The 56,356-nt window shown below is 49.6% G+C and carries 67 protein-coding genes and 1 tRNA gene (1 of these 68 running past the window's edge); 8 read left to right on the top strand and 60 right to left on the bottom strand.

The features are described 5' to 3' along the window. Positions 1-20: 20 nt before the first annotated feature. From rpsD to LK536_RS49125, 31 genes are all read right to left on the bottom strand, one after another. Positions 21-614 (bottom strand): 30S ribosomal protein S4, encoded by a 594-nt coding sequence (gene rpsD, locus LK536_RS49275; RefSeq protein ID WP_008726448.1) that lies wholly within the window; start codon positions 612-614, stop codon positions 21-23. Between the two features lie 25 nt (positions 615-639). Then, a complete protein-coding gene (rpsK, locus tag LK536_RS49270; RefSeq protein ID WP_007869284.1) occupies positions 640-1,041 on the bottom strand; it encodes a 30S ribosomal protein S11 in 402 nt (133 codons plus the stop codon). Positions 1,042-1,129: 88 nt separating this feature from the next. After that, on the bottom strand, positions 1,130-1,498 hold the full coding sequence (rpsM, locus tag LK536_RS49265; protein ID WP_008726447.1) for a 30S ribosomal protein S13: 369 nt from the start codon (positions 1,496-1,498) through the stop codon (positions 1,130-1,132). A gap of 26 nt (positions 1,499-1,524) precedes the next feature. Then, positions 1,525-1,638, bottom strand: a complete 114-nt coding sequence (gene rpmJ / locus LK536_RS49260; RefSeq protein ID WP_003497809.1) for a 50S ribosomal protein L36 — start codon at positions 1,636-1,638, stop codon at positions 1,525-1,527. Between the two features lie 252 nt (positions 1,639-1,890). Beyond that, on the bottom strand, positions 1,891-2,109 hold the full coding sequence (gene infA / locus LK536_RS49255; RefSeq protein WP_008726446.1) for a translation initiation factor IF-1: 219 nt from the start codon (positions 2,107-2,109) through the stop codon (positions 1,891-1,893). A gap of 14 nt (positions 2,110-2,123) precedes the next feature. After that, positions 2,124-2,387, bottom strand: coding sequence for a KOW domain-containing RNA-binding protein (locus tag LK536_RS49250; protein WP_008726445.1), 264 nt, complete (start codon positions 2,385-2,387; stop codon positions 2,124-2,126). A 13-nt stretch (positions 2,388-2,400) separates the two neighbouring features. Beyond that, positions 2,401-3,147 carry a type I methionyl aminopeptidase gene (gene map / locus LK536_RS49245; protein WP_008726444.1) on the bottom strand — a complete coding sequence of 249 codons (747 nt, stop codon included), beginning with the start codon at positions 3,145-3,147 and terminating at the stop codon, positions 2,401-2,403. A gap of 3 nt (positions 3,148-3,150) precedes the next feature. Next, a complete protein-coding gene (locus LK536_RS49240) occupies positions 3,151-3,795 on the bottom strand; it encodes an adenylate kinase (RefSeq protein WP_008726443.1) in 645 nt (214 codons plus the stop codon). A 99-nt stretch (positions 3,796-3,894) separates the two neighbouring features. Continuing rightward, the gene (gene secY / locus LK536_RS49235; protein WP_008726442.1) at positions 3,895-5,211 is read right to left on the bottom strand and encodes a preprotein translocase subunit SecY; all 1,317 of its coding nucleotides are present in this window, start codon (positions 5,209-5,211) and stop codon (positions 3,895-3,897) included. Continuing rightward, positions 5,211-5,651 carry a 50S ribosomal protein L15 gene (gene rplO / locus LK536_RS49230; RefSeq protein WP_008726441.1) on the bottom strand — a complete coding sequence of 147 codons (441 nt, stop codon included), beginning with the start codon at positions 5,649-5,651 and terminating at the stop codon, positions 5,211-5,213. Before rplO ends, secY begins: the two co-directional genes overlap by 1 nt. 25 nt (positions 5,652-5,676) lie before the next feature. Continuing rightward, positions 5,677-5,859 carry a 50S ribosomal protein L30 gene (gene rpmD / locus LK536_RS49225; RefSeq protein ID WP_008726440.1) on the bottom strand — a complete coding sequence of 61 codons (183 nt, stop codon included), beginning with the start codon at positions 5,857-5,859 and terminating at the stop codon, positions 5,677-5,679. A gap of 15 nt (positions 5,860-5,874) precedes the next feature. Beyond that, a complete protein-coding gene (gene rpsE / locus LK536_RS49220) occupies positions 5,875-6,384 on the bottom strand; it encodes a 30S ribosomal protein S5 (protein WP_008726439.1) in 510 nt (169 codons plus the stop codon). 15 nt (positions 6,385-6,399) lie between these two features. Beyond that, complete coding sequence (gene rplR / locus LK536_RS49215) at positions 6,400-6,768, bottom strand: 50S ribosomal protein L18 (RefSeq protein ID WP_120057982.1); 369 nt, start codon at positions 6,766-6,768, stop codon at positions 6,400-6,402. Positions 6,769-6,785: 17 nt separating this feature from the next. Next, positions 6,786-7,328, bottom strand: coding sequence for a 50S ribosomal protein L6 (rplF, locus tag LK536_RS49210; RefSeq protein ID WP_008726437.1), 543 nt, complete (start codon positions 7,326-7,328; stop codon positions 6,786-6,788). A gap of 158 nt (positions 7,329-7,486) precedes the next feature. Next, a complete protein-coding gene (gene rpsH, locus LK536_RS49205) occupies positions 7,487-7,888 on the bottom strand; it encodes a 30S ribosomal protein S8 (RefSeq protein ID WP_008726436.1) in 402 nt (133 codons plus the stop codon). Positions 7,889-8,018: 130 nt separating this feature from the next. After that, entirely contained in the window at positions 8,019-8,204 is a 186-nt protein-coding gene (locus LK536_RS49200; RefSeq protein ID WP_002604691.1) for a type Z 30S ribosomal protein S14, read from the bottom strand. A 17-nt stretch (positions 8,205-8,221) separates the two neighbouring features. Then, positions 8,222-8,761: a 50S ribosomal protein L5 gene (rplE, locus tag LK536_RS49195; protein ID WP_007869322.1), complete on the bottom strand. Its 540-nt coding sequence runs from the start codon at positions 8,759-8,761 to the stop codon at positions 8,222-8,224. A 23-nt stretch (positions 8,762-8,784) separates the two neighbouring features. Next, positions 8,785-9,090: a 50S ribosomal protein L24 gene (gene rplX / locus LK536_RS49190; RefSeq protein WP_008726435.1), complete on the bottom strand. Its 306-nt coding sequence runs from the start codon at positions 9,088-9,090 to the stop codon at positions 8,785-8,787. A gap of 13 nt (positions 9,091-9,103) precedes the next feature. Continuing rightward, entirely contained in the window at positions 9,104-9,472 is a 369-nt protein-coding gene (gene rplN, locus LK536_RS49185; RefSeq protein ID WP_008726434.1) for a 50S ribosomal protein L14, read from the bottom strand. Positions 9,473-9,497: 25 nt separating this feature from the next. Then, the gene (gene rpsQ / locus LK536_RS49180) at positions 9,498-9,770 is read right to left on the bottom strand and encodes a 30S ribosomal protein S17 (RefSeq protein WP_008726433.1); all 273 of its coding nucleotides are present in this window, start codon (positions 9,768-9,770) and stop codon (positions 9,498-9,500) included. Beyond that, the gene (gene rpmC, locus LK536_RS49175) at positions 9,770-9,973 is read right to left on the bottom strand and encodes a 50S ribosomal protein L29 (RefSeq protein WP_025483884.1); all 204 of its coding nucleotides are present in this window, start codon (positions 9,971-9,973) and stop codon (positions 9,770-9,772) included. The genes rpsQ and rpmC overlap by 1 nt, the downstream gene beginning before the upstream one ends. Then, complete coding sequence (gene rplP / locus LK536_RS49170; protein ID WP_008726431.1) at positions 9,963-10,400, bottom strand: 50S ribosomal protein L16; 438 nt, start codon at positions 10,398-10,400, stop codon at positions 9,963-9,965. Before rplP ends, rpmC begins: the two co-directional genes overlap by 11 nt. Continuing rightward, complete coding sequence (gene rpsC / locus LK536_RS49165; RefSeq protein ID WP_008726430.1) at positions 10,400-11,056, bottom strand: 30S ribosomal protein S3; 657 nt, start codon at positions 11,054-11,056, stop codon at positions 10,400-10,402. The genes rplP and rpsC overlap by 1 nt, the downstream gene beginning before the upstream one ends. A gap of 9 nt (positions 11,057-11,065) precedes the next feature. Then, positions 11,066-11,452: a 50S ribosomal protein L22 gene (gene rplV / locus LK536_RS49160; RefSeq protein WP_008726429.1), complete on the bottom strand. Its 387-nt coding sequence runs from the start codon at positions 11,450-11,452 to the stop codon at positions 11,066-11,068. Between the two features lie 31 nt (positions 11,453-11,483). Continuing rightward, on the bottom strand, positions 11,484-11,768 hold the full coding sequence (rpsS, locus tag LK536_RS49155; protein ID WP_008726428.1) for a 30S ribosomal protein S19: 285 nt from the start codon (positions 11,766-11,768) through the stop codon (positions 11,484-11,486). A 20-nt stretch (positions 11,769-11,788) separates the two neighbouring features. Continuing rightward, the gene (gene rplB, locus LK536_RS49150) at positions 11,789-12,634 is read right to left on the bottom strand and encodes a 50S ribosomal protein L2 (RefSeq protein WP_008726427.1); all 846 of its coding nucleotides are present in this window, start codon (positions 12,632-12,634) and stop codon (positions 11,789-11,791) included. 241 nt (positions 12,635-12,875) lie between these two features. Continuing rightward, positions 12,876-13,175, bottom strand: coding sequence for a 50S ribosomal protein L23 (gene rplW / locus LK536_RS49145; RefSeq protein WP_008726426.1), 300 nt, complete (start codon positions 13,173-13,175; stop codon positions 12,876-12,878). Beyond that, complete coding sequence (gene rplD, locus LK536_RS49140; RefSeq protein ID WP_008726425.1) at positions 13,175-13,795, bottom strand: 50S ribosomal protein L4; 621 nt, start codon at positions 13,793-13,795, stop codon at positions 13,175-13,177. The genes rplW and rplD overlap by 1 nt, the downstream gene beginning before the upstream one ends. Before the next feature lie 28 nt (positions 13,796-13,823). Next, on the bottom strand, positions 13,824-14,459 hold the full coding sequence (gene rplC / locus LK536_RS49135; RefSeq protein ID WP_025483887.1) for a 50S ribosomal protein L3: 636 nt from the start codon (positions 14,457-14,459) through the stop codon (positions 13,824-13,826). A 204-nt stretch (positions 14,460-14,663) separates the two neighbouring features. Further along, positions 14,664-14,981, bottom strand: a complete 318-nt coding sequence (gene rpsJ, locus LK536_RS49130) for a 30S ribosomal protein S10 (protein ID WP_002566515.1) — start codon at positions 14,979-14,981, stop codon at positions 14,664-14,666. Between the two features lie 376 nt (positions 14,982-15,357). Further along, on the bottom strand, positions 15,358-16,716 hold the full coding sequence (locus LK536_RS49125) for a cell wall-binding protein (RefSeq protein ID WP_040382800.1): 1,359 nt from the start codon (positions 16,714-16,716) through the stop codon (positions 15,358-15,360). Positions 16,717-17,013: 297 nt separating this feature from the next. Between LK536_RS49125 and LK536_RS49120 the strand changes: the two genes are divergently transcribed. After that, positions 17,014-17,874 carry a class I SAM-dependent methyltransferase gene (locus tag LK536_RS49120; protein WP_227796533.1) on the top strand — a complete coding sequence of 287 codons (861 nt, stop codon included), beginning with the start codon at positions 17,014-17,016 and terminating at the stop codon, positions 17,872-17,874. 70 nt (positions 17,875-17,944) lie between these two features. On the opposite strand, the gene LK536_RS49115 is transcribed toward LK536_RS49120, so the two are convergent. Both LK536_RS49115 and ade read right to left on the bottom strand, forming a co-directional pair. After that, positions 17,945-18,838, bottom strand: coding sequence for a S8 family peptidase (locus LK536_RS49115; RefSeq protein WP_008726421.1), 894 nt, complete (start codon positions 18,836-18,838; stop codon positions 17,945-17,947). Positions 18,839-18,948: 110 nt separating this feature from the next. Continuing rightward, a complete protein-coding gene (gene ade / locus LK536_RS49110; protein WP_227796512.1) occupies positions 18,949-20,700 on the bottom strand; it encodes an adenine deaminase in 1,752 nt (583 codons plus the stop codon). A gap of 216 nt (positions 20,701-20,916) precedes the next feature. On the opposite strand from ade, the gene LK536_RS49105 reads away from it, so the two are divergent. Further along, a tRNA-Val gene (locus LK536_RS49105) sits at positions 20,917-20,990 on the top strand. A gap of 1,047 nt (positions 20,991-22,037) precedes the next feature. Here LK536_RS49105 and LK536_RS49100 read toward each other — a convergent pair. From LK536_RS49100 to scfA, 5 genes are all read right to left on the bottom strand, one after another. Continuing rightward, on the bottom strand, positions 22,038-22,652 hold the full coding sequence (locus LK536_RS49100; protein ID WP_227796511.1) for an HAD family hydrolase: 615 nt from the start codon (positions 22,650-22,652) through the stop codon (positions 22,038-22,040). 87 nt (positions 22,653-22,739) lie between these two features. Continuing rightward, a complete protein-coding gene (gene yajC, locus LK536_RS49095; protein WP_008726406.1) occupies positions 22,740-23,021 on the bottom strand; it encodes a preprotein translocase subunit YajC in 282 nt (93 codons plus the stop codon). A 48-nt stretch (positions 23,022-23,069) separates the two neighbouring features. After that, positions 23,070-24,215, bottom strand: coding sequence for a tRNA guanosine(34) transglycosylase Tgt (gene tgt / locus LK536_RS49090; RefSeq protein ID WP_025483893.1), 1,146 nt, complete (start codon positions 24,213-24,215; stop codon positions 23,070-23,072). 4 nt (positions 24,216-24,219) lie between these two features. Next, the gene (gene scfB / locus LK536_RS49085) at positions 24,220-25,620 is read right to left on the bottom strand and encodes a thioether cross-link-forming SCIFF peptide maturase (RefSeq protein ID WP_227796510.1); all 1,401 of its coding nucleotides are present in this window, start codon (positions 25,618-25,620) and stop codon (positions 24,220-24,222) included. Between the two features lie 139 nt (positions 25,621-25,759). Continuing rightward, on the bottom strand, positions 25,760-25,906 hold the full coding sequence (scfA, locus tag LK536_RS49080; protein WP_002566540.1) for a six-cysteine ranthipeptide SCIFF: 147 nt from the start codon (positions 25,904-25,906) through the stop codon (positions 25,760-25,762). A 134-nt stretch (positions 25,907-26,040) separates the two neighbouring features. On the opposite strand from scfA, the gene LK536_RS49075 reads away from it, so the two are divergent. Next, complete coding sequence (locus tag LK536_RS49075; protein ID WP_506092197.1) at positions 26,041-26,418, top strand: TIGR04086 family membrane protein; 378 nt, start codon at positions 26,041-26,043, stop codon at positions 26,416-26,418. Positions 26,419-26,588: 170 nt separating this feature from the next. Here the strand turns inward: LK536_RS49075 and LK536_RS49070 are convergent, their stop codons facing one another. Further along, positions 26,589-27,077, bottom strand: a complete 489-nt coding sequence (locus LK536_RS49070) for a signal peptidase II (protein WP_227796509.1) — start codon at positions 27,075-27,077, stop codon at positions 26,589-26,591. A gap of 119 nt (positions 27,078-27,196) precedes the next feature. On the opposite strand from LK536_RS49070, the gene LK536_RS49065 reads away from it, so the two are divergent. After that, positions 27,197-28,960 (top strand): S8 family peptidase, encoded by a 1,764-nt coding sequence (locus tag LK536_RS49065; protein WP_227796508.1) that lies wholly within the window; start codon positions 27,197-27,199, stop codon positions 28,958-28,960. Positions 28,961-28,999: 39 nt separating this feature from the next. Here the strand turns inward: LK536_RS49065 and clpX are convergent, their stop codons facing one another. From clpX to LK536_RS49005, 12 genes are all read right to left on the bottom strand, one after another. Beyond that, positions 29,000-30,424, bottom strand: coding sequence for an ATP-dependent Clp protease ATP-binding subunit ClpX (gene clpX, locus LK536_RS49060; protein ID WP_474913130.1), 1,425 nt, complete (start codon positions 30,422-30,424; stop codon positions 29,000-29,002). A 142-nt stretch (positions 30,425-30,566) separates the two neighbouring features. Then, positions 30,567-31,997, bottom strand: a complete 1,431-nt coding sequence (locus tag LK536_RS49055) for a S1C family serine protease (protein ID WP_227796507.1) — start codon at positions 31,995-31,997, stop codon at positions 30,567-30,569. Positions 31,998-32,159: 162 nt separating this feature from the next. After that, complete coding sequence (locus LK536_RS49050) at positions 32,160-34,922, bottom strand: LCP family glycopolymer transferase (RefSeq protein ID WP_227796506.1); 2,763 nt, start codon at positions 34,920-34,922, stop codon at positions 32,160-32,162. A 92-nt stretch (positions 34,923-35,014) separates the two neighbouring features. Next, positions 35,015-36,433, bottom strand: a complete 1,419-nt coding sequence (locus LK536_RS49045; RefSeq protein ID WP_008726389.1) for an undecaprenyl-phosphate glucose phosphotransferase — start codon at positions 36,431-36,433, stop codon at positions 35,015-35,017. Between the two features lie 111 nt (positions 36,434-36,544). Further along, on the bottom strand, positions 36,545-37,555 hold the full coding sequence (locus LK536_RS49040) for a glycosyltransferase family 2 protein (protein ID WP_227796505.1): 1,011 nt from the start codon (positions 37,553-37,555) through the stop codon (positions 36,545-36,547). Between the two features lie 7 nt (positions 37,556-37,562). Further along, a complete protein-coding gene (locus tag LK536_RS49035) occupies positions 37,563-39,776 on the bottom strand; it encodes a glycosyltransferase family 2 protein (RefSeq protein WP_227796504.1) in 2,214 nt (737 codons plus the stop codon). Next, positions 39,773-40,780 (bottom strand): glycosyltransferase family 2 protein, encoded by a 1,008-nt coding sequence (locus LK536_RS49030; RefSeq protein WP_227796503.1) that lies wholly within the window; start codon positions 40,778-40,780, stop codon positions 39,773-39,775. Before LK536_RS49030 ends, LK536_RS49035 begins: the two co-directional genes overlap by 4 nt. 6 nt (positions 40,781-40,786) lie before the next feature. Continuing rightward, complete coding sequence (locus LK536_RS49025; RefSeq protein ID WP_331472218.1) at positions 40,787-41,806, bottom strand: NAD-dependent epimerase/dehydratase family protein; 1,020 nt, start codon at positions 41,804-41,806, stop codon at positions 40,787-40,789. Further along, positions 41,806-42,009: a hypothetical protein gene (locus LK536_RS49020; RefSeq protein WP_227796502.1), complete on the bottom strand. Its 204-nt coding sequence runs from the start codon at positions 42,007-42,009 to the stop codon at positions 41,806-41,808. Before LK536_RS49020 ends, LK536_RS49025 begins: the two co-directional genes overlap by 1 nt. A gap of 114 nt (positions 42,010-42,123) precedes the next feature. After that, a complete protein-coding gene (locus LK536_RS49015; protein ID WP_008726377.1) occupies positions 42,124-43,257 on the bottom strand; it encodes a class I SAM-dependent methyltransferase in 1,134 nt (377 codons plus the stop codon). Positions 43,258-43,270: 13 nt separating this feature from the next. Further along, on the bottom strand, positions 43,271-44,344 hold the full coding sequence (locus LK536_RS49010; RefSeq protein ID WP_227796501.1) for an NAD-dependent epimerase/dehydratase family protein: 1,074 nt from the start codon (positions 44,342-44,344) through the stop codon (positions 43,271-43,273). A gap of 91 nt (positions 44,345-44,435) precedes the next feature. Continuing rightward, positions 44,436-46,499 carry a thiamine pyrophosphate-binding protein gene (locus tag LK536_RS49005; protein ID WP_227796500.1) on the bottom strand — a complete coding sequence of 688 codons (2,064 nt, stop codon included), beginning with the start codon at positions 46,497-46,499 and terminating at the stop codon, positions 44,436-44,438. A 281-nt stretch (positions 46,500-46,780) separates the two neighbouring features. Here LK536_RS49005 and LK536_RS49000 point away from each other — a divergent pair, with 281 nt between their 5' ends. The 3 genes from LK536_RS49000 (at position 46,781) to LK536_RS48990 (ending at position 49,497) form a co-directional block, all read left to right on the top strand. Then, a complete protein-coding gene (locus LK536_RS49000) occupies positions 46,781-48,145 on the top strand; it encodes a PspC-like choline-binding domain-containing protein (RefSeq protein ID WP_227796499.1) in 1,365 nt (454 codons plus the stop codon). A 183-nt stretch (positions 48,146-48,328) separates the two neighbouring features. After that, positions 48,329-48,775, top strand: a complete 447-nt coding sequence (locus tag LK536_RS48995) for a hypothetical protein (protein WP_025483911.1) — start codon at positions 48,329-48,331, stop codon at positions 48,773-48,775. Positions 48,776-48,891: 116 nt separating this feature from the next. Continuing rightward, the gene (locus LK536_RS48990) at positions 48,892-49,497 is read left to right on the top strand and encodes a cytidylate kinase-like family protein (protein WP_025483912.1); all 606 of its coding nucleotides are present in this window, start codon (positions 48,892-48,894) and stop codon (positions 49,495-49,497) included. 56 nt (positions 49,498-49,553) lie between these two features. Here the strand turns inward: LK536_RS48990 and LK536_RS48985 are convergent, their stop codons facing one another. The 6 genes from LK536_RS48985 to LK536_RS48960 all read right to left on the bottom strand — a co-directional run bounded on the left by LK536_RS48985 (position 49,554) and on the right by LK536_RS48960 (position 53,654). Then, positions 49,554-49,799, bottom strand: coding sequence for a spore coat protein (locus tag LK536_RS48985; protein WP_008726341.1), 246 nt, complete (start codon positions 49,797-49,799; stop codon positions 49,554-49,556). A 14-nt stretch (positions 49,800-49,813) separates the two neighbouring features. Then, complete coding sequence (locus LK536_RS48980; RefSeq protein WP_165642847.1) at positions 49,814-49,987, bottom strand: hypothetical protein; 174 nt, start codon at positions 49,985-49,987, stop codon at positions 49,814-49,816. A 268-nt stretch (positions 49,988-50,255) separates the two neighbouring features. Next, the gene (locus LK536_RS48975) at positions 50,256-50,684 is read right to left on the bottom strand and encodes a phage tail protein (protein WP_227796498.1); all 429 of its coding nucleotides are present in this window, start codon (positions 50,682-50,684) and stop codon (positions 50,256-50,258) included. A 327-nt stretch (positions 50,685-51,011) separates the two neighbouring features. Beyond that, positions 51,012-52,811 (bottom strand): phage tail sheath family protein, encoded by a 1,800-nt coding sequence (locus tag LK536_RS48970; protein WP_227796497.1) that lies wholly within the window; start codon positions 52,809-52,811, stop codon positions 51,012-51,014. Between the two features lie 103 nt (positions 52,812-52,914). Next, positions 52,915-53,124, bottom strand: a complete 210-nt coding sequence (locus LK536_RS48965; RefSeq protein ID WP_227796496.1) for a hypothetical protein — start codon at positions 53,122-53,124, stop codon at positions 52,915-52,917. Positions 53,125-53,486: 362 nt separating this feature from the next. After that, entirely contained in the window at positions 53,487-53,654 is a 168-nt protein-coding gene (locus tag LK536_RS48960) for a hypothetical protein (RefSeq protein ID WP_227796534.1), read from the bottom strand. Between LK536_RS48960 and LK536_RS48955 the strand changes: the two genes are divergently transcribed. After that, on the top strand, positions 53,606-54,040 hold the full coding sequence (locus tag LK536_RS48955; protein ID WP_227796495.1) for a LytR/AlgR family response regulator transcription factor: 435 nt from the start codon (positions 53,606-53,608) through the stop codon (positions 54,038-54,040). The genes LK536_RS48960 and LK536_RS48955 overlap by 49 nt on opposite strands. Before the next feature lie 166 nt (positions 54,041-54,206). Here LK536_RS48955 and LK536_RS48950 read toward each other — a convergent pair whose 3' ends face one another. The 3 genes from LK536_RS48950 to LK536_RS48940 all read right to left on the bottom strand — a co-directional run. Further along, positions 54,207-54,938: a LytR/AlgR family response regulator transcription factor gene (locus tag LK536_RS48950; protein ID WP_008726325.1), complete on the bottom strand. Its 732-nt coding sequence runs from the start codon at positions 54,936-54,938 to the stop codon at positions 54,207-54,209. 327 nt (positions 54,939-55,265) lie between these two features. Further along, positions 55,266-55,919, bottom strand: coding sequence for an undecaprenyl diphosphate synthase family protein (locus tag LK536_RS48945; protein ID WP_227796494.1), 654 nt, complete (start codon positions 55,917-55,919; stop codon positions 55,266-55,268). A 410-nt stretch (positions 55,920-56,329) separates the two neighbouring features. Then, on the bottom strand, positions 56,330-56,356 hold the end of the coding sequence (locus tag LK536_RS48940; RefSeq protein ID WP_227796493.1) for a glycerophosphodiester phosphodiesterase. It continues 882 nt past the right edge of the window; only the last 27 of its 909 coding nucleotides appear in the window; its start codon lies off the right edge, out of view; it ends in the stop codon at positions 56,330-56,332.

Here is a 56,356-nt window from a genome sequence, read left to right as displayed (position 1 = left end):
ATCTATAGAGAATGGCAGGATTATTTGGAATACAACTCGACGATAAGCATTTCGTTTACTGGAACATCAATTTCGTCTCTGGTCGGCATTTCCTTAACAGTGCCGCGCAGGTTTTCCTGATCTACTTCCAGCCATGCTGGAGTCAGACGTCCACCGGTTACTTCCAGGATGTCTTTGTATCTCTGAGCAGATTTATACTTCTCCCTTACCTCGATAACATCGCCGGCCTTAACCTGGTAGGACGGGATATTAACTGGCTTGCCATTAACCAGGATGTGCTTGTGGTCAACAATCTGCCTGGTTTCCTTACGTGTACGTCCAAGGCCCATGCGGAACAGTACGTTATCCAGTCTGCACTCCAGAAGGATCATAAGGTTGGTACCAACCATACCGTTCATCTTGGAAGCCTTTGCATAGTAGTTACGGAAAGGTTTCTCTAACACACCGTAAATGAATTTGGCTTTCTGCTTTTCTCTCAGCTGCATGCCGTACTCACTTAACTTCTTATTTGTTCTTCTTGATTCTCTGTTTGACTTTTTATCAATTCCTAAATAGACCGGATCCAGTCCAAGGGATCTACATCTTTTAAGAACAGGAACTCTATCTACTGCCACTTTAATTACCTCCTAATTAAGTTCATCAGACTCTTCTACGTTTTGGCGGACGGCATCCGTTATGTGGTACCGGTGTTACATCCTTAATGCTGGTCACTTCCAAGCCACATGCCTGAAGGGCACGGATTGCAGCTTCACGTCCTGAACCAGGACCTTTAACCATAACGTCTACTGACTTTAAGCCATGTACAAGAGCTGCCTTCGTAGCAGTTTCTGCTGCCATCTGAGCTGCATAAGGAGTAGATTTCCTTGAACCTCTAAATCCCAGACCACCGGCACTTGCCCATGATAAGGCGTTACCCTGCGCATCAGTTAATGTAACAATTGTGTTATTAAAAGATGACTGGATATGTGCCTGTCCGCGTTCAACGTTTTTCTTCACACGCTTTTTTGTAACTTTTTTAGTCGTGGACACTTTTTTAGCCATTTTAAACTAACCTACTTTCTCATTTTCTTGAATTCGCTCTTCCTGTTTTTAAAACATGCAAATCGAATTCTGTTACCGTGTTGCTAAATTACTTTTTCTTGTTTGCTACTGTCTTCCTTGGTCCCTTGCAGGTTCTTGCATTGGTCTTTGTCTTCTGCCCGCGGACCGGAAGGCTCTTCCTGTGACGGATTCCTCTGTAGCATCCGATTTCCTGAAGCCTCTTGATGTTCATAGCGATTTCCCTGCGGAGATCACCTTCAACAGTCTGGGTTTCAGCAATGATGGTTGCCAGCTTCTTCACCTCATCATCGGTTAAATCCTTAACACGAGTATCTGGGTTCACGCCAGCTTCTGTTAAGATACGGTTGGAACTTGTTCTACCGATTCCGTAGATGTAAGTGAGACCGATCTCAACACGTTTTTCTCTTGGTAAGTCAACACCTGAAATACGAGCCATGTGTGTATTACACCTCCTAATTTTAATTAACCTTGTCTCTGTTTATGCTTTGGATTTTCACAAATTACTCTGATACTGCCTTTTCTCTTTATGATCTTGCACTTTTCGCAGATCGGCTTTACGGATGATCTAACCTTCACAGTAATTCTCCTTTCTATAGACCAACAAAGTTGCTCAAGCATTATACCAAAAATTCAGGATAAATGCAAGCACTTTTTATCTATGTTTTTTTGTTTTTCCCGAAAGCTGGTGCACTGTATCACTGTGCCAAAGGGAAACCCGAACTCCGCCTTCGGCTTTTCCAAGGCCGCTGGACTTCTGCTTCACTGTGCCAACGGGAAACCCGAACTCCGCCTTTGGCTCCGTTTGGGTAGCGCTCCAAAAAACGTCGCTTATTTATCTCTCCAGATGATCCTTCCCTTGGACAGATCATATGGGGATAACTCAATGGTAACTTTGTCGCCTGGCAGGATACGGATATAGTTCATACGAAGCTTTCCGCTGATATGTGCCAGTACCTGGTGGCCGTTTTCCAGTTGGACCTGGAACATGGCGTTTGGTAATTTCTCGATTACAGTTCCTTCAATTTCAATTACATCTGCTTTTGACATTCTCTTTTTACCTCCTACTGCTTGTGGGTGCGGATAAAGGATGCTATTTCCCCGTCGCTCACCGTCCCGCCTTCTGTAAGCTTTTTCCTCAAGGTTTCATCGTACTCACTTGTGAGCTGCAAGTGTTTCCTGTTCTTGCGTTTCTGTTTACTAAGGGGATGTTTCCTGCCGTCCGACAGATTAACATATTCCCCTTGGACACTGATTATGATATACAGTTCATCTTTGTCGTGACCTGCCAAACTTTTTACCAGGCCGGCTTCTTTAAACTCTACCATAGGGTCACCTCTGCTACAGCGATAAAATCTCAGGCTCTCCATCCGTAATCAGGATGGTATTCTCGTAATGGGATGCCAGTGAGCCGTCCTCTGTCACAACGGTCCATCCGTCATCCATCCACGCTACATCATAGCGACCTGCAGTAATCATAGGTTCAATTGCAAGTGTCATTCCCGGTGCCAGCTTTATGCCTTTGCGCCGCTGGGAAAAATTCGGGATTTCCGGTGCTTCGTGCATCTCTGTCCCGATTCCGTGTCCCACCAGGTCACGGACCACACCGAAGCCAAAGCTTTCCGCATATTCCTGGATGGCTTTGGATATATCATTGAGATGATTGCCAGCTTTTGCATACTTTATTCCTTCAAAAAAGCTCTGCTCCGTCACCTCTACCAGTTTCCTGGCCTGGGCATCCACTTCCCCAATCATATGGGTCCTGGCTGCATCAGACTGGTAACCCTTCCATATGACACCTGTGTCCAGGCTGACGATGTCACCCTCTTCCAGGTATCTGTGCTTATCCGGTATTCCATGCACTACTTCGTCATTGATGGAGATGCACACAGAAGCCGGATAACCCTGATAGTTTAAAAAGGAAGGAATACATCCATGGCTCCTGATCATCTCTTCGCAGATTCGGTCAATTTCTTTGGTGGATACGCCCGGCTTTACTGCCTTGCCCAGTTCCTCATGGACGCTGGCAAGAATCTTCCCGGCTTCCCGCATTAACTCAATTTCCCGTTCTGATTTAATTGTTACCATTCTTTATGCTCCTAAAATCTTAGCAATGGCCTGGAACACATCTTCCATATCCATGGTTCCGTCTACTTCAGCCAAAACGCCTGCTTTCTGGTAATACTCGATAAGAGGCTGGGTCTGGTCATGATATACATCAAGGCGCTTCTTAACTGTCTCCGGCTTGTCATCATCCCTGAGTACCAGCTCCTGGCCGCATACATCACAGATGCCTTCCTTTTTTGGAGGGTTATATACAATATGATAGGTCGCGCCGCATGCCAGGCATGCGCGGCGTCCTGCCATACGGTTGATTATGTCCTCATCCGGCACATCCACATTGATGGCGTAGTCAATGGACTCCCCCATCTGGCCCAAGGCCGTTGTAAGGCTCTCTGCCTGTGGAATGGTCCTTGGGAACCCATCCAGTACATATCCGTCCTGACAGTCAGCTTCATGGATGCGGTCAAGCAGCATGCCGATGGTTATCTCATCCGGTACAAGTCCGCCTGCATCCATAAATGCTTTTGCTTTCATACCCAGTTCCGTTCCATTCTTAATGTTTGCACGGAAAATATCTCCGGTGGAAATATGGGGTATCTGATACTTTGCTGCAATCTTTTTTGCCTGGGTGCCTTTACCTGCACCCGGAGCGCCTAACATGATGATTTTCATAGACCGATCCTCCTCCAAAACCTTTAAGTTTCTTATAACGCAATCAATCCGCCCTTGTGGAATACCACAAAGGCAGATTGATTAATTCAACTGTGGTTGTTAATCGTTCAAAAATCCCTTATAATAACGCACAAGCATCTGAGATTCTACTGCTTTGATTGTCTCAAGCACAACGCCCACGATGATGATTAAGGATGTTCCGGAAAATGAGATATGGCTCACATTGAGTAAACCAGACGCAAGGATCGGGACAATCGCAATCACAATCAGGCCGCATGCACCAATGAAAACAATATAATTCAAAATCTTATTTAAATAATCGCTGGTTGGCTTGCCAGGACGGATACCCGGTATGAAGCCTCCCTGCTTTTTCATGTTATTAGCCACTTCCAACGGATTAAAGGTAATGGACGTATAGAAGTAAGCAAACATAATCAGCAATGCAATATAAATCACCAGACCGATGGAATACTCAGGAGCGTCAGGTCTGCACCATGAGCCGGAATTGAGCACCATCAGGATCTTGCCTCCGATTGAGCTGTAATCCACCGTAAAGAACTGGGCAATCACAACTGGGAATGACATGATGGAAGATGCAAAGATTACCGGCATGACACCCGCCGTATTAATCTTCAGCGGGATGTTGGAAGCCTGTCCGCCAACCATCTTACGGCCAACCATTTTCTTGGAGTACTGGACCGGGATTCTCCGCTCTGCATCATTTAACACAATGACAAAGACAACCATGGCCAGGATCACAAGGGCAATCAGTACAATGGCAATCGCTGCCCTGAGTACGGTCTGTCCAAAGATAAAGCGGTAATAAAGGCTTCTTACGTCATTGGGCACGCTGGAGAGGATGTTGAATAACAGTACGATTGAGATACCGTTTCCAACGCCCTTTTCAGTAATCTGCTCACCAATCCACATCAAGAGGGCACTGCCCGTTGTCATGGTGACGATGGCGATGATGATGTTCCAGGCATTGTAATCAAGGAGAAGTCCCTGCCGGCCGAAGCCGATAGCCATGGCGCTTGATTCAATCAGCGCCAGGGCCACCGTGGTGTATCGGGTGTATTCCTGAATCTTTTTTCTTCCGTCCTCACCGTCCTTCTGCAGCTCTTCCAGTTTAGGAATGGCTATGGTAAGCAGCTGGATGATGATTGAAGATGTGATGTATGGCGTAATGCTCAGTGCAAAGATGGACATGGATGAAAATGAACCACCTGTCATGGCATTAAAGAAGCCAAACACATCCGTTGTCTGTTTCGCGAACCAATCCGCAAAGAATGTTGTCTGTATTCCCGGAATCGGAAGCTGGCATCCAAAACGGATGACTACCAGCATCATAAAGGTATAGAGGATCTTAGCCCGAAGCTCTTTTACCTTAAATGCATTTCTGATCGTTTTAAACATTAGATCACCTCGCAGGTTCCACCTAAAGCTTCGATTTTAGATTTTGCACCTTCACTGAATGCATTAACCTTAACGGTCAGCTTTTTGGTTAATTCTCCATTTCCAAGGATCTTAACACCATCTCTTGGATTCTTAACAATGCCGGCCTCGATTAAAGTCTCAACTGTAACTTCAGCATCATTGTCGAACCGCTCCAGTGCGCTTACGTTAATACCTACAATAGTCTTAGAATTCATATTGGTGAAACCACGCTTTGGGATACGCCTGTATAAAGGCATCTGTCCGCCTTCAAAGCCAGGTCTTGTTGCCCCTGAACGGGCCTTCTGACCTTTGTGGCCCTTACCAGCGGTCTTACCATTACCTGAACCGTGGCCACGGCCTCTTCTAAAATTATCGCTATGCTTTGAACCTGCAGCAGGCTGTAAATTTGACAATTCCATGACTGCACCTCCTTACTTTATCTGATTAGATTTCTTCAACTTTTACTAAATGTCTTACGCTTGCAATCATGCCTCTGACAGCGCCATTATCTGGCATCTCAACTGTCTTGTGCATCTTGTTCAGGCCAAGAGCCACAACAGTTGCCTTCTGCTTTGGAACAGCACCGATAGGGGACTTGACTAATGTGATTTTTAATTTCTCTGCCATGTCTTTCTCCTCCTATTAGCCTACAATTTCTTCCACAGATTTGCCGCGCAGTCTTGCAAATTCTTCTGGTGTCTTCAGTGAAGTCAGGCCAGCAAGGGTTGCCAGGACTACGTTCGTCTTGTTGTTGGAACCTAAGGACTTTGTACGGATGTTCTTAATTCCTGCCATCTCAAGTACGGAACGCGCAGGACCTCCTGCGATAACACCGGTACCTTCCGGAGCTTTCTTTAACAGAACAGCTGCACTTCCGAATTTACCAATAAAATCATGTGGGATACTCTTATTCTCATCAACTGGAATTTCTACCAGATTCTTAATTGCGGCTTCTTTACCTTTGCGGATGGCTTCAGGAACCTCGCCTGCCTTGCCTAAACCGGCGCCGACATGGCCGTTACCATCACCAACTACTACCAGAGCGGAAAATCTCATGGTACGTCCACCTTTAACAGTCTTGGATACTCTCTTGATTGCCACTACCTTATCATTCAGTTCCATCTGACTGGCATCAATAATTGTACGCTTCATGCTTGTTCTCCTCTCTTAGAAATCCAGACCAGCCTCGCGGGCTGCGTCTGCTAATACCTGAACTTTGCCCTGATATATAAAGCCGCCTCTATCGAAAACAACTTCCTTGATACCTTTTTCAAGGGCCCTCTTTGCGATTACTGTACCTACATATGCTGCAGCTGCCTTGTCGTTTGTCTTCTCCAGTTCAGCACTAACTTCTTTCTCAACTGTGGAAGCAGCAACTAAAGTGTTACCAACCGTATCGTCGATAATTTGAGCATACATATGATTATTACTTCTGAACACTGCCAGACGCGGTCTCTCTGCTGTGCCAGCAAAACGGTTACGCATTCTGTTGTGTTTCTTTACGCGAACTTCGCTTCTTGACTGTTTGTTAACCATTTTTACACTCTCCTTAATTATTTCTTACCAGTCTTACCAACTTTACGTCTGATCACTTCGTCAGCATACTTGATACCCTTGCCCTTGTATGGCTCAGGTCTTCTCTTGTCTCTGATTTCAGCAGCGTATTGGCCAACTTTTTCTTTACTGATACCTTTAACGGTAATCTTGTTCTGTCCTTCTAAGACAGTCTCGATACCTTCAGGATCTTCCATCTCCACCGGATGGGAATAGCCCAGGTTCAGAGTAAGCTTCTTGCCCTGCTTAGCTGCCCTGTAACCGACACCATTTACTTCCAGGACCTTCTCATACCCTTCCGTAACACCATGGATCATGTTGTTAACCAGGGTTCTGGTCAGGCCATGTAAAGATTTCATTCTCTTTAAATCATTTGGTCTGCTTACGATTATCTGTCCATCCTTCTGCTCGATGGACATCTCTACTGGGAGTTCTCTCTCCAATGTTCCTTTTGGACCTTTTACAGTCACTTTATTTCCTTCTGCGATTGTGACAGTAACACCTGCCGGAACCGCAACTGGCATTCTACCGATACGTGACATGCCTTTACCTCCTACTTAAATTTTCGGAAGGAACTTAGGCGTTCCTTCTGTTTTCAGTTGCATTGAACACTTGGCGCCTGTTCTCTAGGCGCTTACGTGTGAAAGCACTTCGCGGTACTTAGCGAGGTCTTTTCGAGCTTAGCAGCATCGAAGTTTCCTTACCATACAAATGCCAGCACTTCGCCGCCAACGCCTAACTGACGTGCTTCTTTATCCGTAATCACACCCTGGTTGGTGGAAATGATTGCGGTGCCAAGTCCACCCAGTACTTTGGGAAGCTCTTCCTTGTTTGCGTATACACGCAGGCCTGGTTTGGAGATTCTCTTAATACCGGAAATGATTTTCTCGTTTTTATCTTTACCGTACTTCAGGGTGATTCTGATGGTCTGGAAACCGCCGTCCTCTACCATGTCGTACTTTGCAACATAACCCTCTTTTACCAGGATATCAGCGATAGCTAATTTCATCTTGGATGAAGGTACGTCTACTGTATCATGTTTTGCAGTGTTTGCATTACGGATTCTTGTAAGCATATCTGCAATCGGATCGCTCATTGTCATTTTAAAATGCCTCCTTCTCTATAAATATTCTCTTGCTTCGTCCACTCGTCTAGGCTCGAAAAAACCTCGCCAAGTCTCGGGACGGGCTTTCGCACTAAGCTCGTGAAAAACCTCACTAAGTGCTCAATGCCTACCAGCTAGCTTTCTTAACGCCGGGAATCTGACCCTTGTATGCTAACTCACGGAAACAGATACGGCAGATACCGTATTTTCTTAAATAAGCATGTGGGCGGCCGCAGATTCTGCAGCGGTTGTACTCTCTGGAAGAGAATTTAGCCGGACGCTGCTGTTTAATCTTCATTGAAGTCTTAGCCATGAAAAGTTTCCTCCTAACTATTTTGCAAACGGCATGTTGAATAATGTCAAAAGTTCACGAGCTTCTTCGTCAGTCTTAGCGGTGGTAACGAAGATAATATCCATACCTCTTACCTTGTCAACTTTGTCGTACTCAATCTCAGGGAAAATCAGCTGCTCTTTGATACCGAGCGCATAGTTTCCTCTGCCATCAAATGCGTTAGGGTTAACACCTCTAAAGTCACGTACACGGGGCAGTGCCAGGTTTACCAGACGGTCAAGGAATTCATACATCCTCTCGCCGCGCAGGGTTACCTTGCAGCCGATTGCCATGCCTTCACGGAGTTTGAAGTTAGCGATGGACTTCTTAGCCTTGGTGGTAATAGCCTTCTGACCGGAGATGATTTCCAGATCTCTTACAGCTGAATCCAGGACCTTGGCATTTTCTTTTGCTTCGCCTACGCCCATGTTGATAACAATCTTATCAAGCTTCGGCACCTGCATAACGTTCTTATATCCAAATTTCTTCATCAGTGCGTCTACCATCTCGCTCTGATACTGTTCTTTTAATCTAGCCAACGTTTATTTCCTCCTCTCCTGAATTAATCAATCACTTTGCCAGTCTTCTTTGCCACGCGAACCTTCTTGCCGTCTTTTACTTCAAAGCCGACCCTGGTTGCCTTGCCGTCAACTACCAGCATTACATTGGAGATATCAATAGGAGCTTCCTGATTCACGATGCCTCCCTGTGGATTGCCAGGAGCCTGCTTTGTGTGCTTGGTAATCATATTGCAGCCCTGAACCAGAACCCTATTCTTCTTTGTATCAACAGAGATTACTTTACCCTGCTTATCTTTATCTTTACCTGCGATTACGACTACTAAGTCGTCTTTTTTGATTTTATGCACAGTGGACACCCCCTTATAATACTTCTGGAGCTAAGGAGACAATCTTCATGAACTGTTTGTCTCTTAATTCTCTTGCTACAGGCCCAAAGATACGAGTTCCTCTTGGAGTCTTGTCATCCTTAATAATTACTGCTGCGTTCTCATCAAACTTGATGTAAGAACCATCTTTACGACGGGCGCCTTTTTTCGTGCGCACAACCACAGCTTTTACAACATCGCCCTTCTTTACAACACCGCCTGGCGTTGCATCTTTAACGGAAGCAACGATGATATCACCGATATTGGCATATCTTCTGGTTGAACCACCTAATACACGGATGCAGAGAAGTTCTTTTGCACCGGTATTGTCGGCAACCCTAAGTCTTGTTTCCTGCTGAACCATACCTGTTACTCCTTCCTCATCTCAATTATCTTGCTTTCTCGATAACTTCAACAAGTCTCCATCTCTTATCCTTGGACAGTGGTCTTGTTTCCATTACTTTAACTTTATCACCGATGCCGCATTCATTCTTCTCGTCATGAGCTTTTAACTTAACGGTTTTCTTAACGATCTTACCGATCAGTGGGTGTTTAATGTGGTCCTCGATTGCTACAACAATGGTTTTGTCCATTTTATTGCTAACCACTTTACCGGTACGGGTTTTTCTTAAATTTCTTTCCACGGTAAGTTCTCCTTTCATTAAGCATTAGCCTTCTCAGTGATAACAGTCTGGATCCTGGCAATATTCTTGCGTACTTCCTTGATTCTGGATGTGTTATCTAACTGATTGGTTGCATTCTGGAATCTTAAATTGAACAGTTCCTTCTTCGCAGCTACTAACTCTTCATTCAGCTGGTTTGCTGACTTATTCTTTAATTCTTCTACAAACTTATTAGTTTTCACTGTTATCACCGCCTTCTAAATCTGCTTTAGAAGCAATCTTACACTTGCATGGCAGCTTGTGCATTGCAAGACGCAGAGCTTCCCTAGCTGTTTCCTCTGGTACACCAGCGATTTCAAATAATACGCGGCCTGGCTTTACAACTGCTACCCAGTACTCCAGAGCGCCTTTACCGGAACCCATACGGGTTTCTGCTGGCTTTGCTGTTACAGGTTTATCGGGGAAAATCTTAATCCAGACTTTACCACCACGCTTAATGTAACGGGTCATGGCAACACGGGCTGCCTCAATCTGGTTTGACTTAATCCAACATGGCTCAGTAGCGACTAAACCGAACTCACCGTTAGAAATCGTATTGCCTCTTAAAGCTTTACCGGCCATAGATCCACGGAACTGTTTACGACGCTTAACTCTCTTAGGCATTAACATTATTTATCGCTCCCTTCCTTGTTTCCTTTAGTAGGAAGTACTTCGCCCTTGTAGATCCAAACCTTAACGCCAAGCTTGCCGTAGGTTGTATCTGCTTCTGCGAAACCATAGTCAATATCTGCTCTTAATGTCTGAAGCGGGATTGTACCCTCGCTGTAGAACTCGGTACGTGCAATATCTGCACCGCCAAGACGGCCAGCAACAGCAGTCTTGATGCCCTTAACGCCAGCCTTCATGGTCCTGCCCATGGTGGACTTCATTGCGCGGCGGAAGGAAACACGGTTCTCAAGCTGTGATGCGATGGACTCTGCAACCAGCTGTGCATCCTTATCCGGACGTTTGATTTCCTTGATGTCTACAAACAGTTTCTTATCAGTCAGCTTCTGGACTTCTTTCTTTAACTTCTCAATCTCAGAACCACCCTTACCGATAACCACGCCTGGCTTAGCGGTATAGATGATGACCTTCACCCTGTCGGAAGCACGCTCAATCTCGATTTTGGAAATACCGGCACTGAACAGTCTCTTCTTCAGGAACTTTCTAATATTATAATCTTCAACCAGGCAGTCAGCAAAATCAGCTTCTGCATACCACTTGGAATCCCAGTCTTTAATAACACCGACCCTTAAGCCGTGTGGATTAACTTTCTGTCCCATATTTGCCTCCTATCTCTCATTCAGAACAACAGTGATGTGGCTCATTCTCTTCTCAATCCTGTAAGCACGTCCCTGAGCTCTCGGTCTGACTCTCTTCATGGTTGGGCCCTGGTTTGCGTAGCATTCCTCTACGTAAAGTTTTGACCTATCCATTCCGTTATTGTTCTCAGCATTTGCTGCTGCTGATTCCAGTAACTTCTTAACTAAGCTGGAAGCATATCTGGGATTGTAAGTTACAATACCAAGTGCGGTTTCTAAATCTTTGCCTCTAACGGCATCTAATACGAAACAAGCCTTCTGGACAGACACTCTAGCGTAAGACAGTGTTGCGCTTGGTCTTGTGTCCTTCTGGGCATTTCTCTCTCTCTTGACTTGGGATCTATGTCCTTTTGCCATTGGTAAAACCTCCTTTCAATTTACCCGTGAATTACTTTCTCACGCCGGATTTCTTCTCGTCTTTTCCGTGACCCCTGTAGGTCCTGGTTGCTACGAATTCGCCCAGTTTATGTCCTACCATATCTTCGGTTACATATACCGGAACGTGTTTCCTACCGTCATGAACTGCAATTGTATGACCAACAAACTGTGGGAAGATTGTAGAACGGCGGGACCAGGTCTTAATTACCTGCTTCTGTCCTGCTGCATTCATTGCGTCTACTTTCTTTAACAGATGCGCGTCTGCAAATGGTCCTTTTTTCAGTGAACGAGCCATGTGTTCTTAACCTCCTTTAACTATTTGATGGTTCTGCCATCACGTCTTCTTACGATCAACTTGTTAGACTGCTTGTTTTTCTTTCTGGTCTTCAGACCCAGAGCAGGCTTGCCCCATGGTGTGCATGGACCTGGACGTCCGATACCACACTTACCTTCACCACCACCGTGTGGATGGTCATTAGGGTTCATTACGGAACCGCGGACTGTTGGTCTGATACCCATGTTGCGCTTTCTACCAGCTTTACCAATGTTGATCAGGGAGTGTTCACCATTGCCAACAACACCGATTGTTGCGCGGCAGATGATTGGAACCATTCTCATTTCACCTGAAGGTAAACGTAAGGTGGCATACTTGCCTTCCTTAGCCATCAGCTGTGCTGCATTACCGGCGGAACGGACTAACTGGCCGCCCTTGCCAGGATATAACTCAATGTTGTGTACCTGTGTACCAACCGGGATGTGGTACAGCGGCATACAGTTGCCAAGCTTTGCCTCTGCTGTATCGCCGCTTACAACCTTCATTCCATCAGTTAAGCCCTGTGGAGCCAGGATATAAGACTTGGTACCGTCTGCGTAGCAGATCAGTGCAATGTTGGCGGTTCTGTTTGGATCGTACTCGATACCGATAACGGTTGCCGGGATACCATCCTTGCTGTTTCTCTTGAAATCAATGATCCTGTATTTTCTTCTGCTGCCGCCGCCTCTGTGACGGACAGTGATTTTACCCTGATTGTTACGACCTGCGTTCTTGTTCAGGGAAACTACCAGAGACTTTTCTGGGGTGGTCTTGGTGATTTCCTTGAAATCAGAGCCGGTCATATGTCTTCTGGAAGGTGTATAAGCATTATACTTCTTAATTCCCATGACATTTTACTCCTTTTCATTTTCTTTTCACGGCATGCGGTTCTGGACGGGATATCTGGGATGTCCCCTGTGAATGGGATGCCGTATAAGTTCTCCGGCCGGGGATGCCCGGCGGGTGGATGGTTTGTTGGGTTAAGGTATTCTTAACCGCAACGGGTTCCGCTCGACTAAGCTCGAAAAGACCTCGCTAAGTCTCGGGAACGGCGTTCGCACTAAGTTCGTGAGATACCTCACTAAGTGCTTACAGCCCCTGGAAAATCTCTATTTCCTTGCTGTCTTCTGTCAGCTTTACGATTGCCTTTTTGGAAGCAGCTGTCCTGCCGAAGGTGGTTCCTCTTCTCTTGACCTTTCCTTCACAGTTCATGGTGTTCACAGTCTCAACCTTGGTGCCTGGGAACATCTTCTCAACAGCTTCTTTAATCATGGATTTATTGGCATCTACATGAACCATGAAAGTATACTTCTTGTCTGTCATGGCGTTCATGCTCTTCTCAGTAATAACTGGTTTTAAAATGACGTCATAGTACTTAATATCTGCCATTATGCGTACACCTCCTCGATGGATGCAACAGCAGCCTTGGTTGCCACTACTGTGTTGTACTTCAGAATGTCGTATACATTGATGGAGTCAACCTGTGCAGTCTTAACGTCTGCAACGTTCCTTGCGGATAATACTGTGTTCTGGTCATTGTCAGCCAGCACAACCAGCGCCTTGTTAACCTTAAGGCTGTCCATTACGCCCTGGAACTTCTTGGTCTTAATCTCATCAAACTTCAGCTCATCTACAACAATGAACTTGTTAGCCTGAACACGGCTTGTGAGTGCGGACTTAAGCGCTGCCCTCTTTTCCTTCTTGTTCAGTCTGATTGTGTAATCCCTTGGTGTGGGAGCGAATACCACGCCGCCGCCCTTCCACTGAGGAGACCTGGTTGAACCCTGTCTTGCATGACCGGTTCCTTTCTGTCTCCACGGTTTCCTGCCGCCGCCGGAAACCTCAGAACGTGTCTTTGCTTTCTGTGTTCCCTGACGCTTATTAGCAAGCTGTGCAACAACTGCAAGATGTACCAGGTGCTCGTTAACTTCTACACCGAACACGGCATCGTTCAGTTCTAATGTGCCAACTTCTTTACCTTCCATATTGTAAACAGATACGTTTGCCATCTGTGTGTTCCTCCTTTCCTATAAAAGCTTACCTTTCAACCTTAACGGTTTCTTTGATTGTTACCAGGCTCTTCTTAGGTCCTGGTACTGCGCCCTTCACCAGAATCAGGTTATTATCGGTATCAACCTTAACAACCTCCAGGTTCTGGACGGTAATCTTCTTGCTGCCCATGTGGCCTGGCATACCTTTGCCCTTGAATACGCGGCCTGGTGTGGTAGCGGAACCGTTGGAACCCTGATGACGATGGAACTTGGAACCATGAGCCATGGGTCCTCTGTGCTGTCCATATCTCTTGATGGCGCCCTGGAAGCCTTTACCCTTGGAAATAGCGGTTGCATCAATCTTATCGCCTGCAGCGAAGATATCCGCCTTAATCTCATCCTTTACAGAATACTCTTCTGCATTCTCAAACTTGAATTCCCTTACATATCTCTTATAAGAAACTCCGGCCTTATCAAAGTGGCCCCTCAGTGGCTTGCTGACCAGTTTTTCCCTCTTGTCAACAAAACCAACCTGTACTGCTTTGTAACCATCGTTCTCAGCTGTCTTAACCTGTGTTACCACACAAGGTCCTGCCTGAAGTACGGTTACCGGAACTAACGCACCATTCTCATTGAAGATCTGGGTCATTCCGACTTTTGTTGCTAAAATCGCTTTCTTCATTGTCTTACCTCCTGTTTCATGATCTACAGCGGAATGCTTTCGCATTCATCCTAGAACAGTCTTAATATACGTGGAACACTATGAACCGCTTCTGGGTCATCCCTCTGCCTTCACAGGCAAAAGGTGCGGTATGTTGATTCCTCAACAGGAAATGCAGTGTTGCTTCTATATTTAAACCCTTCAGGATATAAACATTGTCCGACCTTATTTGGTCTTCATCTTGATGTCGATGTACACGCCAGCCGGCATTTCCAGTCTGGACAGTGCATCAACTGTCTTCTGGCTCGGAGCAGTGATGTCGATGAGCCTCTTGTGGGTCCTCTGTTCGAACTGCTCTCTGGAATCTTTGTACTTATGAACAGCACGCAGAATAGTTACTACCTCTTTCTTGGTTGGTAACGGCACCGGTCCGCTCACCTGTGATCCTGTCTTCTTTACAGTCTCGATGATTTTGCCGGCAGACTGATCTACTAACTGATGATCATAAGCCTTTAAAGTGATTCTCATTACTTGACTTGCCATAAAAAAAGTCGCCTCCTTTTCGCACTTTTAAACCAAGTACGACAAGCGGTGACTGTACACGTTTCCGTGTGTGTCCTAAAAGAACTCCACACTGATTCTGCTGATTATCCTGCAGTTTCTTTAATTGGTACAGTGACTTGTCGCCAGTTTCCTAACTTGACATTCGCTCCACGGAAAACCTGCCTCACTTTGTGGGCAGCAACCTCTCGCTTCAACGCTATCATGCCACAGCCTTGTTATATTAGCACATTTCTTTTATAAATGCAAGTACTTTTTTATTTTTTATTCATGCATTTTTTTATAACCTTTTTTATAAAAGCGCCAAAAGAAAAGACCTCTGTATAATCAGAAGTCTTTCCTGGTCTTATTATATTAATCATTCCGTGCAATATGGTTCCATGGGTTCTGTTGCATAAGCATCCACATCCGTATCCTCATCCGCAGACATCAGCTGTCCGCTGGCATTGGTAACAAACTTAACACCGTCACTGTTCTTTACCTTTGCATTCTTCATGACCTTACCGGATGAATTGACCACGTAATTCCTGTTATCCACCTCATAGCACACATACTTCTGTCCATCCGTGGCTTTCTGAAGCTTTCCTTTATAATATAGGTAGTTATCCTTTACGCCATTATAGCCGCGGCCATTGTCTGAGAAATAGAAATCAGACTTGTTGCCGTCGTCCTCCGTAACCTTAATCTTCCCCTTCTGCACACAGCTCTTCTCTTTGTCGCCAAAGTAGAAGGAGGTCCAGTTGTCATCTCCTGAGCCAAGGTATACTTTCTTCAGGCCATAGACCGGATTGCCAAGGTGGTTGAACAGATAGGATTTACCATTCAGCTTCACGATGTCATTGGTGGTCAGGCGCTCGGAATCAGCAGCCCTGGGCTTTCCGCTGTTGGTAAAATAAAACCACTCCACATCGCCTTCATACCCTTCTAAATCCTCCGGCGGTTCAATGGAGTACCATCCAATCCTTGCCTTTCCATCAGCCCCGAAATACATGTAATCCTCAATGGTATCATCAGAAGAGGTGGAGCGCACCTTCTTCCAGCCCGTCTGCATGGCTCCCACTTCATCAAAACAATAATAGGTACCGTCTATCTTGCGGGCCGTGTAATCGCCGTCTGAGCTGTCAGGCACGAACTTCTTGCCGCTGGAGGAGAAATAGAACCAGTACTTGCCGTCATCATCCGTCACGCTGTCAATTCCAGGAGTCACCTTGTTGCGGTTATCGTCATCCTCATCCGGAGGCTCTAACTTCTGCCATCCCGTCCTCATGACGCCATCCGTTCCCGTGTAATACATATCATCCAGTATCCAGCCCAGTTCCATGCGGCCGTCCCCTGAAAAATGGTACCACTTGTTATCAATCTTCTTCCATGCATCGGTCATCATCTTACCGCTGCTTCCAAAATAATACCACTCATATTCACCATCATCGCTGGTAAGCTTTAACCACTTATCAGTCAGGATGATGCCGTTGCTATCCACGTAATAATCAGAATCAACCCAGGCATTGGTTGCCATGACGCCTTCCCCGTTGACGTAACGCCACTGGTTGTCCGCGCCCTTTTTCCATGTGTTATATACCTGGTTTCCATTGGAATCATAATATACCCAGCTGCTTCCTGATTGAGCCCAACCTTCTGCTGCCAGGGCTGAAATTGTGGCCGTACCGAAAGACAGCACCGCTGCCAGTACCCACACTGCCACTGTTTGTTTTCTCATATGCTCAGCTCCTCTTCCCATGTGCTCTGGTGCGGAAATCAACCTTCAACCCACTCCAGCCATGCCGGCACCCCGTCCGATATTCCGGCAATCCTAAGGTATATTGTATCAAGGCTCCCTCAATTATTCAACCTTATTTATCTTTCAATTTATTTACGATAGGCTTTAATTTTTCTTTTAACATGAAAATGCCTGCAAATAGCTTCTGTCCATGCTTGACGCAGCCGCATGATTTAGACTATACTCTGTAATATGTTGTTAGATCTGATATTAAAAGGAAATGAGGTTATGAATACTATGTGGCTTGCCGATGATTGGAAGGATTATGAAGTGATAGACTGCTCACAGGGCGAAAAACTGGAACGATGGGGGAAATATCTGCTGGTCCGGCCAGACCCTCAGGTTATCTGGGATACCCCTAAGGACCACAAAGGCTGGAAGCACATGAACGGCCATTACCACCGCAGCAGCAAAGGCGGAGGCGAGTGGGAATTTTTTGATTTGCCGGAGCAGTGGTCCATTGGATACAAGGGGCTTACATTTAATCTGAAGCCCTTCAGCTTCAAGCACACAGGGCTGTTCCCGGAACAGGCCGCCAACTGGGACTGGTTCGGTGACAGGATAAGGAAGGCCGCAGGACCGGTTAAGGTCCTCAACCTCTTTGCCTATACAGGAGGCGCAACCCTGGCCGCTGCCAAGGCCGGCGCCAGCGTCACCCATGTGGACGCCTCCAAAGGCATGGTGGGCTGGGCCAAGGAAAATGCAGCTTCCTCCGGTCTGTCAGACGCCCCCATCCGCTGGATTGTGGATGACTGTGTAAAGTTTGTGGAACGCGAGATCAGAAGAGGCAACCACTACGATGCAATCATAATGGACCCGCCGTCTTACGGACGCGGGCCCAAGGGTGAGATCTGGAAGATAGAGGATGCCATCCATCCGCTTGTCAAGCTGTGCGTGCAGCTGCTCTCAGACAGGCCGCTGTTCTTTTTAATCAATTCCTATACCACAGGGCTTGCACCTGCTGTCCTGAGTTACATGCTGGGCGTGGAAGTAATCCCGCGCTTTGGCGGTATGGTCAATGCCCAGGAAGTAGGGCTTCCGGTAACCAGGACCGGGCTGGTGCTGCCCTGCGGGGCATCGGGACGCTGGGAGGCGTAGGGAATCCCCCGCCTCCGCATATCCATCCCTCAGTCTGTCAAAAGCAGCGCCGCATCCGGCCTGCCCTTCTTCAGTCTTCCAGCAGCCGCGCCACGTCCAGCTTGCCCCATCCCTGCTGGTTATGAGGCAGGCCCAGGTCCACGGCCCGTTCCCGGATGCGCAGCTTCACATCCTTATTGCTCATTTCCGGGTGCTTTTCCAGTAAGAGGGCGATTGCCCCGGATACCAGGGGCGTGGACATACTGGTCCCTGATTTTGAGAAATACCGCCCCGGTTCATTGCAGCAGCTGACGATACCGGAACCAGGGGCAACGATATCCGGCTTGCACACGCATGCCAGGGTAGGCCCGCGGCCTGAATAATCCACCATCCTGCTGCCCATCACATCCACTTCCTTATGGTCATCTGAACATCCCACCGTAATGACCTTCCTGCTGATGCCAGGCGTGGTAATGGTCATACGGCCCGGACCATGGTTCCCGGCTGCCACAACAACAACCAGCCCATCATCCCAGGCCGCATTGACTCCCCGCACCAATATGGAGTTCTCTGTCATATCCCGTCTGGAAAGGGACCCCACGGAAATGTTCACAATACGGATACCGTATTCCTCTTTGTGTTCCCTTATCCATTTTAATCCTGCCAGTACATCGGAGGCATATCCATTTCCCTTGTGGTCCAGCACCTTGACTGATATGATGCTGCTCCCAGGCGCCACCCCCCTGTACTTTCCCTCGGAGGAAACGCCGCTCCCTCCTATAATGGCTGATATATGGGTCCCATGCCCGTTGTCATCATAAGGCTGGGTCCTATGGTTTACATAATCAGCAAACGCTGTTACTCTATCTTTAAAATCCTCATGGAGATAAACGCCGGTGTCCAGGACCGCGACACCAACCCCTTTCCCCGTGATTCCCATGGAATATACGATGTCACAATTTATGTCTTCTCTTGCCTGATTCACATCACGATATTCTCCTTTTTTTATTAGGATATTCTCCGGAAATGGATTCGGTTCCACTGTGGCCGGGGATAGCCTGGGAAAATACCGCTAACAAATAAAAGGATGCCTGATCAGAAGGATGCCTCCACAACCTCCTGCCGCTCCACATCTATCACCCCATATGTATTAATCCTGAGTTTTGGGATGACCGGCAGGCTGACGAAGGCCAATGTCATGAACGCATCTATATCCGCGCTGATTCCTAACTCCAGTGTTTTCTGCTTCAGGTTCTCCAGCTGTTCCTCCACCTCATGGACCGATGCCCCGGTCATGATGCCTCCGATCGGAAGGGCCAGTTCCCCTGCCACCTGTCCGTCCACTGCAACGGCAAGGCCGCCTTTATTCCGTCTGACCGTGTTGGCCGCCAGGACCATGTCATTATCATTGGTTCCTATGACAATCAGATTGTGGGAGTCATGGGCCACGCTGGTGGCTACCGCACCGCTTTTAAGACCGTATCCGCCGATAAAACCGATTCCTGTGTGTCCCGTATGCAGGTGGCGTTCAAAAACAGCCGCCTTTACTATATCGGACTTTAAACTGACTCCCGGCGCGGTTCCCTCCGTATGTTCCTGCCATGGCACAATCCGCTCTTCCGTCAGAAGCTCATGGGGCTTGAACTGGATTACCCTCTGCATGTTCCCCTTTTTTTCATATGCAATATCGTTTAACGTAACCTCATCCATATGGAAGGAATCGAATACAGCAGGATAGGCCTGTTCCAGTTCCCGGCTTCTATCCGGCTTTTCATGCAGGCATCTTCCGTTTTCCGCTGCCAGTATACCATCCTTATATACGCGGGTCACGCAAAAATCAACGAGATTTTCCAGTACAGCCAGATCCGCACGCATTCCCGGCATCACGGCGCCCCTGTCCTTCAGCCCAAAATACCGCGCAGCATTATAAGTTCCCATCTTTATGGCCTTTATGGGGTCCGCGCCAAGGGAAACCGCCTTCCGGATGATATAATCAATATGTCCTATGGAAATCAGGTCGCCTGGATGCTTGTCATCCGTCACCAGCATACAGCGCTCATAGTAGGGCGCCTCAAAAAGCGGCATCAGGGCCTCTAAGTTCCTGGCTGCCGTTCCCTCCCTTATCATGATCCACTGACCCCGCCCCAGCTTTTCAAGGGCCTCACTGATGTCAGAACATTCATGGTCCGACAGGACGCCGGAACAGACATATGCGTTAAGCGCCTTTCCTCCCAGGAAGGGCGCATGGCCGTCTATCACCTTATCCTGATACGCAGCCTCACCTATCTTATCCAGAAGGTCCTTCAATCCCCCAACCACACCCACGGAGTCCATCACCTCAGCCAGTCCCAGTATACGTGGGTTGTCATAATATGGTTTTATATCAGCCGCCCCCAGCACTGCCCCTGATTCATCCAGTCCCGTGGAAGGCACGCAGGAAGGCATCATGATGAATACGTCCAGATCCAGACCGGCAGTTGCCTCCAGCATATAATCAATGCCCTGGCAGCCCGCCACATTGCCAATCTCATGAGGGTCGGCAATGACTGCCGTTGTCCCATGGGGCAGTACTGCCTTTTCAAATTCCGGAGGGGACACCATGGAACTCTCAATGTGGATATGTCCGTCAATGAACCCCGGGCATATATATCGGCCTGTCATGTCCACATTCTCTTCCCCATCATATTCCCCGATTCCTGCTATGTATCCGTCCTCAATGGCTATATCGGCCACCTCTGTCTTCTCAGTAAAGACATTCACGATTGTCCCGTGTTTCAGGACCAAAGATGCCTTCCTCCGTCCGGAAGCCACATCCATCATCTTTTTCAAATCTTCAAAACGCTGCACAGAAATACCTCCTTTTTTGTTTTTATCCCCCAATTGATTTGATATCATAATACTATAATATAGCAGAAAGTACAATATTCAGAAATCATAAAATTTTTATGCAAATTATCTGTCCCGACTCCAGTCAGGATAAAACCGTTAGTCTGCAAATTTTTTACATTTGTGGGAATATCCTCTTGTAATTCCGCCTTATCGTGCTATAATATTCTCATGGACGGAAGTATAGCTCAGCTGGGATGAGCGTTCGCCTCACACGCGAAAGGTCATGGGTTCGAGCCCCATTACTTCCACTGGTAAAACCCACCTGGATACATTGGTACTGATGTATCCGGTGGGTTTCTTGTTTTTCAGGTATTTTATTCCGTAAATGTTTTATTCTGTAAGTATTTTATTCTGTAAGTGTCAGTCCCATCATCAGGCTATCTTTCCTTCATACTTTCTTTCGCAATGTCCAACCTTTTTTGTAAGAAATATTACGCTTCATTACGATTATCTGACTTCTATTGAGTTTCAACCCAAACTATGATATATTGGTTTCAGTCAGAGATGACGCGGCCCGGTACTGGCGCCCATAAGGGCGGACCAGACCGGGCCATCCCCCGTTTATGGGCCAAGTGATGAGCAGGCACATGACAAGGGAGCTATACTCATGGTAACTTATGTCAGGGTCAATCCCCTGGCTTTTTTGTTAATCCTCTCTCTGTTTCATATTTTTCTATCTTTAACCTTTCTATTCTTATACTTTTCTATTTTATATTTCCCTCTTCTATACTACCCGGTCCTATATTTCCCTATCCTATATTTCCCTATCCTATACTACCCTGTCCTATATTTCCCTGCCCTAAATCCACCCCTCCACGTTCATCCCATATCCTCCTATCTCAAATATCTCCATCTGATTATCCACTGTTCAAATTTCCCATCTTATCCATAAACATTACCTGTCTTTTCCTGATAATACTGATTTTCCGCAAAAAAATACCCGAAAATACTGTCAGTGTGCATAACATGACGTAATTTCAGGCTTTACGGCGTATGGGCCAATTTTAAGAATTTCTTAATAATCTATTCAAGGAACATTCAAACATTCTGGAGGATTGCATGCTATACTAAGTACATAAGAGATGCACGAATATTTAACAACTATCCTTCAACCCTTTTTGAAAATCCGAAATCCTAAGAAAATTGCTCCGTACCGAAAGGTGCGGAGCTTTTTCTATGTATCCCTTATGGATTATTCTATGTACATACTCTTCCATCTACATACTCTTCTATCTACATACTCTTCCAAGTCTAACTTCCTCTATACATATATGTAGGTACTGCGCACCGGCCTTCTACCGGTTGAGGGATGCCAGGACCGTCTTCAGCTTATCCACGTCCCCATCCTCAAAGCAATACCCGTCCATCCCGCACTTGCGGGCGCCTTCGATATTCAGGCTCAGGTCATCCACAAAGAAACACTCTTCCGGATTTAGATGGAAACGGTCAAACAGGTGCTGGTACATCTCCTTCTGCGGCTTCAGGCATTGCACCTCTGCAGAGAACAGAACGCCGTCAAAACAGTCAATGGCCGGGATTACCTCTTTGTAGCAATTAAGAAGGCGGACCGATGCATTGGAACAGAGGTAAATGCCATAGCCCATGGATTTAAGCCACTGTACCACTTCCTCCATCCCCTCTTTGGGTTTCATGTTATACTCATGCCAGTGCCGGAAACACCATTCAGCCTGTTCGCGCTTGCGCTCCGTGTCCAGGCGCTCCTGCATCTTCCGAAGGGCTGTTTCCTCGGACATGACGCCCATGTCCAGAAGGATCCATTCCGGCGAGACAAATACGGATGTGCTTACATCCTTCCTCTCCTGCTCATCCTCTATGTATATCTGGCACACCAGGTTCCCCACATAGCTGACCAGCACCTGCCCCATGTCAAAGACTATATTCTTAATCATCCAATTTTCCTCCTGTCAGGCATTGATATGAAATAATGCGATATATATCAGAAAACCCGGGACAGGGCCCCGGGTTTCGTGTCATGATCAGGCTTCCGCTTTCTCTACCTGAACAATGGCAGCCTTCTGCATAGGAATACGGCAGTTCTTGTTGTTGCCGAATTCAACAATTACGGTATCATCCGTCATGTCGATAATGACGCCGTAAAATCCGCTGCTGGTCAGTATGGTGTCACCTACTGCAACACTGTTGAGCAGCTGCTGCTGTCTCTGCTTCTCCTTCTTCTGAGGACGGATTGCCATGAAGTATAACATACCACCCAGAAGAACAATATAGAGAATCCAGAAGATCGGACTACTTGTATTCATTCTTATTTTCCTCCTTCATACCTACTGCCGCCTCGCCACAGTAGTTTATTATTCATTAGCCTTGGCGGAGCTTTCCATGCCTGCAAGCTTGGCCGCTTTGTACTCTGCGTAGCGGTGCTCCTCGATGGCGTCGCGAATCTCTTTCATCATTGTATTATAAAAATACAAATTATGCAAGGTACATAATCTCATTCCCAGCATTTCTTTTGCTTTCAGCAGATGGCGGATGTAGGCCCTGCTGTAGGAACGGCAGGCCGGACAGCCGCAGCCCTCTTCAATGGGTCTTGGATCCAGTTCGTATTTCTGGTTGAAAAGGTTCAGCTTGCCGTGGTTGGTGTACACATGGCCATGCCGTCCGTTCCTGGATGGATAGACACAGTCAAAGAAATCCACTCCCCGGTCCACTGCCTCCAGGATGTTGGCCGGCGTTCCCACACCCATGAGATAGACCGGCTTTTCTTCCGGCAGATGGGGGACCGTCACATCCAGGATGTGATACATTTCCTCATGACTCTCGCCCACTGCAAGCCCGCCCACCGCATAGCCGTCCAGATTCATCTCCCGGATGGTCCTGGCATGTTCCACACGGATTTCATCCACAACACCGCCCTGGTTGATGCCGAACAGAAGCTGTTCACGGTTCACGGTATCCGGCAGGGAATTAAGCCTTGCCATCTCCTCCTTGCACCTGTGAAGCCACCTTGTGGTGCGGTCCACGGACTGGCGGATATATTCGTCACTTGCATGGCTGGGAGGACATTCGTCAAATGCCATGGCAATGGTGGAGCCAAGATTGGACTGTATCTGCATGCTTTCCTCCGGCCCCATGAATATCTTATGGCCGTCTATATGGGAATTGAAGTAAACGCCTTCCTCTTTGATTTTGCGCAGCTTGGTCAGGGAAAATACCTGAAAGCCGCCGGAATCCGTAAGGATGGGTCTGTCCCAGTTCATGAATTTGTGCAGGCCGCCAAATTCCTTAATCAGCTTGTCGCCTGTGCGGACGTGAAGATGGTAGGTATTGGACAGTTCCACCTGGGTATTGATTTCACGCAGATCATCCGTAGACACAGCGCCCTTGATTGCGCCCACCGTCCCCACATTCATGAATACCGGTGTCTCAATGACGCCGTGGACTGTCTCCATCCTGGCCCGTTTTGCCTTTCCGTCCTTTGTTATTACCTGATATTTCATATCATTAAGCCTCGTCATCTGCAAGAGCAGCTTTAATCATGATGGCGCACTCAATACGCTTTTTCTGCATCTCACAGCCGATTTCGTAAGCGCCGTTAATGGAACCGCTACAGTTGTATGCATTGGCTGAACATCCGCCGCTGCAGTAGAACCTTGCAAAACAGTCCTTGCAGCCCGGCTTTGCATACACATTGCACGTCTTGAATTCATCCCTGATATCCGTATTCACGATGCCCGTGTCCACGTTGCCCATAAGGAACTGCTCCTGACCCACAAACTGGTGGCAGGGATAGAAATCCCCCCATGGCGTGACTGCCAGGTACTCGGTGCCGGAACCGCATCCCGCCATGCGCTTGGCAACGCAGGGACCTGCTGTCAGGTCCAGCATGAAGTGGAAGAAATTAAATCCCCTTCCTTCCTTCTTACGCCTGATATACTCCAGGGCCAGCTTATCATACTCAGCCAGGATGGCCGGGATATCCTCCTGACGGATGGAATAATCCTCAGCCGGGTCAGACACGACCGGTTCCATGGACATCTGCTCAAAGCCCAGGTCCGCGTAGTGGAGCACATCTGCCGCAAAGTCCAGGTTGTTCCTTGTAAATGTCCCGCGGACATAGTAATCCTTCTGGCCCCTGCTCTTTGCAAACTTCTGGAACTTGGGGACCGTCAGTTCATAGCTGCCGCTTCCATTGCGGAAGGGCCGCATCCTGTCATTGACGTCCTTGCGTCCATCCAGGCTCATGACCACATTGCTCATTTCCTTATTGCAGAAATCCATAATCTCGTCATTAAGCAGCACGCCGTTGGTGGTGATGGTAAAACGGAATTTCTTGTGGAACTCCTCTTCCCTGGAACGGCCATATTCCACCAGGCGTTTTACCACGTCCCAGTTCATGAGCGGCTCCCCGCCAAAGAAATCCACCTCCAGGTGTTCCCTGTTACCGGAATTGGCAATGAGGAAATCCAGGGCCTTTTTTCCCACCTCATAGCTCATCAGGGCGCGGCGGCCATGGTACTCGCCTTCCTCTGCAAAACAGTAGCGGCAGGCCAGGTTACAGTCATGGGCAATATGGAGGCACAATGCCTTGACCACGGTCTTACGCTTTTTAAAATCCACCACGAAATCATGGTAAATGTCCTTTGTCAGAAGCTGTTCCATATCAATCAGCTCCTGGATATCCTCCAGCGCCTCCCCCAGCTCCTCAGGGGTATATCTGCCCCACAGGCGGTCAAATACATCTGATTTGACTTTGGCTGACAGGGGCTCCGGCTTTTCCATCTCAGGAACCAGCCCTGATACCACTTCCACAGCATCATACACAACCGGGTCCACCACATGGACGGAACCGCTGTTCACATCCAGTATGATATGGTAACCATTATTTATAAATTGATGAATCACGGATCTACTCTCTCTTTCTAAGGGGCAAGCCCCAACTCCTTTGCGTGGCAAAGCCCCTATAATCCCATCGACCATAGGGGCTTTCTACCAAATTCCTGTACGTATCTCAAATCAGTACTGCGCCATACACACCTGTGTATCAGCGGTTCGCGTTCTCACAGCTCTGGTTGCCAACCGTGCAGGATGTCTTACATGCTGACTGGCAGGAAGTCTGGCACTCGCCGCAGCCACCCTTCTTCATGGTGTCTTTTAAGGTATTCGTATTCAATGTCTTAACGTGCTTCATATTACGGCACCTCCTCTTATCCAAAATATAATTCCTTGAAATTATAACACAGGTTAAAGCCCCTTGCAACGGTAAATTATAAAGGTTTGTCATATTAATGGCGCCCCCGGGAATATACTTCAACATAGATTCTTATGAAGGAGAACAATCCTATGGAAAATGGCATCGTAAAACCCATGATCCGCTCCCTGCTCATCTCCTATGTGCTGTCCGGAATCCTCCTGGCCGCCCTGGCGTTTGCCCTGTATAAACTGCATCTGAAAGAGGGACAGGTGAATCTCATGGTATTTGCAGTGTACTTCGTCACCTGCCTGGCCGGCGGCCTGCTGGCGGGAAAGGGAATCCGCCAGCGCCGGTTCTTCTGGGGGCTTTTGTCCGGCCTGTTTTATTTCGTGGTCCTGTTCGCCGTATCCTGGGCCATGAACATGGGCTCTCCCATTGACATGGAACGCTCTGTCACTGTCATGGGTGTATGCGCGCTGGGCGGGACCATCGGCGGGATGATAAGCTAAAAACAGTTCAAATCAGCTAAAATCAGTTTAAACAGGTCCAAAACCACAAACCACGGCCAAAACCTGCCGTAAAACCAGGAACAGGCGCCCGCTTTACCGCAGGCGCCTGTTCCCCTTATCCGGAAGCATTCCGGAATCCAATCATCTTCTGCTAATCCACCAGTCAGGGATTACTTTTTCCTGACCTTTCCCGCTGTCTCCGCCAGGCTTAGCACCACCTGCTCCGCCATGATGACAGCGCTGCCCAGGAACACGAACATGTCCCCCAGGTTGAATACCACTTTCTTAAGCCGGTTCCACTCTATGGAAAAGTAATCCACCACATACCCGCGCACCAGACGGTCATAGAGATTGCTGAGGGCGCCTCCTATGATGATGGAAAGCCCCAGCTTCTGTGCTGTCTTTCCTTTTCCCTGCAAAAGGGAGCACAATGCGCCTGCCATGGCGGATATGACCATCAGCGGGACCACCTTTACCAGTTCCGGCCGTTCCTTGAGAAATCCAAATGGGAAACCGGAATTATGGTTCTTATGAAGCTTAATCATCCCCCGGGAGTTTGGCAGCTCCCTTGGAAATGTCCCATCCTCCTGCCCTTCTACCACACTTTTTATCCCAAGGTCCAGTGCTGTCAGACCGCCTATTATCCAGCCATATATCATAAACCAGCCTTCCTTTCCACGCTTTTCTTTCATTTTACTATGGTTTCACACAGCCGTCCAGTGAAAGGTTTCTAAAAATCAGCATATACTAATATCAAATGTCCTGTACGAGGTGTGTCATGGCAGACTGCCCATTTAATTCAGCCTCAGAATCAATCGCAGATTTTATCTATCGCTATGGAAGCCAGCAGCAGATTGTAGGGAACGCGGCTGATATTCCCTGTATAGATTATGTCAGCCCGGATTACAACATCATCTATACGCCTTTAGACACAGTGCTGCCTATCTCCCTGCGCAAATATTCATACTACAGTGTGCCCGGGCTGTTCAGTCTCCTGGACAGTTCCAGCATGGAAGTATCCGGCATTACTTCCACATTTGCCTCTCCTGCCCTGGGCAACCGCGGGCGCGGCGTACTCATCGGCCTGATAGACACAGGTATCGATTATACCAATCCCCTGTTCCAAAACCCGGACGGCACCACCAGGATAAACAGCATCTGGGACCAGAGCCTGCCTGAAGACAAGGACATCCTTCCTCCCGGTGTACCTGACCGTTATCCAGGCAGCGGCGCGTCTTATGGGACTGAATATACACGGGAAGAGATCAATGCTGCCCTGGCCTCTGACACCCCGCTGGCCCTGGTCCCCTCCACTGATACCAATGGGCATGGGACCTTCTTGGCAGGCATTGCAGCAGGCGCTTCGGTGCCTGCACAGGATTTTACCGGGGCCGCGCCTGAAAGCGAGCTGGTGGTGGTGAAACTGAAACCAGCCAAACAGTATCTCCGTGACTTTTATCTTGTCCGAAGTGACGCGGATGCCTATCAGGAAAATGACATCATGATGGGAATCAAATACCTGCGCGTGGAAGCCTACCGCCTGAGGAAACCCATGGTCATCCTTCTGGGCCTGGGTTCCAACCTTGGAAGCCACGAAGGGACTTCACCCTTAAGCATTACGCTTCAGGACATCAGCCGGAGCCTGGGCGCGGCAACTGTCATTGCGGCGGGCAACGAAACCGGGCTGGGACACCACTATGAAGGCACCATTCCCAGCGGACAGGAATGGGGTGACGTGGAGATACAGGTGGGACAGCCGGAATCAGAACTGGGATTCGTTGTGGAACTGTGGGCTTCCACCGCAGATACCTACTCGGTCGGCTTCATTTCCCCCAGCGGAGAAATCATAAGCCGTATTCCTATTATTGCCGGAAATGAAACCTCTATCCCTTTCCTGCTGGAACCCACGGTCATTACCGTGAATTACCAGCTGATTGAAGCTGGCTCCGGAAAACAATTGATTTTCATGCGTTTCCAGGCTCCCACTACCGGAATCTGGAAAATACGTGTATTCAATACGCAGTACCTGACCGGACAGTTCCATCTGTGGCTTCCATCCCAGGGCCTGATATCCGATGAGACCGTATTCCTTTCCCCAAACCCATATACCACCATCACCTTGCCAGGCAATACGGCTTCTCCCATTACGGTTGGGGCTTATAATCATTTAAATAACAGTATTTACATCCATTCCAGCCGGGGCTATACCGTGGGCGGGCTGGTCAAACCCGATATCGCTGCTCCCGGGGTCAATATTGCAGGACCTGCTGTCGGGCGGGGGATTGGGCCTGCCGGAGCTGCCGCAGTACCCATGACCACCCGCACAGGCACCTCCGTGGCAGCTGCCCATGTGGCCGGGGCTGTTGCAAACCTTCTGAGCTGGGGAATTGTGGAGGGACATAACATCACCATGAGCGAGGCATCCATCAAAGCATATCTGATCCGCGGGGCAAGAAGAAATCCAGCGCTGTCATATCCCAACCGTGAATGGGGATACGGGGCACTGGATTTATATGAAACATTCCTTCGTCTAAGGGAATGAACAGGCAGTATGCAGGCAGTTTATTTGTGCTGTAACATGCTACCCCCTCATCTGTATCAGGGGGCCTCCGTTCTTCTCAAGATACGGACGGGTAACCACCACGGAACCGATGTTGGAATCCTTGGGTATCTCATACATGATATCAAGCATGAATTCCTCTAAGATTGCCCGGAGCGCCCTGGCGCCGGTTCCACGCTTTCCCGCCTCCTCGGCAATCCAGCGGAGCGCATCATCCTCAAACACCAGCTTAACCTCGTCCATGGACAGCAGTTTCTCATACTGCTTGGTAATGGCGTTCTTAGGTTCCTTCAGAATACGCACCATCATATCCTCAGTCAGCCCCTGAAGGGTCACCGTCACCGGCAGCCTTCCAAGGAATTCCGGAATCATGCCGAATGCCCTCAGGTCTTCGTTGGTCACATGCTTAAGGATATCAGGGTCATTATCATATGTATCCTTGAGGACAGAGCCAAAGCCCATGGAGGATTTCTTCTTAAGGCGTTCTTTTATGATCTCCTCCAGGTCCGGGAAGGCCCCTCCGCATATAAACAGTATATTATCCGTGTTGACCGTTGCCATGGGGGTCATGGCATTCTTCTGGTTGGAACCCACCGGCACCTCCACCGTGCTCCCCTCCAAAAGCTTAAGAAGCTCCTGCTGCACGGACTCACCGCTGACATCCCTGGTATTGGTCTGCTTCTTCTTGGCAATCTTATCAATCTCATCAATGAAGATAATACCACGCTGCGCCCTCTCCACATCATTGTCAGCTGCCGCCAGAAGCTTGGACACCACGCTCTCAATATCATCGCCGATGTATCCTGCCTCTGTAAGCGAGGTTGCGTCTGCAATGGCCAGGGGCACATCTAAGAGGCGGGCCAGTGTCTTCACAAGATAGGTCTTGCCGCTTCCAGTGGGTCCGATCATCAGGATATTGGACTTCTCAATCACAATATCCTCATCCGGCGCCGCATCCCCTTGTGCCGGCCTGTTATCCAGGAACGCACGCTTATAATGGTTGTAGACAGCCACTGCAACCACCTTCTTTGCCTTTTCCTGTCCAATGACATACTCGTCCAGCCTGCTCTTTATAATGTGCGGGGCCGGGATATCCTTCATGGTAAGGACCGGCTGTTCCTGGGTCTTCTTCTTAATCTTCTGCTTCTTAGGTATCTCCATGGCGGGAGGGGTTGTGTTCAGGTCACTGAGGTTCATGTTCATATATGGTATATTACCCAGCTTTGAAAAGTCCATGCCGCCCTTTGTGACAGAATCAAATGCCTTCTGCATACAGTCATGGCACAGGTTCATGCCGCCGGGCATGGATATCATCTGTCCTGCCTTGCTCTCCGGCCTGCGGCACATATAGCAGACCTTCTCGTAATGTTCATCGTCCTTTGGTTCCTCTATATCCGGACCGGATGGGTTCACATCCTGGTTATTGTCTTTATCGCTCAAAGTCAGTTCTCCTCTCTGTTAAAAGGCCTTCCCGCCAATATGCGGAAACACGCTGGCATGTTCATGCCATTGGCATAAGTATATAACAAAATGCTTCCCCAAACAAGAGGAAGCATTTTCATTTCATATTGTTTTGAAAAATTTCATTTTACTGAAGTACATTCTGGCTGGATTCCTCAGGCATTGCCTTAAGGGTCACCTGAACGGTCCGTTCTTTATACTGACCGTCCACCTGGGTCTGGACCGTAAGTTCAATCTGCTCTCCCAGTTCATAGCAGGCCAGCAGTTCCTGGAGCTGGGTCATGGTCTTGACAGACTGTCCGTCCACCTTTGTGATGATATCCTTTTCCCGCAGGTCCGACACAGCCGCTGCCCCGTCACCCAGGATTTTGTAAATGTAGACGCCCCTGGGCATTCCGAACGAACTGGCGGCTTCCTCGTCCACGCTGGTGCCCTGGATTCCCAGATACCCGCGTTTTTCCTCCGCCACCGGATTCATGGTCTTCCGGTTCATAAGCTGGCTCATGATATCCTGTGCCTTGGAAATGGGGATTGCATAGCCGATGCCCTCCACCTCCGTGGAGGAATACTTGGCTGCATTGATTCCAATCACCTCGCCCTTCATGTTAAGAAGCGCGCCCCCGCTGTTGCCAGGATTGATGGCTGCATCTGTCTGCAGCAGGGTCCTGGTGGAGTTATTAGACACACGGACTTCACGGTCCAGCGCACTCACATATCCCACCGTGACGGACTGTCCGTACCCAAGGGCATTGCCAATGGCTATGACCCCCTGCCCCACCTTCAGGTCATCTGAATTCCCCAGCTTGGCAATGGAAATCTTACTTCTGGTATCTGTCTTAATCTGCTCCAGCGGCACTGATATGACTGCCAGGTCCGTCTCTGCATCGGTTCCCTTAATGGTGGCATCCACCACCTCATTATCAATAAACGCAACCTTCAGGGAGGTGGAGTCTTCCACCACATGATTGTTGGTAACAATCAGAAGTTCCTTGTCATTTTCCCCTACAATAATCCCCGAACCGCTGCTGGGAACCTCGTAAGTCTGCGGTCCCCCGAAAAACCAGCCATAACCAAAATTATTGTTCTGATATACAGTGGTGCTGGTAATTGCCACCACGGTGGGCATGGCCTCTTCCACAATATCCGATACATCCGCCACTGCCGCCCTTGACTTCTGCGGGGAGCCGCTGTTGCCCTGGTCCTTCTGCACGTTCTGCCCCTGGTCAGGTTCCTGCGCAGGCGGGTTAGTCTCCTGGCTGGCCTGGGCATCAGCTGATGCATAGATATCCAGATACCTGGAGGCAGCCACATTAACCCCCACCATGACTCCGCCCGACACCGCGCCGAACAGGATTGCCCCGGCCGTTATGAGGGCTGCTTTTTTCAAAAGGCCTCCTTTTTTCTTTGGAGGGCGCTGGTCATAGTCAGGTCCCTGATTACGGAACGGTCCCTGTCCGCCAGAAAAGCCCGGCCCTGTCTGCGCCCCACTATATTGACGGTCATCATATCCCTGGTTGTCGTAAGACTTCCATCCGTATTCCTGATCGTTATCGTACATCTGTGTATCCCCTTTCTCATCCTCACAAGTATTACGATTATACTGTAGCAGTGATTTGTGATAAAAATGTGACCATTTTCTAAATATAGTAATAAAAAGGACCAGCAGGTTGACATGCTACCATACCGTAACATTCCTGCTGGTCCCTGTTGATTCCTGTTGCTAAAGTCCCGGCCCGATAATGATGGAGCCTGGCCCGCCTGGTACATATTCATCGCTGTTGCTTCCAGGACTCGGCGCCGTGGTTCCGTTGGTACTTCCCGGGCTGGGCGCCGTGGTCCCGTTGTTGCTTCCCGGGTATGGCGCCGTGGTGGCCTTGGTGCTACCGGGGTAAGCTGCCGTGGTTCCGTTGGTACTTCCCGGATATGGCTGGGTGACTGCTCCCGGTCCTGTACTGCTGTCCCCCGGGGATGTTGGGGAACCAGGATAAGTCAGGTTTCCATTGGATTCATCCGCCGGCGCCGTGGTGTATCCAGGATAAGGGATGGTGCCTGAGGTGCCTCCTCCAGGCCGGTTGCCGGATGATGGCCTGGTACCTCCGGGATAATAATCTTCCGGCGGGTCTATGACATTGCCAAATTCATCCGTCTCAAGGTCCCACTCATTTTCATAGTCAAGAACGCCCTCATCCGTCTCCGATGTGCTGGATTCAGACTCATCTGTCCCATTCTTCGTGGTGGATTCTTCCGTGCTCTTGGATGGTTCAGTGGGCTTTGGTATATAGCCGCCGTCTGTCCCTACGCTTTCAATCGGCTTTCCTTCCTTATACAGACCTGAATCAGCCGATATCTTTGCGCTGATTTTCTTTACCATGTCACTGGGCTGGTAATCCTCCTCGTCAAACAGGAATTTATGAAGCTCAATCACGTTGCTCTCCAGAGTCTGCGGGATGACACAGTCACCTTTCTTGCCCATATTGGCATCGCTTCTGGCTTTGGGGAATCCCATGGTATCCACGATGGTATATTTTGTCAGGTTCTTGGCGGCCGGAATGATATCATTCAGGGTCACGCTGGAAAGGATCTGCTCAAACACAACTTCCATCACATTGTTGATTACCGAGAAATTCGCCTGTCTCAGCTTGCCGAAGCACTGCTGGATAATCTCCCTCTGGCGCTCCGTCCTGGCAAAGTCCGTATCCATTTTACGAAGCCTTGCATAGGCCACTGCCTGAACACCGTCCAGGTGGTTCATGCCGGCTGATTTCAGATGCTGGGATGCAACTCCGGTGGCCTCAACGGTCTCTGTGATATATGCATTGATATAGTAAAACTCGGCCTTGCTCAGTTCTATATCCACGCCCCCTAATATGTTGATGGAATCAGCCACTGCCTTCCAGTTAAAGGTGGCGTAATCATCAATCTGGATATCCAGGTTCTTGTTCAGGGCCTTGATTGCCTGTTTAGGGCCTCCTCTGGCATATGCCTGGTTAATCTTATTATAGGTACCGTCATCATCCAGGTTCAGGTACGTATCCCTGAAAATGCTGACCAGCTTAATCTCGCCGTTTTTCTGGTTTACGTTGGCAATGATGATGACATCCGTATTATTCCCTTTACCCAGGGAATTATCACGGCTGTCCACTCCAAAAAGAGCTACCGTCCAGTATCCTTCCATGTTTTCCACTTTATCAACTGCCAGATATGGGTTGGTCTCATCTTCTATCTTGAAATTAGGATCCCTCTGAATCCGGTTCGCCTGCTGAAGGACATATCTGGCGCCAAATATAACCAACAGCGCGAACACTTCCGCTACAATCAAGGCTGCAATGGTCCTTGCTTTCCTTCTGCCGCCGTTTCCTGAGGAATCCGCTGCCGCGGCCTCCCGGGCCGATTTCCTGCCCGGACCATCCGGTCCATCCTTATCATTCCTGCGGAATGCATTCTCCCTGCCCCCGCGCCCCCTGTCTTCACCCAGGTCGGTCTCCGGCGTGTAGATGCGGCTTTGTCTGGTCCCGGCTGCACGGTTATCTGCGGTTCCACGGTTATCTGTGGTTCCACGGCTTACTGCCACAGTGTTATCTGCCGCTGCTCGGTTTCCCGCCGCGCGGCTGCCTGCCGCTGCTCGGCTTCCTGACACACGACCATCTGCTGTTCCACGGTTTCCGGTCACACGGCCATCCGCAGGTCCACGGCCTCCCGGCACAGAACCGTCAATGGATGCACGGCTCCCGGCCGCACGTCCACCGGCTGCTCCGGAATCCCCGGCCAAACGGCGGCCTGGAACAGGACTTCCCGCCATCTGGCCTGCTGTACGGGTTCCGGCTATGCGGTCTTCCCCCGCTGTACGGCTTCCCGCCACCTGGTTTTCCCCCGCTGTACGGCTTCCTGCCATCCGGCTTTCCCCCGCTATACGGCTTCCTGCCATCCGGTCTTCCCCCGCTGTACGGCTTCCTGCCACCCGGTTCCCAACTGCTGCACGGCTTCCTGCTACCTGGTTTTCTCCTACTGCACGGCTTCCCGCCATCCGGCTTCCCCCCGCTGCACGGCTTCCTGCCATCCGGCTTTCCCCCGTTGCAAGGCTTCCTGCCATCCGGTCTTCCCCCGCTGTACGGCTTCCTGCCATCCGATTTTCCCCTGCTGTACGGCTTCCTGACACCCGGTTCCCAACTGCTGCACGGCTTCCCGCCATCCGGCTTTCCCCCGCTGTACGGCTTCCCGCCATCTGGTTTTCTCCCGCTGCACGGCCTCCCGTTTCCTGGCCCGTATACCCTTCCCGTTCATCCCTGCCCCGGACAGACGGCCCCGGCCGTCCTGCGGCTCCGGCCGGGCGGCCTGTACTGCCGCCTTCTGCCCCGGTTCTGGAACGTCTGGGAAACGTTGTATCTGAATCAGCCCCAACGCCAGCGCTGTCCCGGCGCTGCCTGCTGCGGCTTCTCAATCTTTCATCTTCCTGTCCAAATCCATTTTCTAAATCACGATTCATTCGTCCATCCTCATTCCCTCATGGAGCACCGGGGCGTGTTTCATACCACGCCATGCTTCATAGGAGTATTTTAAACGTATACGGCATGCATATCAATATGCATTTTTATTAATAAATCCTTTAAATACGGTTAAAAACATAATCTTAAAGTCAAAACCAATACTCCAGTTCTCAATATAATACAAATCATGTTCAATTCTCTTGGTAATGGATGTATCCCCGCGGTATCCGTTCACCTGGGCCCATCCAGTCAGACCTGGGCGGACCTGATGCTTAATCATGTAGCGGGGGATTTCCTCCTTGAACTTCTCAACAAAAAGCGGCCGTTCCGGACGCGGCCCCACCAGGCTCATATCCCCTATGAGGACGTTGAAGAACTGCGGTGTCTCATCGATACTGGTCTTGCGTATGAAATGTCCCACCGGCGTCACCCTCGGGTCATGCGGGGTGGTCCACTGCTTCTTCTCCTTACTGGGATCCTGCACTTCCATGGAACGGAACTTGTACATCTTAAAAGGATGATTGTGAAGCCCAATCCGTTCCTGGCTGAAGAACACAGGGCCAGGGGAAGTGATCTTAATCAGCATTGCCGTCAGCAGCATGACCGGTGAAAATACAATCAGACCAAACAAGGCGCCGACGATATCCACAATCCGTTTCATGGTGGCATTGAACACCCCGGTAAGGGGCACCCTGCGGATATGGATAACCGGAAGTCCCTGAAGGTCTTCCATATAAGGTATGGTTGGTATTATATTATTATAATCGGGAATAAACTTTGTATGCACGCCCGACTTCTCGCAGGCTGCCACAATCTGCTCCAGATTGGCATATTCCTTTATGCTCAGCGTAATGGCGATTTCATCCAGTGTATTGGAAGCTAAGAATGTCTCCAGATGGTCCGTGGGTCCCAGGACCTGAACCTTCCTGTATGCATATCCCGGTTTCTGATGGTCATCCAGGATTCCCTGGACATGGTATCCCCACTCCGGGTTCACACTGACCCTGTCAATGAATCCCTCTGCCGCACGGCTGTAACCGATGAGCAGGACATGTTTCTGGTTGTACCCATTGGTCCGCAGGGAACGCAGGAACAGCCGTATGCACATCCGCTCTGTTTCCATCAGGATAATATTGGAAACAAAAAATGCCAGCAGCATCCTGGTGGAAAAATATTCATTATGCTGGATGAACCTACGCGCTCCAAACAGCACGAATGTAAAAATCATCAGGCCAATGACGTTGGCTTTACAGATATTGGCAAATTCCGAACGCCGTCCCTGTATCCGCTTGGGTACATACAGATGGAAACTGGCATACAGAACCAGATAAACCGGCACTATGAAGACAAGCGCCATGAAATATATCTGGGGTTTCAGCACCCCGACGTCCACCGGCAGTACCTTGCCGCTGACCACAATGAACCATGCCAGGGCATAGGCTGCAGACGTGACCAAAATATCCAGCAGAATGTGAAGGCGGTTCAGCCTTTTCTGGTTATCTTTTATCATTGTATATCACCTTGGTTTCTCAGGGATTCCCCTTAATACCGTAAATATCGTTGTTATTATACATGATAAAACGGCATTATTCTATAACATTTCTCTTAATTTCGAAAAACTTCATAATTTGGCCAGCTGCCTGGCCGTGAACTCATAAATATAAATCAGGGTGCCTGTAAACAATTCCAATTCTATGGCCAGATAATTTCCCAGATTCTGGGGACGGTATGGCACCTTCCTGCATTTCCCCGCAGTTGCAATGCCCTCCATCAGGCCATCCACATAGTCCCTGGCAAAGCCCCGTTTCCTGAAGAACATATACTTAAGCCCCACTCCCACCAGGATGGGCACCAGGTTCACGGCCAGCTGGACCGCTGGCATGTTCTTATAATTCAGGTATACATTGTTGCGGGCAGCAAGGCGGACCTTGAATGAATTATACTTGGAACCGCTGGTGCCGCTCCCCACATGAAAGACCACGGCGGACGGGCAGTAGATGTTGTCATATCCCGCAATCCTGGCCCGGTATCCCACATCCAGATCCTCCAGATAAGCAAAATGCATCTCATCAAAATATCCTATCTCCCCGAATACTTCCCTGCGGTAGATGGCCGCGCCCGCACAGGCGGAAAAGATGCGGCACGCCTTGTTATAACCGGAGGAAGGGCGTCCCACGCCCCTCTGGTATGCCCAGCCAAGCAGGCTGTACATGTCACCTGCGTCATCCATCAGTTCCTTGTGATACAGCTGTATCATTTTACAGCTGACGGAAAATATCTTAGGGGAAAGCTCAATGGCCTTAATCATTTCCCCCACATAGTGGCAGTCCGGTTCCGTATCATTGTTCAAAAGTATGACATAAGGGGTGGAAGACGCACGGATCCCACGGTTCACGGCACCGGAAAACCCGGTGTTGCTGTCCAGGAAAATGGAAGGTATATCATGTTCCTTAAGCCACTCCACACTTCCGTCCGTGGAACCGTTGTCCACAACCAGGACCTGGAAATCCCTGCATATCTGAAGCTCCAGCGCCTTAAAACACGGCTCCATGAAAGCCAGCCCGTTGTAATTAGGGATGACAATGGTCACCTTCTTATGGTTACCCTTAGGGTTATTTCTGGTGTCACTCATGTAAACTCTACTTATCCTCCGGAGCAAACTGCTCATAAATCTTAAGGTCGTACGGTTCCCCTATCTTTTCCTTCAGCAGGTCCCTGAGGGCAAAGTTGGATTTGCGCAGGGTCAGGTTGGGATTATAATAGGGGTCCCCCTTCACGATGATATCCGGCCACTTTTTAATGAAAATAGCAACTTCCCGGTTAAACCGTTTCACCTTCTCAGGCGTATCTTCCAGGCCCCTGGACTTGGATTCATAATGGTAGAAGCATGCATAGGGCGCATATACTACCAGTTTCCCCAGGGCTCTCACTTTCATGCAGTAATCGATGTCATTAAATGCCACTGCCAGTTCTTCACTCAAGCCGCCCACCGCGTCGAACACGGACTTTTTCGTCATCAGGCATGCAGCGGTCACCGCGCTGTAGTCCTGGGCGCACATGGCCCTGTGGAAATAACTGTTTTCCGCCTTGTGAAGACCGATGAACGTGTGTCCTGCAATGCCGCCGAATCCAATCACGACACCGGCATGCTGGATGGTGTCATCCGCATACAGAAGCCTGGCCCCTGCAATCCCCACGTCCTCCCGCTGGCAGAATCCCAGCATTTCCTGGATGCTGTCCGGATTTATAAGCTCTGTATCATTATTCAGAAGGAGAAGGTACTCTCCCTTTGCAAAACCTGCCCCAAAGTTATTGATGGCGGAATAATTAAAGCCCTTTTCCCATGTCACCACATGGAAGTTGCTGTGCATTGCCTGCATTTTCCCGTAATAATCAAAGGTTTCCTTTTCCGTGCTGTTATTTTCCACCACAATAAATTCCAGGTTCTGGTAGGAGGACTTTTCCATCAGCGACTTAACGCACACATCCAGGTCCCCGGCGTGGTCCTTATTGGGGATGATAACGGATACAAGGGGCTGTGCCTGAAGTTTGAAAACCGTATGGTAAATGCCGTAGTCCACTCCCTTTTCCACCCGCTCCGCCTGGATTCCCATGCGCTCATAGTGGGCCATGATGGCCCTGGAACCGGCCTCAAAGGCATACATCTTGCTCTCCGGATTGCTGGCAGTGGAATCCTGATGGCATCTCCAGTGATACAGCACCTTGGGAATATGGTAAACTTCCCCAGCCGCTTCCGTACAACGGAATATGAAATCATAATCCTGGGCTCCGTCAAACTCCTGGCGGAATCCACCAACCGTCTCAAGCAGATCCTTCCTCACCACAAAAAGGTGGCAGATATAGTTGACGCTGGTAAGCAGGTCACGGTTAAAATCCGGCTTGAAATGGGGGTCAAAGAGGGCCTTCCCATCCATGTCCAGCTTGTCCTCATCCGAGTAAATGACCTCACAGCCAGGATGTTCATTAATGGCCTTCACCACCTCATAAAAAGCATGGGAAGGAAGGGTGTCGTCATGATCCGCCAGAATCACGAAATCCCCCCGGGCCATATCTAAGGCCGCATTGGTATTGCCCGCAATCCCCCGGTTGCTCCCCAGGATTTCATAGCGGATGCGCTTATCCCTGTCCGCGTATTTCTTAAGGACACGCTCCAGGCCCTGCCCCCTGGGACTGCCGTCCGCAATGCATATCTCCCAGTTAGTGTACGTCTGGTCCACAATGGAATCCAGCATTTCCCTGAGATAGCGCTCCGGCGTCTTATAAGCGGGAATCACCACGGACAGCAGGGGTTCAAAATCAAATATCTTCTGGCGCTGGGCCGCCAGCTCCTCATCCGTGGGCCTGGTAAGGTCATACCACTCGCTGTAATCATAGTCATTGTCAATGCCCTGCAGTTTGTGCTTTGACTTGAGCACCAGCGCCTTAAGGCCGTGTTCCTTCCAGAAATCCATGGCCACATGGACTGTCTCCATGTTCATGAGGTCCTTTATCTTCTCCATCCGCTTATGTGCCACGCTGGCCCGCTTCGCAATCAGCTCCTCATTGAACTTAATCCTGGCCTGCTTCCCCTCGCACCGTATGAGCAGGTAGTAGCTTTTCCCCCGCTCATAGGGGAACTGGATATCAAAACCAAACTCCCGGTCGTGGACAGCCTTATAATATATCTGGCTAACATCATCCCTTCGGGTGGAAACATGTTTAAATTTGACCGGCTGGCGCTTCTCATCCTCCACCCGGAAGGTAGCGCGGCTTTCAGGGGATTTACCGATGGCCCATCCGTTCAATGTGATGGAATTCTCCCTGATGCGCACAACATCTATCTTATACTTCATGCTTCTGCACCACCCTTATCTTCTTTGCCTTTACCTTGTTCGCCTTTACCTTGTTCGCCGCTAACCTCTTTGTCAAAATTAATCCGCTCTTCCTCAATGACCAGCGGGCGCTTCATCACCCTCTGGTTAATGCTCATGATGTATTCGCCTAAAAATCCAATGAAAAACAGCTGTACGGAACCCAGGAACAGCATCCCAATCAGCATGGGCGCCATGCCTGCAGGGAAGCGGTCCCACCAAATGAGTTTCATCACCAGGTATACCAGGGCCACCAGCATGCTTATGACAGCGCAGATGCTTCCGAATATGGTTGCCAGGCGCAGACCCGCCTTTGTATAGGAAGTAACGCTGAGCATGGCCGCGTCATACAGGCGGTAAAAGTTATTATGGGTCTTGCCTGCCCGGCGTTTGGGCTGCTCATAAGGGATTTCCTTGCGCCTGTATCCCAGTTCCGCCACAATACCGCGAAGGAACGGTGTGGGGTCATCCAGATTCCTCAATACCTCGATGAATTCCCTGTCATAAAGCCCTGAGCCTGTAAAATGTTCAATCTGCTCCACATCCGACAGTTTTTTGATTGTCTTATAATAACAGCTTCTGAGCCAGTACATCATACGGTTCTCTTTGCTGCTGGTCTTGATGCCGATGACAATCTTATAGCCCTTTTCCCATTCGTGGACATACTTTGGGATCATATCCACCGGGTCCTGGAAATCTGCCACCATTTCAATGACGCAGTCGCCTGTCATCTGAAGCATTCCGTAATACGGCGAGTTGAACTGTCCGAAATTACGTGCATTGAGAATCGCCTTAATCCTTGGATTGGCCGAACACAAATCCCGGAGGATATCCCTTGTCCCATCCGTGGAATCATTATCAATAAATACCAGTTCATAATCATACTGGGGCAGCTCACATTCCATGATGTCCGTCACTGCCTTACTGATAGGGCCTACATTCTCCGCTTCATTATAACAGGGAATCAATACGCTGATTTTCTTCATGTCTTTCTACGCTTCTTCTTTCTCTATAGTCTCTTCAATGCCCCGGCGGAAGGTATACCGTTCCTTCCAGTCACCGCAGGTCAGCCTGCAAAGCCTGGTGATGTCCGGCCGTATGGAAAGCGCGCCTTCCTTGGCCTGGACAAATGTGCCATACTCCAGTTCGCCTCTGCCCCCGGCAATCTCATGGATTTCCTCCACAAAGGAGCGCAGGGGCCTTGTATCCGAACCCGCGATGTTCACAATATGGCTGTAAGGCGCTCCATCCGCCCTTCCATGCCTGTATAACTCATATACTGCCTGTACCGCGTCCTCAATATACATAAAATTCCACTGATGGCGGCAGGCACTTAAGGATACCTTTTTATCCCGCCTCAAATCCCGGACCAATGTGGAGATGATGGACCACGGATGGTCCCCGTAACCATACACACTGAAAAACCGCAGATGGAAATAATTAAGCCCCAGTTCCCTGCAAAGTGGGGCGGCCTTCTGATAGAATTCCCATTTGGCCTTGCCGTACTGGTTAATAGGATGACATTCCACATCTTCCTGCATCATTCCGTCCACGGCTCCATATTCCACCCTGGAACCGGCATCCATGAAAATGCCGCACCCCAGCCTGGCTGCCGTGCGCACACATTCCAGGGAACCTGCCACGTTACGGGCCTGTACTTGCGGCGAGTCAATTTCTTCCCGGTTCACCCCGCCCCAGGCAAGATGGAAAAATGCATCTGCATGTCCAATGACAGGTATGCAGTCCTCCACGTGCTCCAGGCCGCAGTCCACAACTTTAAGGTTTTCATGTACAGGAAGCGCAGTCCTGTTCTTAGAACCAGGGCGTACCAGGGCGTAAACAACCGAGCCGTGCTCCAGGAATACCCTGGCCAGGTTGCTTCCGATAAATCCAGTGGCGCCGGTTATGACAACCACCCCGCCAGAGGGGTCCGGCTGTGTTATGTCGTCCGGCTGTATTCCCGCATCCGTTTGCACTTCCGTATCTGGCTGTACTTCCGCATCTGTTTGCACTACAGTTTCCAGATGCAATTCAGCTTCCGGCCGTACTTCGGTACCTGGTTGCACTTCATCGCCTGGCCGTACTTCGGTATACGGTTGCACTTCATCGCCTGGCCGTACTTCGGTACCCGGTTGCACTTCATCGTCTGGCCGTACTTCGGTACCCGGTTGCACTTCATCGCCTGGCCGTCCTTCAGTACCCGGTTGCACTTCATCGCCTGGCCGTACTTCGGTACCCGGTTGCACTTCATCGCCTGGCCGTCCTCCAATATCTGTCCGCATCACATCCACCGCCCTCCCTGTAGCATTTCCATATTCCATCCAAATCCTTATATCAGCTCCAGATGGTTGGAGCGCATGGCCCTGACTTCCACGTTCCTGCCGAACTTCTCCCGTATACTGGCCGCAATCTCATCCGTATAGCCGGGGGCCGTGATTACGATGGCATCCACCGGATGGTCCGTGAAGTAATCCGGCGGCACAATAGGAAGATGGGATGATGGAGCAAACTTACCATGCTTAAACGGCGCAGAATCTATGATATACTGGGCCTTTTCCCCCAGCTTCGTGGTGGCGGCCAGGGTGAAGCCCTGATGGCTGGCCCCCCATATGGCCACCTTCTTATTCCATGCTTCCAGATACTTCATGTATCCCTCCATCTCCCTGCGGAGGTTCACATAGCATTCCAGCAGGTTGTCCGTATCCATCTGCGGACGTTTTTTCACAATCACGGACAGGGTATCCCTGTTAATGACCTCACACTCTTCCACCAGGAACCCATTGCGTTCCAGAAGAGGGGTCAGGGTTTCAAATGTATAATATGCAATATGGTCCCGAATCAGCTCGTAATAACTGCTGTGGTCCATGATATATTCAAAACTTGGAACCGTAATCAGGCCTACCGCGTCATCCTCCAGGTTGCGGTAGATGGCCTGGAGCATGGTTCCCGGATCCGGCTGGTGTTCCAGGAAATTAAAGGACAGGAACGCATCATAAAGACCGCCCGGGAACCGGGTATCCTCTGTCTCAGTGAATCCCTGGGTCACATTCAGTCCCTGGGCCCTGGCAAGCTCCACCAGACGGGCATCATGTTCAATCCCATGGGCCTCTACCGGGAATTCCGACAGTACTTTCAGGAACTCTCCCTGTCCGCAGCCCACCTCGATGAACTTCTTTCCTTCCAGATCATAATTCTGTATCAGGTTCCGGTACTGGTATCTGCGCAGTTCCACCATGGTTTTTGAAAAACCGCCCGCCCGGATTACATCCCTGTAATAGTCCACGGGTTCGCAGTCAAACTGAACCAGTCCGCAGCCCATACACTGGCACAGATCCAGCGTAAGCCCCTGGTCATCCGCAAGCCCTTCGGCATCCGGCATATGCTGGGCACAGGCCGGCATATTATCTAACGTAAGTAACGGCGTCTCCCATAACGGGGCACCGCAGGCAATGCATCGTTTCATACGTCTGTCTCCTTTAATACCTTAATTTAAGCATTTCCCTGATTCCTTCCCTGAAGGATACTTCCTGCCTGAAACCAGCCGCCCTTGTAAGCTTGCTGATATCCGGCATCAGGGACACCACCCCTTCTGCATTGGGCAGGCGCTTTCCATATTCATACGTGCCTTTTCCACCACAGAGACCATGGATTTCTTCAATATATTCTTTTAAGGGCCTGGTATCTTCCCCTGCCACATTATACACGCCAGCGGGGGCTTTGGCAAGCAAAAGGCCTGCCAAAGCCCTGGCCGCATCCGTTATATACAGGAAGTTCCACATCTGGGTACAGGCGCCCATCTCCATATGGCCGCCCTTTAGAAACGTATCGATACAGGTAGAAACCAGGGACCAGGGATGGTCCCCGGGACCATATACGCTGAAAATCCTTGCATGGATATAGGTAATGCCCAGCCCCTCTGCTTCCTGTGAAGCACGCCTGCACACCTCAAGCTTATCCTTGCCATACTCTGACACAGGACTGCATGCGCCTTCCTCTTTCATGACCGTACGGTAGATACCGTACTCGGCCTGGGAACCGCTGAACAGGAACCTGGTGCATCCGATGGCTGCCGCTGTCCTCAGGCTTTCCAGGGCATAACCGATATTGCGGGCCTGAAGCTGGGGGTTCTGGCGGTTGGCACTGCCTGCGCCTTCCCAGCCCAGGTGAAGCCATGCGTCCGCCCCCCTGACAGGATTGGATCCGCCAGGCACGTCTATCCGGCCCGCCACATCTGTCCGGTACGCCAGGGCCAGGGAGTCTGACAGGGCCGGGGAGTCTGACAGGGCCGGGGAGTCTGACAGGGCCGGGGAGTCCGACAGGGCCGGGGAATCTGCCAAGGCCGGGGAATACGCCAGGACCGGGGAATACGCCAGATTCCCGATACAATCCAGCCCGCACTCCAAGATATGGATTCCCTTCCTTCCTTCCAGCTTTTTCCTCCCCAGTGAATCAGGGCGCACCACGGCAAGCACTTCATGGCCGCCGTGAAGCAATTCCTCTATAACCGCCAGCCCGATGAAACTGGTGGCTCCGGTCACCACTATCCGCATAATCCTTCACTCCTGTTGTTAATTTTCCGGACAGGAATCCGTGTTTCCGGACAGGAATCCATGCATCCGGGCAGGAATCCCTTAATCCCTGTCATTCCCTAATCCTTGGGATAATCATATTCCCATCCATCTCCTCCTCCGGAAGGAACGGGGACAGATCTTCAAGGGGCGGGGATACCATGGTGCCATCCGGCAGTCTCTTGGCAGATGATTTGGGTTCAAAGTTCTGGTCCATGGAAACAAACACCTCGCATATGACCGGTCCTTCCAGATCAAGCGTCTCCTCCACTGCCCGGGACAGCTGGCTGTTATGCCTGGCTGCCCTGTATGGATATCCATAGGCATGGGCCAGTTCCTCAAGGCACGGGAAACTTAAATCCCCGCTGTCCACACCGATTCCCACCAGCGGCTCCCCAAAGAAGTTCTTCTGGGTCTGGCGGATGGAATGATAGCCGCCGTTGTTAATCACGAAAATCTTTATATTCATCCTGTGATGGATGATGGTCTGAAGTTCCTGGATGTTCATCTGAATGCTGCCGTCCCCTGTGACCAGTATCAGGTCATCCCCGGTCTTATCGCTTCCCATGCTGTAGCACTGGTTCTTCCTGGATGCGGCCCAGGCCCCGATGGCTGCAGGCAGGTCATATCCCATGGCCGCGATGGCTGAATTGGAAATGAAACGCTGTCCCTTCTTAAGCACATATGCATGTCCGCCCACCACACAGGCAGAGCCATTGCCCACCACGGTTATCTGGCCTTCCTTCAGACGGCTACTCACTTCTTTAATAAATGCATATACATTGGCCGGCTCCTCATCCCCATGCTCAAAATGCTTAGGCAGGACAACGGGATAGCGTTCCTTCCACATGGCGCAGGTCTGGTTCCAGTTCATTTCCCTAAGGCCTTTTCCTCCTTCAAATACCTGCTTCCTACCGGGGCGGCTCAGGCTTTCAGGCAGACGGTCCGCCTCTGTTGCAAGCACATCGTCCAGCACAAGGTCAAGCTGTTCCAACAGATCCTTCGCATCTGCATGGACAGGCATGTCCGCATGGATGGAAGGCTTCTTCAGTTCCTCCTCATCTATATCATTGACAATCACAAATGCCTCCCTGGCCCAGGTCTTATAATTATACCCCACCTGACGGATGCTTAAGCGGCTTCCTATGGACAGCACCAGGTCGCTGTTCTGGATGGCAAAATTGCCAGGCCTGTCCCCCATGTTGCCGGCCCGTCCCACATACAGGGGATGGGTGTCATACATACAGTCCTCACTGTCCCATCCGGTAATGACCGGGATTCCCAGCTTCTCCGCCACATCCATGAATACCTTATGGGCGCCTGCAATGCGGATGCCGTTGCCCGCATTGATAACCGGACGGCTGGCCTTTCTTATCCTGTCGATGATCTCCTGTGCAGCCGACGGCTTTACCTTACCCGGAAGCACCTGGCGGTGTTCTCCATGCCCGGCTTGGTCCTGAAGGATTTTGTGGCTGAGGCCGTCCCCATGTCCGGCCGCTGTGCTTCCAGCGCCTCCATCTGAGTCCTCCATACTGCCGTCCTTTGCCCAGCCATCCCCGCCGGCCTCATAATCCTCGGGGTCAAATCCCACCAGTTCCCCTTCTTCCACAAATGCCCCCTGGACATTCAGCGGGATATCCAGCCAGCACGGTCCGGGACGGCCTGACTTTGCAAGATACAGGGCTTTCTCCAGGCAGTAACGGATACGCATGGGGTCGGTTACCATCTCGGAATACTTTGTCATGCAGTCAATGGATCTGCAGATATCAAATTCCTGGTCGCCCATGGCCCTGATTCCCACCCCAGAGAACCGTGCCGTGGTGTCATAGCGCACCTGGCCGGACAGCACCAGCATGGGAATGGAATCCAGCCATCCCCCTACCACGCCGGTAATGGCATTGGTTCCCCCAGGACCAGTGGTGACACAGAGGGCGGCAATCCTGTTATGGATCCTGGCATAAGCCTCTGCCCCCATGGCGCTGGCCTGCTCGTGATGGTTATAGATACAGTGCAGCCCTTCCTGATGTCCCAGCGCATCATTCAGGTGCATGGCGCCTCCTCCGGTCACCATGAACGCCTGGCAGATTCCTGCCTCCACCAGCCTGGCTGCTATATAATTGGAAATCTTGATTTTCATCCTGCGGTCTCCCTCCCTGTTCTTAATTCCGTTGCTGCAAAAATGTACATATATCGAGAGTATAGCATAAAACAGGGGAAAATAATACTAAATTTCTCTTACGATAAGGCACGCATAATAAGGAAGAAAGGGGTGTCCCCCCTGCCCCCAGCGGATTCCAGAACTTCCAGCAACCATCACTATCATTCCACATATCTGTCCGCTATAATGAACCATGTAATGCAACGACGGATTTTCGGCCACAGACAAAAACACATATCAAAAAGGAGAGATTCAATATTATGAAAAAACAGACTAAAGTTCTGGCTGTATTATCCACTGCAATGCTGATGGCAGCAGTAACCCCTGCTTTCTTCCCAACAACCGCTTCCACTGCTTTTGCGAAAAGCGTGGGCTGGACAGAGGAAAACGGAAACTGGTATTACTATGATTCCTATGGTGATGCAGTAACCGATACCTGGAAGAAAAACGGAGATGACTGGTACTACTTGGATTCTGACGGAGTCCGCGCCTCCAACATGCAGATTGATGAGTATTACGTAGGAGAAGACGGAAAACGTGTGAGCATGAAATGGGTTTCCGTGGAAAATGAAGATTTCTGGAACGAGGATGACGCACAGGAGCATCTGTACTACTATTACGGAAGGGACGGCAAGGCCCTGACCTCCAAGTGGGCATCCATTAACGGCCAGTGGTACTATTTTAATGAAGACAGTATCATGCAGACCGGTTCCATTACAGTTGACGGCTTCAACTATTATCTGGGTGAGGACGGCAGCAGAAAAACAGGATGGGTTCTTCTGGAAGATGAAACCGATGATCCTGAATACCTTGAGTCATGGTTCTTCTTTGACAATACAGGAAAAAGGGTTGAAAATGAAGTAGACAAGAAGATAAACGGCGACTACTATACATTTGTAGACGGACGTATGCAGACAGGATGGTTCAAGCTTCCTGCATCAGAGACAGCTGCTGGGGAAAACGCAGCAGAGGCAACCCCTTCAGAGGCAGCTCCCGCACAGACAGAAGTAACCGTAGCTGGTTATCAGTACTATGATGAGGACGGCAAGCGCGCTGACGGCTGGAGAACCATTGAAGGCGTTGAAGGCATCAGCGAGGAGGCAGAACTTTACCGCTTCTACTTTAAGAAAGGCCAGCCATACCATGCAGAAAAAGGTCTGGAACTGTTCACTATCGACTCCAAGAAGTTTGCATTTAACACAAAGGGTGAAATGCAGACCGGCAAGCAGGTAGTCAACATTGAAAATGGTTCCATTGCCAACTTCTACTTTGACGAGGAAGGCGTGATGAAGACCGGTAAGCAGTCCATCTTTGATGAGGACTTAGGCGAGGTACAGAACTGGTACTTCCACACAGACGGTTCCAGAAAGGGACAGGGGTACCATGGCATCAAGGACAACGTGCTGTATGTATACGGCCTGCGTCAGGAAGCTGACAAGGACCTGCGCTTTGCCCCTGTAACCTTAGACGACAAGCAGTACCTGGTAAATGCCAACGGCACCGTGCAGAAGGCAGGATCCTCCTCCAAGTCCACGGCAAAACCAGAGCTGGGCAATGGCTTCAAGGACTTTAAAGACGAAAATGATAAAATCTGGACCGTAAACACCGAAGGTGTAATCCAGTAAGAAAAGGATTTGCCATCATCCGTTCACCCATAAGGCAAAGCCATATACACGGCAGACTAGCTAATTAGTCTGCCGTTTTTTTGTGCATTTTGCCGAAATTACACTTTTTATGTGAAAAAGTGGTATATTTTTCCTTCTGAAACGCTATCTATATAATTAGGACTGTATCAGGAGAGGACGAATATGAGAGAACTTGCTGTATTTTACTGCCCCAAATGCGGGCACTATGCTTACTACCAGACCTCCCGCCATCCCCAGTGCCCGAAGTGCGGCTGTGAGGAAGCCATGTATATGGTGCGGATGCATTACACGGAATTCATGAGGATGTCCTGCGATGAGCGGGATGAATTCCTTTCAAAGGAGATACTGAAGACCAACCCGTCCCTTGTGGAGCGTCTGACCGCCCCGCACAAACGCTACAACAGCCGCGAGATCATTGCGGAAATGAACAACGTCATCATGAACCTGGACACGGAAAACAAAATCCTGAACGACACGGTAAAATGGATGCATGATACCATTTGGGATCTGATGCATGAAAAGCGGGCGCTGGCCCGGGATGAAGCAGCGGCTACAGATGTGGGGGACGGGACTTCGGCTGCGGATAGCAAGGATGGGACTGATGAATAAAAAACAGCAAAAATTTTCAAACTTTTTATATCAATTGTATAAATAGTGCGTTATAATAATATATATAGCAACTTATTCGTACATTTATACTCTTTGAGTTGGAAAGGAGTGGGACTATGAGCCATAAGATTATCACTATAGCCCGTCAGTTCGGAAGCGGAGGACACGAAGTAGCCCAGAGGCTGTCAGACCAATTGGGGATTCCTCTCTATGACAGGAACCTGGTGGAGATGGCCGCTGAAAAGATGGGACATTCTCCTGTCAGCGTGGAAAAGGTTGATGAATCCGCCCTCTCTACCTTCTTAGCCAACTATCAGATTCCAAAGGAACCTAATTCCGTTACCGGATACGGCCTTTCCCTGAACGATAGTACTTACGTGGCCCAGACCATCATCATTGAAGCCCTGGTCAAAAAGGGGCCATGCATCATCGTAGGGCGGTGCGGCGACTACGTACTGCGCAATTATCCGGATTTGATTGACGTATTCATCTGCGCCTCCATGGATGACCGGGTACGCCGCATCATGGAACGCTATAATTTCTCCGAAAAGGATGCGGTCGCCGCCATCAAGTCCACGGACCGCCGCAGGAAGAACTACTACGAAAACTATACCAAACGCAAATGGGGCAGCATTGATTCCCATCAGATGCTCCTCAATATAAGCCGCCTTGGCATGGACAGGACGGTACGGATGATTAAGGATATGTATGAGGCCGAATGATTATGGTTTAAACGGGAGCGCTGAAGGAAGCGCTCCCGTTTTATACAGATATCCAATCACATGCCGGCAAACTGGTTCTTCACCTTCATAATCTTCTGCTGCTCCGCCTGCTCCATCTGATACCAGCCTTTTGCTGACATCTCCTTATAAATATCGTCCTGCATGCACAGACTATCATTTAAAGCCTGGTTAAAGGTCTGATGCACATTGGCGGTGGAAGCTTCGATGGTGCCGTGCATGTACAAATCGCATACGCCTTTGGTTGTCAGGAGAAGGTTCTCCATGATACACTTGTCATCCATTCTATTCTTCCTCCTTATACAAGATTATAAAAGTTGTCAAAAATCTGCTGGTGCTTCTGTGTCATCTGCTGGACCTGATTCTTAAGGGTCGGATCCTGCAGGTTCTGGATAGCCTCCTGGCACTGGGTTTTTAAAAACTGCTCATGGCCTAAGGCATCCTCAATATAATTTAATTCCTTCGGACTCATTCATATCACCTCCGGGATTAGTATGCGCCGGCTCAGCACTGTATATTCACGGTTCCCGGAAATGTTATCTGTATGACGCCGCCCCAGCTGCACATGAGTCTGGAATCATTGGTCAGTGCGGCCGCCCTCAACACTGGATTCCTACTCCAGCTCAGCGCTTATATTGAAAACCCTGGCAAAACCGCAGGCATCCATTCCCACATATACGGTAAAATGCTGGTTGGTTAAAAGTTCACCCGAATCCATATCCCGCTCCCCTCTTTTTCATTTACGAAGTCCTTGTCATACCCTCATGGGCCAGTTCCAGCGACTCAATGGCAACTGCATTGGAGGTGGCGCTAAAATCCGGGGCCGTATACTTGGTCGGCCATGCGTTGATGACCTGCCAGGACGCAACCGCCGCCTGTGTCTCGTCTAACAGGCTGATGGTAACCGTCTTGCGCTCCACTGTCCCTGTAAGTCCCTTCATTAGCCAGTCGTACAGCCCCTGTCCCTCTATAATACCTTTTTTCAGTGTTATATTTCCATATCTTCTCAATCCGAGTACCTTGAGCGGCATCTCTGAAGCCATGTTGCCTTCCCTATATTCAACAGGTTCCATGGTGGCGTCAAACCCGGACACTTCCGTAAAACGGCCTGCGTCCAGTCCGTCTATTTCTAATTTAAAGTGGAGTTCCACTCTTGGATGTCCTGTCATTTATTATGATTCCTCCTGCTCTTGAGTGATGATGTCCGGTTCCGGGTATGCGCCTGTACGCCTCTGGATATGCGTCTGCATGCTTCCGGATATGCGTCTGCATGCTTCCGGATATGCGTCTGTACGCTTCCGGATATGCGTCTGTACGCTTCCGGATATGCGTCTGCATGCTTCCAGATATGCGTCTGTACGCTTCCGAATATGCGTCTGTACGCTTCTGAAGTATGCGTCTGTACGCCTCTGGATATGCATCTGCATGCTTCCAGATATAAGTCTGTACGCTTCCAGATATGTGTCTGTACACTTCCCGGCATCCGCTGTCATCGATTATTGGACTTCCCTGGTCTTCTGGGTGATTCTGAAGATTACAAATTCAGCCGGCTTCACAGGAGCCACGCCGATGACACAAATCAGCCTTCCGTTGTCAATATCATCCTGGCTCATGGTAGCGCGTCCGATGTTAACGAAAAACGCCTGATCCGGCGATGTCCCGACCAGGGAACCGCCTCTCCACAGGTTGGTCAGGAACACCTCTATGGTCCTCTGTACCCTTACCCACAGCACCTCGTCATTGGGTTCAAATACAGCCCAGTCCGTATTGGCCTTAATGGTTTCCTCGATGAAAATAAACAGCCTGCGGACGTTGATGTACTTCCAGTTTCCATCGCTGCTGGCTGTCCTGGCGCCCCAAACCCGGATACCCTGCCCCGGAAATGCGCGTATCAGGTTCACACCCTTAGGATTCAGGATATCCTGCTCACCTTTGTCAAACTGCACATCCAGTCCCACACAGCCCCGCACCACTTCGTTGGCGGGGGCCTTGTGCACGCCCCTGGTGTTATCGCTCCTGGCATAGATGCCCATCACGGAACCTGATGGCGGTATGGAAATATTCCGCTTGTCCAATGGGTCAAATACAGTAAGCCACGGATGATAAAGAGCCGCGTAGGTAGTATCGAAAATATTCCTGTGGCTGAGGATATCCTGCACTTTTCTGGATTCCCTGGGAATATCCAGCACCGCAAACCGGCTGGCCAGGTTCTCACAGTGGGACACCAGGGAAAGCTGCACATTGGAATCCGTAATCCCGGGGACCGCTATAATGGATACCACATTATTATCCACAAAAGCCTGGATACCGGTACGCCGTCCGGCTCCGTTGTCAACACCTATGAACTCAGTGGCGGTCATGCCAAGGGCATTGCCGTTGCTGCCTCCCTCAAAATCAACAGATACCAAGGCAGCACCGCCATCGCCCAGCTGTTTGAAAGGAGGGATGAATTTCCCAGTACCGCCTGCGCCTTCCCCGCTGACATCGGATCCGTCCCCGCCCTCTCCGGCCGTGCCGCTCCCTGTATTCCCGAACTGTACGGCCACTGAAATCAAATCTGATTTGGCTGCGTTCTTCTCCACAAAATTTGCAGTGTTGATATTAAATGAAAGGTTATCATACCTCTCCACGATATCCTCAAACCGCACTTCCATGTTAAACTCACAGGTAGTGATGACCTTTTCCGGCAAAAGCTGTCTGTCCGTCACATCCATATCAAACTCTTTCTCAAAGAAGATGATATTGTCCTCACTCTTTACAATCCGGTTATAAACCGACTGTTCCCCGTCCGAGAATTCCACCACATCCCCGGCCCAGAAGCCGGCTCCATTCTTCACCACATAACACCGGCCGGCTGATGTCTCCAGAACCTCCATTATCTGTGTCTTAGCCTTGCTGGAAGGGGAAATCACAACTTTCAAGCGGTTTCCCCACATTCCCGGGTTCCTGGCCGTCATCACCAGCACCGGGTGTTCCCTGTTTGGAAGCGTACCCTTTGCACAGGCCGCATCTCCCGGCGCCACCCTGGCAATAAATGCCCTGGCACCTCCATTGATAAAGAAATGCTCCACCGCATACGACAGGAACCGGTAGTCCCCGTACTCATCAGCCGACAGATATCTCCCATAAATCCGCTTAAAATCCGCGAAATTGGTTACCAGCCGCGGAGGCCCTTCCACCGGTCCCCGCTCCGCCATTCCGATGAAGCCTGCCGTGCTGGTCCCCACTCCCTCCATGGGTTTGCCTCCTGAGTCGAACTCCTCCACATATACTCCCGGTGATAAATACTCTGCCATGAAATACCTCCCTTATAATGGCACAGTCTGAAAGACTGCTAAGTTATCTGTTTCCATATCACAGTCGGACGGATACTTCTGGTGCCCCCTATCCCCCTATCCTTCATCCAAACCGTTCCGCCTCCTGTTCCAGGCTCCTGTCATCATTAAGAGCCTGTCCCCTGACCGCCTCTGTGGCCTGCACCCTGCCCTGCTTTTGCTGAACAACATGCCCAAGTTCATGCCCCAGATGCATTTCCTGTCCCGCACCCAGAAATATCTGCCCACCCTGGGCATGGGTCTGTAACTGCGCCTGCTTATATTCCTCCTGCATTCCCAGTATAACCTCCCTTCTTAACTTACATCAGATTGAACGTCTTATATTCCGCTTTAACTCTAATATAATACAATTCTATTGAAAATGTCACCCTTTTCAATAGAATTGAACCAATAACCCATATTTTAAGGCTAATGACTTTATTTACAAAGTCAGACGGAATAAGCATTGCCATACATTATAAATTATAAATAAATAAGAGGGGATTTCAATGTCCAGACAAAATGACCGGCTAATCATTAACAAGATGCGTTCCATCATCCGTTCCTTTTACCGGGGTAGGCCCTCCCTGATTTTGGAACAGATTACAGTGATATCATATGGATTAACAACCTGACCCGTCAGTATCCCTACGGATATTACAGCGTTTCTTCCAGCCTGTTTAAAATGCCCAGACCGCAGCAATACCTGATTACCTTCAGCCACAGCCATCTCATGTCCCTGGCCCCGGACGCCTTTGCTGTAATCTGTGAATACAATGTTCCTTCCCAGAACGAACCGGAGCATCCATACTGTTCCAGTTTCATCCGGAACCTGTACCAGGACCATCCGGAACATATACCAGGGCTATCTGAAGCTGGTATGTGTACACATATCACCCGCTTCATCCACTTCTGTTTCCACTGGGTTCCTCTCCATATCCGGCCGTCATGCCGAAGTATACCACATATGCACTGAAGATATCGCGTACATCGAGGCGTCCAACACATACAGCAATATGTACTGCTGTTCTGGCCGGATACTGGCCAGCCAGTCCGTCAGCAGTATGGAGAAACATCTTCCTTCCTATTTTATGCGCACCCACCACAGTTTCATTGTAAACCAACAGTATGTGCGGCATATCTACCGGTATGATATAGGCTGGAGCAGAGCAATGGGACACAGCTTCCGACTCCAGAAAGGCCGTGTATGAAGGTGGTGTGCCGGCTGAAGACATAGGACAGATTTGCGGACAGGCCCCGATACATCAAAACGCCAGAAAGCCCGCACTATATCAACCCGTGCAGGCTCCCTGTCCATATCTGCGTATCTTCCGTTCAATCATTTTTCGTCCAGCAGAATCACTCCATCCGACAGAATCACTTCGTCCGGCCAATCTTTTCGCTGTAAATTTCATACTGCCGCTGGGCATTTTCCTTAAACGGCGCACTGACCGTGAACTCCTCCCCGTCAAACAAGGTTACCATCCTGACGCTGAACGTTGCCACATACCGCAGGTTTACTGCATAGGACTTATGCAGCCGGATGAATCCCGCCTTCTCCATGTCAATTTTGGAAAACAGATTTTCGATGGTAGAATAACAATGATACGTGTGTGTGTCGGTTACAATTTTAACCCTTCGGTTATCCCCCTCAAAATACTGGATATCCTTTAACGGGACCCGATACACGGTCCGGCTGGACTTAAACTCAAAGATCCCCGTATCTCCCTGTATCCTCTCACACGCCTTACAGAAAATGCTTTGAAATTCCTCAATCTTAAACGGCTTCTTTAAAAAATGAAAGGGCTGGAACTGAAACAGCTCCAGAGCGTATTCGTCTCCATATCCGGACATATATACAATCATGCTGCTGTCATTATTAAGCTCTTCGCGGATAAACCGCCCCAACTCAATCCCGCTGCAGTCCTTCATGATGATATCCAGAAAAATCAAATCGAAATACCGTTCCTTCAGAGCCTTTTCAAATTCCTTCCCTGTGTTGAATACCTCTGCCTCCAGTTTCCTTCCTTCTTTTCTCCATTTCCTTATATAATCTTCCAGCTGGTTACATAGCTGTATGTCATCGTCGCAAATTGCTATATGTATCATAATACTTTCCCCGTACTGCTAAATTTATTTATGATATTTTACACCCCCCTGTACCATTTTGTCCATATATGTTGAAAACAGTCGCTTTATTGTAGAAATTTCACTTTCCTCTGCTAATATACAACAGCGCCTGGACATGTATACGCTGCCAATCCAGATGAATTGCAGATACATTTCCAAGCGCTGTTCACGGTTATATTTGAAAAATACAGCCGGGCTTCCCGCTTTGCGGACGGCTGAATCCCAATGGGAAGAACGCTGCGGGCTGCATCGACTGTCTTTAGACCAAATCTTCCATGCAGCCCTGCCTCTTCACGCTTATCCTTTTTATCCTCCTAATGTAACATCCTGATTCGAATACCACCTTAACGCAGCCTCCACATGTTCTTTCCTGAAATCCGGCCAGTAGTCATCCACCACATATATATCCGAATACACAGACTGGACCGGAAGGAATCCCGACAGCCTTCGACGGCCGCCCCAGCGGATTACAAGGTCAATTCGGGAAACATCGGCTGTTCTGAGTACCGGTCCGATTGCAGCGGAAGCAGCCGGCGCTTTCCCTGAGTTATCCGGTTTGAATCCCACATCCCACTCCCAGCTGTAATTAACCAGAAAATTAATCCTCATTCCGCCAGCCCCGAAATCGTGGCGCCTGGTATAAGGAAGGAGTTCCGGCGGAAACATAGGGGACTGGGTATTTCCCAGCACAAGCAGGCTGGCATCCTCCTTTGACAACTCCTCCACAGCTGCCACACATGCTTTTGTAAATGCCTGGCGCTGGGTGCTGGGACGCTTGGTGTTATCCACGGTAAATCCATAAAAAGACATTTCCTCAATCCCCAGTTCACGGCACATATGATATAGCGTCATCCCCGGTGAAATACCGTGTCTGTATCCATCCTTTTTCTCCATTCCCCGGTCCAGGGCCCACCTGCGGTTCCCATCCGGTATGATCCCAATATGCTTCGGTAATCTCATAATCTCTCCTCCATTTCCGGCGGACTGCCGGTAATATATGGATAGTATGGGCTTTTATGGAAAATATATACCTGCTGGGGCACGATTGCAGGTGTGGTGATTCGTGTGGTATATCATTGTAGTATTGGTAATTTGTCTGAAGGAACATTCTGGTCTTGGCAATCCGTCCGGAGCAGCATTCTGGTCTTGGTAATCTGCCCGGAGCAGCATTCTGGTCTTGATAATCCGACCAGAGCAGCATTCTGGTCTTGATAATCCGACCAGAGCAGTATTCTGGTCTTGATAATCCGCCCGGACCAGCATTCTGGTCTTGATAATCCGCCCAGAGCAGCATTCTGGTCTTGATAATCCGCCTGGAGTAGCATTCTGGTCTTAGTAATCCGCACAGAATAACATTCTGCCTTTTCCAATCAATCCGAGATAATATCATCCGGATA

It is taken from the genome of Clostridium pacaense, assembly GCF_020709765.2.
GTDB lineage: Bacteria > Bacillota > Clostridia > Lachnospirales > Lachnospiraceae > Enterocloster > Enterocloster hominis.
The sequence above is the reverse complement of the archived record's forward strand: the minus strand, read 5'-3'. Positions and strand labels throughout refer to the sequence as shown.

Bases quoted from the DNA above. Each gene is read 5' to 3' on its own strand.
- rplN (WP_008726434.1), bottom strand. From the start codon at position 9,472: ATGGTTCAGCAGGAAACAAGACTTAGGGTTGCCGACAATACCGGTGCA.
- map (WP_008726444.1), bottom strand. From the start codon at position 3,147: ATGGTAACAATTAAATCAGAACGGGAAATTGAGTTAATGCGGGAAGCC.
- LK536_RS48990 (WP_025483912.1), top strand. From the start codon at position 48,892: ATGAGCCATAAGATTATCACTATAGCCCGTCAGTTCGGAAGCGGAGGA.
- LK536_RS49005 (WP_227796500.1), bottom strand. From the start codon at position 46,499: ATGAAAATCAAGATTTCCAATTATATAGCAGCCAGGCTGGTGGAGGCA.
- LK536_RS49070 (WP_227796509.1), bottom strand. From the start codon at position 27,077: ATGATATATGGCTGGATAATAGGCGGTCTGACAGCACTGGACCTTGGG.
- LK536_RS48980 (WP_165642847.1), bottom strand. From the start codon at position 49,987: ATGAGTCCGAAGGAATTAAATTATATTGAGGATGCCTTAGGCCATGAG.
- rplB (WP_008726427.1), bottom strand. From the start codon at position 12,634: ATGGGAATTAAGAAGTATAATGCTTATACACCTTCCAGAAGACATATG.
- LK536_RS49200 (WP_002604691.1), bottom strand. From the start codon at position 8,204: ATGGCTAAGACTTCAATGAAGATTAAACAGCAGCGTCCGGCTAAATTC.
- scfA (WP_002566540.1), bottom strand. From the start codon at position 25,906: ATGAAGCACGTTAAGACATTGAATACGAATACCTTAAAAGACACCATG.
- rpsC (WP_008726430.1), bottom strand. From the start codon at position 11,056: ATGGGACAGAAAGTTAATCCACACGGCTTAAGGGTCGGTGTTATTAAA.
- LK536_RS49010 (WP_227796501.1), bottom strand. From the start codon at position 44,344: ATGCGGATAGTGGTGACCGGAGCCACCAGTTTCATCGGGCTGGCGGTT.
- infA (WP_008726446.1), bottom strand. From the start codon at position 2,109: ATGTCAAAAGCAGATGTAATTGAAATTGAAGGAACTGTAATCGAGAAA.
- rpsE (WP_008726439.1), bottom strand. From the start codon at position 6,384: ATGAAGCGTACAATTATTGATGCCAGTCAGATGGAACTGAATGATAAG.
- LK536_RS49055 (WP_227796507.1), bottom strand. From the start codon at position 31,997: ATGTACGATAACGATCAGGAATACGGATGGAAGTCTTACGACAACCAG.
- LK536_RS48955 (WP_227796495.1), top strand. From the start codon at position 53,606: ATGTTCCTTCCCAGAACGAACCGGAGCATCCATACTGTTCCAGTTTCA.
- LK536_RS49075 (WP_506092197.1), top strand. From the start codon at position 26,041: ATGAAGGAGAACAATCCTATGGAAAATGGCATCGTAAAACCCATGATC.
- rpsJ (WP_002566515.1), bottom strand. From the start codon at position 14,981: ATGGCAAGTCAAGTAATGAGAATCACTTTAAAGGCTTATGATCATCAG.
- rpmD (WP_008726440.1), bottom strand. From the start codon at position 5,859: ATGGCAGAGAAATTAAAAATCACATTAGTCAAGTCCCCTATCGGTGCT.
- rplR (WP_120057982.1), bottom strand. From the start codon at position 6,768: ATGGTTAACAAACAGTCAAGAAGCGAAGTTCGCGTAAAGAAACACAAC.
- rplC (WP_025483887.1), bottom strand. From the start codon at position 14,459: ATGAAGAAAGCGATTTTAGCAACAAAAGTCGGAATGACCCAGATCTTC.
- rpsM (WP_008726447.1), bottom strand. From the start codon at position 1,498: ATGGCTCGTATTTCAGGTGTTGACTTACCAAGAGAAAAACGTGTTGAG.
- rpsS (WP_008726428.1), bottom strand. From the start codon at position 11,768: ATGGCTCGTTCACTGAAAAAAGGACCATTTGCAGACGCGCATCTGTTA.
- LK536_RS49035 (WP_227796504.1), bottom strand. From the start codon at position 39,776: ATGAAGTATAAGATAGATGTTGTGCGCATCAGGGAGAATTCCATCACA.
- LK536_RS49120 (WP_227796533.1), top strand. From the start codon at position 17,014: ATGTGGCTTGCCGATGATTGGAAGGATTATGAAGTGATAGACTGCTCA.
- LK536_RS49030 (WP_227796503.1), bottom strand. From the start codon at position 40,780: ATGAAGAAAATCAGCGTATTGATTCCCTGTTATAATGAAGCGGAGAAT.
- LK536_RS49250 (WP_008726445.1), bottom strand. From the start codon at position 2,387: ATGGTAGAGTTTAAAGAAGCCGGCCTGGTAAAAAGTTTGGCAGGTCAC.
- LK536_RS48985 (WP_008726341.1), bottom strand. From the start codon at position 49,799: ATGGATGACAAGTGTATCATGGAGAACCTTCTCCTGACAACCAAAGGC.
- LK536_RS48945 (WP_227796494.1), bottom strand. From the start codon at position 55,919: ATGAGATTACCGAAGCATATTGGGATCATACCGGATGGGAACCGCAGG.
- rplF (WP_008726437.1), bottom strand. From the start codon at position 7,328: ATGTCACGTATCGGTAGAATGCCAGTTGCGGTTCCGGCAGGTGTTACT.
- LK536_RS48995 (WP_025483911.1), top strand. From the start codon at position 48,329: ATGAGAGAACTTGCTGTATTTTACTGCCCCAAATGCGGGCACTATGCT.
- LK536_RS49040 (WP_227796505.1), bottom strand. From the start codon at position 37,555: ATGAGTGACACCAGAAATAACCCTAAGGGTAACCATAAGAAGGTGACC.
- tgt (WP_025483893.1), bottom strand. From the start codon at position 24,215: ATGAAATATCAGGTAATAACAAAGGACGGAAAGGCAAAACGGGCCAGG.
- rpsK (WP_007869284.1), bottom strand. From the start codon at position 1,041: ATGGCTAAAAAAGTGTCCACGACTAAAAAAGTTACAAAAAAGCGTGTG.
- LK536_RS49050 (WP_227796506.1), bottom strand. From the start codon at position 34,922: ATGAATCGTGATTTAGAAAATGGATTTGGACAGGAAGATGAAAGATTG.
- LK536_RS49065 (WP_227796508.1), top strand. From the start codon at position 27,197: ATGGCAGACTGCCCATTTAATTCAGCCTCAGAATCAATCGCAGATTTT.
- LK536_RS48965 (WP_227796496.1), bottom strand. From the start codon at position 53,124: ATGCAGGAGGAATATAAGCAGGCGCAGTTACAGACCCATGCCCAGGGT.
- LK536_RS48960 (WP_227796534.1), bottom strand. From the start codon at position 53,654: ATGAAACTGGAACAGTATGGATGCTCCGGTTCGTTCTGGGAAGGAACA.
- LK536_RS49240 (WP_008726443.1), bottom strand. From the start codon at position 3,795: ATGAAAATCATCATGTTAGGCGCTCCGGGTGCAGGTAAAGGCACCCAG.
- LK536_RS48970 (WP_227796497.1), bottom strand. From the start codon at position 52,811: ATGGCAGAGTATTTATCACCGGGAGTATATGTGGAGGAGTTCGACTCA.
- secY (WP_008726442.1), bottom strand. From the start codon at position 5,211: ATGTTTAAAACGATCAGAAATGCATTTAAGGTAAAAGAGCTTCGGGCT.
- rpsH (WP_008726436.1), bottom strand. From the start codon at position 7,888: ATGACAATGAGCGATCCGATTGCAGATATGCTTACAAGAATCCGTAAT.
- rpsQ (WP_008726433.1), bottom strand. From the start codon at position 9,770: ATGAAAGGAGAACTTACCGTGGAAAGAAATTTAAGAAAAACCCGTACC.
- LK536_RS49045 (WP_008726389.1), bottom strand. From the start codon at position 36,433: ATGATAAAAGATAACCAGAAAAGGCTGAACCGCCTTCACATTCTGCTG.
- rplD (WP_008726425.1), bottom strand. From the start codon at position 13,795: ATGGCAAACGTATCTGTTTACAATATGGAAGGTAAAGAAGTTGGCACA.
- rplV (WP_008726429.1), bottom strand. From the start codon at position 11,452: ATGGCAAAAGGACATAGATCCCAAGTCAAGAGAGAGAGAAATGCCCAG.
- LK536_RS49100 (WP_227796511.1), bottom strand. From the start codon at position 22,652: ATGATTAAGAATATAGTCTTTGACATGGGGCAGGTGCTGGTCAGCTAT.
- rplW (WP_008726426.1), bottom strand. From the start codon at position 13,175: ATGGCAGATATTAAGTACTATGACGTCATTTTAAAACCAGTTATTACT.
- LK536_RS48975 (WP_227796498.1), bottom strand. From the start codon at position 50,684: ATGACAGGACATCCAAGAGTGGAACTCCACTTTAAATTAGAAATAGAC.
- LK536_RS49000 (WP_227796499.1), top strand. From the start codon at position 46,781: ATGAAAAAACAGACTAAAGTTCTGGCTGTATTATCCACTGCAATGCTG.
- LK536_RS49020 (WP_227796502.1), bottom strand. From the start codon at position 42,009: ATGAAGTGCAACCGGGTACTGAAGGACGGCCAGGCGATGAAGTGCAAC.
- rplO (WP_008726441.1), bottom strand. From the start codon at position 5,651: ATGGAATTGTCAAATTTACAGCCTGCTGCAGGTTCAAAGCATAGCGAT.
- LK536_RS49125 (WP_040382800.1), bottom strand. From the start codon at position 16,716: ATGAGAAAACAAACAGTGGCAGTGTGGGTACTGGCAGCGGTGCTGTCT.
- LK536_RS49015 (WP_008726377.1), bottom strand. From the start codon at position 43,257: ATGAAACGATGCATTGCCTGCGGTGCCCCGTTATGGGAGACGCCGTTA.
- rplP (WP_008726431.1), bottom strand. From the start codon at position 10,400: ATGTTAATGCCTAAGAGAGTTAAGCGTCGTAAACAGTTCCGTGGATCT.
- LK536_RS48950 (WP_008726325.1), bottom strand. From the start codon at position 54,938: ATGATACATATAGCAATTTGCGACGATGACATACAGCTATGTAACCAG.
- yajC (WP_008726406.1), bottom strand. From the start codon at position 23,021: ATGAATACAAGTAGTCCGATCTTCTGGATTCTCTATATTGTTCTTCTG.